The organism is Dactylosporangium sp. NBC_01737 (genome assembly GCF_035963215.1).
Lineage (GTDB): Bacteria > Actinomycetota > Actinomycetes > Mycobacteriales > Micromonosporaceae > Dactylosporangium.
On record NZ_CP109153.1, the window covers coordinates 13379135 to 13435808 of the forward strand.

55 protein-coding genes and 1 pseudogene (2 of these 56 cut by a window edge) are annotated in these 56674 nt (G+C 72.7%); 18 read left to right on the forward strand and 38 right to left on the reverse strand.

From position 1 onward, the window contains the following. Both OHA72_RS61835 and OHA72_RS61840 read right to left on the reverse strand, forming a co-directional pair. On the reverse strand, window positions 1–307 hold the start of the coding sequence (locus OHA72_RS61835; protein WP_327005342.1) for a tetratricopeptide repeat-containing protein. 1526 nt of this gene lie to the left of the window's left edge; the window shows 307 of its 1833 coding nt (coding positions 1–307); it begins with the start codon at window positions 305–307; the stop codon falls past the left edge of the window. 218 nt (window positions 308–525) lie between these two features. Next, window positions 526–1527 carry a glycosyltransferase family 4 protein gene (locus OHA72_RS61840; protein ID WP_327005343.1) on the reverse strand — a complete coding sequence of 334 codons (1002 nt, stop codon included), beginning with the start codon at window positions 1525–1527 and terminating at the stop codon, window positions 526–528. A 111-nt stretch (window positions 1528–1638) separates the two neighbouring features. On the opposite strand from OHA72_RS61840, the gene OHA72_RS61845 reads away from it, so the two are divergent. Then, window positions 1639–3966, forward strand: coding sequence for an EAL domain-containing protein (locus tag OHA72_RS61845; RefSeq protein WP_327005344.1), 2328 nt, complete (start codon window positions 1639–1641; stop codon window positions 3964–3966). An 86-nt stretch (window positions 3967–4052) separates the two neighbouring features. On the opposite strand, the gene OHA72_RS61850 is transcribed toward OHA72_RS61845, so the two are convergent. Beyond that, a complete protein-coding gene (locus OHA72_RS61850; RefSeq protein ID WP_327005345.1) occupies window positions 4053–4805 on the reverse strand; it encodes a hypothetical protein in 753 nt (250 codons plus the stop codon). Window positions 4806–4956: 151 nt separating this feature from the next. Between OHA72_RS61850 and OHA72_RS61855 the strand changes: the two genes are divergently transcribed. Continuing rightward, window positions 4957–5193, forward strand: coding sequence for a DUF2795 domain-containing protein (locus tag OHA72_RS61855; RefSeq protein ID WP_327005346.1), 237 nt, complete (start codon window positions 4957–4959; stop codon window positions 5191–5193). A 99-nt stretch (window positions 5194–5292) separates the two neighbouring features. Here the strand turns inward: OHA72_RS61855 and OHA72_RS61860 are convergent, their stop codons facing one another. Next, complete coding sequence (locus OHA72_RS61860; RefSeq protein WP_327005347.1) at window positions 5293–5889, reverse strand: PadR family transcriptional regulator; 597 nt, start codon at window positions 5887–5889, stop codon at window positions 5293–5295. 108 nt (window positions 5890–5997) lie between these two features. Continuing rightward, window positions 5998–7083 carry an S-(hydroxymethyl)mycothiol dehydrogenase gene (locus OHA72_RS61865; RefSeq protein WP_327005348.1) on the reverse strand — a complete coding sequence of 362 codons (1086 nt, stop codon included), beginning with the start codon at window positions 7081–7083 and terminating at the stop codon, window positions 5998–6000. Between the two features lie 49 nt (window positions 7084–7132). On the opposite strand from OHA72_RS61865, the gene OHA72_RS61870 reads away from it, so the two are divergent. Next, on the forward strand, window positions 7133–8764 hold the full coding sequence (locus OHA72_RS61870) for a RecQ family ATP-dependent DNA helicase (protein ID WP_327005349.1): 1632 nt from the start codon (window positions 7133–7135) through the stop codon (window positions 8762–8764). A 70-nt stretch (window positions 8765–8834) separates the two neighbouring features. Here the strand turns inward: OHA72_RS61870 and OHA72_RS61875 are convergent, their stop codons facing one another. The 17 genes from OHA72_RS61875 to OHA72_RS61955 all read right to left on the reverse strand — a co-directional run bounded on the left by OHA72_RS61875 (window position 8835) and on the right by OHA72_RS61955 (window position 24112). Continuing rightward, window positions 8835–9722, reverse strand: coding sequence for a DMT family transporter (locus OHA72_RS61875; protein WP_327005350.1), 888 nt, complete (start codon window positions 9720–9722; stop codon window positions 8835–8837). Between the two features lie 10 nt (window positions 9723–9732). After that, window positions 9733–10563, reverse strand: coding sequence for an AraC family transcriptional regulator (locus OHA72_RS61880; RefSeq protein ID WP_327005351.1), 831 nt, complete (start codon window positions 10561–10563; stop codon window positions 9733–9735). Then, the gene (locus OHA72_RS61885) at window positions 10560–11303 is read right to left on the reverse strand and encodes an energy-coupling factor ABC transporter ATP-binding protein (RefSeq protein WP_327005352.1); all 744 of its coding nucleotides are present in this window, start codon (window positions 11301–11303) and stop codon (window positions 10560–10562) included. The genes OHA72_RS61880 and OHA72_RS61885 overlap by 4 nt, the downstream gene beginning before the upstream one ends. After that, window positions 11300–12064, reverse strand: a complete 765-nt coding sequence (gene cbiQ, locus OHA72_RS61890; protein WP_327005353.1) for a cobalt ECF transporter T component CbiQ — start codon at window positions 12062–12064, stop codon at window positions 11300–11302. The genes OHA72_RS61885 and cbiQ overlap by 4 nt, the downstream gene beginning before the upstream one ends. A gap of 1 nt (window position 12065) precedes the next feature. Continuing rightward, complete coding sequence (locus OHA72_RS61895; RefSeq protein WP_327005354.1) at window positions 12066–12422, reverse strand: PDGLE domain-containing protein; 357 nt, start codon at window positions 12420–12422, stop codon at window positions 12066–12068. A gap of 8 nt (window positions 12423–12430) precedes the next feature. Then, window positions 12431–13132, reverse strand: coding sequence for an energy-coupling factor ABC transporter permease (locus OHA72_RS61900; RefSeq protein WP_327005355.1), 702 nt, complete (start codon window positions 13130–13132; stop codon window positions 12431–12433). Between the two features lie 64 nt (window positions 13133–13196). Further along, window positions 13197–13517 (reverse strand): hypothetical protein, encoded by a 321-nt coding sequence (locus OHA72_RS61905; RefSeq protein WP_327005356.1) that lies wholly within the window; start codon window positions 13515–13517, stop codon window positions 13197–13199. Between the two features lie 57 nt (window positions 13518–13574). Next, complete coding sequence (locus tag OHA72_RS61910) at window positions 13575–14774, reverse strand: cytochrome P450 (RefSeq protein WP_327005357.1); 1200 nt, start codon at window positions 14772–14774, stop codon at window positions 13575–13577. Between the two features lie 38 nt (window positions 14775–14812). Continuing rightward, a complete protein-coding gene (locus OHA72_RS61915; RefSeq protein WP_327005358.1) occupies window positions 14813–15499 on the reverse strand; it encodes an ABC transporter ATP-binding protein in 687 nt (228 codons plus the stop codon). A 22-nt stretch (window positions 15500–15521) separates the two neighbouring features. After that, window positions 15522–16253: an ABC transporter ATP-binding protein gene (locus OHA72_RS61920; RefSeq protein ID WP_327005359.1), complete on the reverse strand. Its 732-nt coding sequence runs from the start codon at window positions 16251–16253 to the stop codon at window positions 15522–15524. Next, window positions 16246–17202 carry a branched-chain amino acid ABC transporter permease gene (locus tag OHA72_RS61925; RefSeq protein WP_327005360.1) on the reverse strand — a complete coding sequence of 319 codons (957 nt, stop codon included), beginning with the start codon at window positions 17200–17202 and terminating at the stop codon, window positions 16246–16248. Before OHA72_RS61925 ends, OHA72_RS61920 begins: the two co-directional genes overlap by 8 nt. Continuing rightward, the gene (locus tag OHA72_RS61930) at window positions 17199–18074 is read right to left on the reverse strand and encodes a branched-chain amino acid ABC transporter permease (protein ID WP_327005361.1); all 876 of its coding nucleotides are present in this window, start codon (window positions 18072–18074) and stop codon (window positions 17199–17201) included. The genes OHA72_RS61925 and OHA72_RS61930 overlap by 4 nt, the downstream gene beginning before the upstream one ends. Window positions 18075–18079: 5 nt before the next feature. Next, window positions 18080–19261, reverse strand: coding sequence for an ABC transporter substrate-binding protein (locus tag OHA72_RS61935; RefSeq protein WP_327005362.1), 1182 nt, complete (start codon window positions 19259–19261; stop codon window positions 18080–18082). A gap of 66 nt (window positions 19262–19327) precedes the next feature. Further along, a complete protein-coding gene (locus tag OHA72_RS61940) occupies window positions 19328–19903 on the reverse strand; it encodes a GTP-binding protein (protein WP_327005363.1) in 576 nt (191 codons plus the stop codon). Further along, on the reverse strand, window positions 19900–20295 hold the full coding sequence (locus OHA72_RS61945) for a roadblock/LC7 domain-containing protein (protein WP_327005364.1): 396 nt from the start codon (window positions 20293–20295) through the stop codon (window positions 19900–19902). The genes OHA72_RS61940 and OHA72_RS61945 overlap by 4 nt, the downstream gene beginning before the upstream one ends. A 58-nt stretch (window positions 20296–20353) precedes the next feature. Next, window positions 20354–23131 carry a sensor histidine kinase gene (locus OHA72_RS61950; RefSeq protein WP_327005365.1) on the reverse strand — a complete coding sequence of 926 codons (2778 nt, stop codon included), beginning with the start codon at window positions 23129–23131 and terminating at the stop codon, window positions 20354–20356. Window positions 23132–23455: 324 nt separating this feature from the next. Beyond that, window positions 23456–24112: an aldolase/citrate lyase family protein gene (locus tag OHA72_RS61955; RefSeq protein ID WP_327005366.1), complete on the reverse strand. Its 657-nt coding sequence runs from the start codon at window positions 24110–24112 to the stop codon at window positions 23456–23458. 122 nt (window positions 24113–24234) lie between these two features. On the opposite strand from OHA72_RS61955, the gene OHA72_RS61960 reads away from it, so the two are divergent. Continuing rightward, on the forward strand, window positions 24235–24675 hold the full coding sequence (locus tag OHA72_RS61960; RefSeq protein ID WP_327005367.1) for a hemerythrin domain-containing protein: 441 nt from the start codon (window positions 24235–24237) through the stop codon (window positions 24673–24675). A gap of 43 nt (window positions 24676–24718) precedes the next feature. Next, window positions 24719–25597, forward strand: a complete 879-nt coding sequence (locus OHA72_RS61965; RefSeq protein ID WP_327005368.1) for a helix-turn-helix domain-containing protein — start codon at window positions 24719–24721, stop codon at window positions 25595–25597. Between the two features lie 22 nt (window positions 25598–25619). Here OHA72_RS61965 and OHA72_RS61970 read toward each other — a convergent pair whose 3' ends face one another. Then, the gene (locus OHA72_RS61970) at window positions 25620–26342 is read right to left on the reverse strand and encodes a TetR/AcrR family transcriptional regulator (protein ID WP_327005369.1); all 723 of its coding nucleotides are present in this window, start codon (window positions 26340–26342) and stop codon (window positions 25620–25622) included. A gap of 70 nt (window positions 26343–26412) precedes the next feature. Between OHA72_RS61970 and OHA72_RS61975 the strand changes: the two genes are divergently transcribed. The 5 genes from OHA72_RS61975 (at window position 26413) to OHA72_RS61995 (ending at window position 35067) form a co-directional block, all read left to right on the forward strand. Beyond that, a complete protein-coding gene (locus tag OHA72_RS61975) occupies window positions 26413–27930 on the forward strand; it encodes a fibronectin type III domain-containing protein (protein WP_327005370.1) in 1518 nt (505 codons plus the stop codon). An 84-nt stretch (window positions 27931–28014) separates the two neighbouring features. Next, entirely contained in the window at window positions 28015–30594 is a 2580-nt protein-coding gene (locus OHA72_RS61980) for a fibronectin type III domain-containing protein (RefSeq protein WP_327005371.1), read from the forward strand. 61 nt (window positions 30595–30655) lie between these two features. Continuing rightward, window positions 30656–31639, forward strand: coding sequence for an AAA family ATPase (locus OHA72_RS61985; protein ID WP_327011909.1), 984 nt, complete (start codon window positions 30656–30658; stop codon window positions 31637–31639). Between the two features lie 15 nt (window positions 31640–31654). Then, window positions 31655–32809, forward strand: a complete 1155-nt coding sequence (locus OHA72_RS61990; RefSeq protein WP_327005372.1) for a DUF58 domain-containing protein — start codon at window positions 31655–31657, stop codon at window positions 32807–32809. Beyond that, complete coding sequence (locus OHA72_RS61995) at window positions 32803–35067, forward strand: transglutaminase TgpA family protein (protein ID WP_327005373.1); 2265 nt, start codon at window positions 32803–32805, stop codon at window positions 35065–35067. Before OHA72_RS61990 ends, OHA72_RS61995 begins: the two co-directional genes overlap by 7 nt. Here the strand turns inward: OHA72_RS61995 and OHA72_RS62000 are convergent. From OHA72_RS62000 to OHA72_RS62015, 4 genes are all read right to left on the reverse strand, one after another. Next, window positions 35042–36235: an alginate lyase family protein gene (locus OHA72_RS62000; RefSeq protein WP_327005374.1), complete on the reverse strand. Its 1194-nt coding sequence runs from the start codon at window positions 36233–36235 to the stop codon at window positions 35042–35044. The two genes, OHA72_RS61995 and OHA72_RS62000, sit on opposite strands and share 26 nt — an antisense overlap. A 76-nt stretch (window positions 36236–36311) precedes the next feature. Beyond that, on the reverse strand, window positions 36312–36941 hold the full coding sequence (locus OHA72_RS62005) for a nucleoside/nucleotide kinase family protein (protein ID WP_327005375.1): 630 nt from the start codon (window positions 36939–36941) through the stop codon (window positions 36312–36314). A gap of 10 nt (window positions 36942–36951) precedes the next feature. Next, entirely contained in the window at window positions 36952–37746 is a 795-nt protein-coding gene (locus OHA72_RS62010; RefSeq protein WP_327005376.1) for an SDR family oxidoreductase, read from the reverse strand. Next, window positions 37746–38723, reverse strand: coding sequence for an LLM class F420-dependent oxidoreductase (locus OHA72_RS62015; RefSeq protein ID WP_327011910.1), 978 nt, complete (start codon window positions 38721–38723; stop codon window positions 37746–37748). Before OHA72_RS62015 ends, OHA72_RS62010 begins: the two co-directional genes overlap by 1 nt. 130 nt (window positions 38724–38853) lie before the next feature. On the opposite strand from OHA72_RS62015, the gene OHA72_RS62020 reads away from it, so the two are divergent. Then, entirely contained in the window at window positions 38854–39060 is a 207-nt protein-coding gene (locus tag OHA72_RS62020) for a hypothetical protein (protein WP_327005377.1), read from the forward strand. Between the two features lie 124 nt (window positions 39061–39184). Further along, window positions 39185–40591: a GH1 family beta-glucosidase gene (locus OHA72_RS62025; RefSeq protein ID WP_327005378.1), complete on the forward strand. Its 1407-nt coding sequence runs from the start codon at window positions 39185–39187 to the stop codon at window positions 40589–40591. 151 nt (window positions 40592–40742) lie between these two features. Here the strand turns inward: OHA72_RS62025 and OHA72_RS62030 are convergent, their stop codons facing one another. Together OHA72_RS62030 and OHA72_RS62035 are read right to left on the reverse strand one after the other, a co-directional pair. After that, window positions 40743–41408, reverse strand: a complete 666-nt coding sequence (locus OHA72_RS62030) for a response regulator transcription factor (RefSeq protein WP_327005379.1) — start codon at window positions 41406–41408, stop codon at window positions 40743–40745. A gap of 9 nt (window positions 41409–41417) precedes the next feature. Next, window positions 41418–42893: a sensor histidine kinase gene (locus OHA72_RS62035; RefSeq protein ID WP_327005380.1), complete on the reverse strand. Its 1476-nt coding sequence runs from the start codon at window positions 42891–42893 to the stop codon at window positions 41418–41420. Window positions 42894–43076: 183 nt separating this feature from the next. Here OHA72_RS62035 and OHA72_RS62040 point away from each other — a divergent pair, with 183 nt between their 5' ends. From OHA72_RS62040 to OHA72_RS62060, 5 genes are all read left to right on the forward strand, one after another. Continuing rightward, entirely contained in the window at window positions 43077–43574 is a 498-nt protein-coding gene (locus tag OHA72_RS62040; protein WP_327005381.1) for a DUF1707 SHOCT-like domain-containing protein, read from the forward strand. A gap of 65 nt (window positions 43575–43639) precedes the next feature. Beyond that, window positions 43640–44272 carry an SDR family NAD(P)-dependent oxidoreductase gene (locus OHA72_RS62045; protein ID WP_327005382.1) on the forward strand — a complete coding sequence of 211 codons (633 nt, stop codon included), beginning with the start codon at window positions 43640–43642 and terminating at the stop codon, window positions 44270–44272. 42 nt (window positions 44273–44314) lie between these two features. Further along, window positions 44315–45124: a metal-dependent hydrolase gene (locus OHA72_RS62050; RefSeq protein ID WP_327005383.1), complete on the forward strand. Its 810-nt coding sequence runs from the start codon at window positions 44315–44317 to the stop codon at window positions 45122–45124. Next, entirely contained in the window at window positions 45121–45990 is an 870-nt protein-coding gene (locus OHA72_RS62055) for an amidohydrolase family protein (protein WP_327005384.1), read from the forward strand. Before OHA72_RS62050 ends, OHA72_RS62055 begins: the two co-directional genes overlap by 4 nt. Continuing rightward, window positions 45987–46583, forward strand: a complete 597-nt coding sequence (locus OHA72_RS62060; RefSeq protein ID WP_327005385.1) for a hypothetical protein — start codon at window positions 45987–45989, stop codon at window positions 46581–46583. The genes OHA72_RS62055 and OHA72_RS62060 overlap by 4 nt, the downstream gene beginning before the upstream one ends. A gap of 145 nt (window positions 46584–46728) precedes the next feature. Here OHA72_RS62060 and OHA72_RS62065 read toward each other — a convergent pair whose 3' ends face one another. The 5 genes from OHA72_RS62065 to OHA72_RS62085 form a co-directional block, all read right to left on the reverse strand. Continuing rightward, window positions 46729–47619, reverse strand: a complete 891-nt coding sequence (locus tag OHA72_RS62065) for an SRPBCC domain-containing protein (RefSeq protein WP_327005386.1) — start codon at window positions 47617–47619, stop codon at window positions 46729–46731. Window positions 47620–47846: 227 nt separating this feature from the next. Further along, window positions 47847–48698, reverse strand: coding sequence for an FAD binding domain-containing protein (locus OHA72_RS62070; protein ID WP_327005387.1), 852 nt, complete (start codon window positions 48696–48698; stop codon window positions 47847–47849). Further along, window positions 48695–51076, reverse strand: coding sequence for a xanthine dehydrogenase family protein molybdopterin-binding subunit (locus OHA72_RS62075; RefSeq protein WP_327005388.1), 2382 nt, complete (start codon window positions 51074–51076; stop codon window positions 48695–48697). The genes OHA72_RS62070 and OHA72_RS62075 overlap by 4 nt, the downstream gene beginning before the upstream one ends. Beyond that, on the reverse strand, window positions 51073–51609 hold the full coding sequence (locus OHA72_RS62080; RefSeq protein ID WP_327005389.1) for a (2Fe-2S)-binding protein: 537 nt from the start codon (window positions 51607–51609) through the stop codon (window positions 51073–51075). The genes OHA72_RS62075 and OHA72_RS62080 overlap by 4 nt, the downstream gene beginning before the upstream one ends. A 123-nt stretch (window positions 51610–51732) precedes the next feature. After that, entirely contained in the window at window positions 51733–53175 is a 1443-nt protein-coding gene (locus OHA72_RS62085) for an LGFP repeat-containing protein (protein ID WP_327005390.1), read from the reverse strand. A 164-nt stretch (window positions 53176–53339) separates the two neighbouring features. Here OHA72_RS62085 and OHA72_RS62090 point away from each other — a divergent pair. Beyond that, a pseudogene (locus OHA72_RS62090) lies at window positions 53340–53531 on the forward strand (LysR family transcriptional regulator); the annotation flags it as partial. 40 nt (window positions 53532–53571) lie between these two features. Here OHA72_RS62090 and OHA72_RS62095 read toward each other — a convergent pair. The 4 genes in view from OHA72_RS62095 to OHA72_RS62110 are tightly spaced (at most 33 nt apart) and all read right to left on the reverse strand, a layout consistent with a single transcriptional unit that may run on beyond the window. Further along, a complete protein-coding gene (locus OHA72_RS62095) occupies window positions 53572–54690 on the reverse strand; it encodes an XdhC family protein (RefSeq protein ID WP_327005391.1) in 1119 nt (372 codons plus the stop codon). After that, window positions 54683–55747: a vWA domain-containing protein gene (locus OHA72_RS62100; protein WP_327005392.1), complete on the reverse strand. Its 1065-nt coding sequence runs from the start codon at window positions 55745–55747 to the stop codon at window positions 54683–54685. Before OHA72_RS62100 ends, OHA72_RS62095 begins: the two co-directional genes overlap by 8 nt. After that, entirely contained in the window at window positions 55737–56606 is an 870-nt protein-coding gene (locus OHA72_RS62105; protein WP_327005393.1) for an AAA family ATPase, read from the reverse strand. Before OHA72_RS62105 ends, OHA72_RS62100 begins: the two co-directional genes overlap by 11 nt. 33 nt (window positions 56607–56639) lie before the next feature. Further along, window positions 56640–56674: the 3' portion of a nucleotidyltransferase family protein gene (locus OHA72_RS62110; protein ID WP_327005394.1), read on the reverse strand. The gene runs 490 nt beyond the window's last position; only the last 35 of its 525 coding nucleotides appear in the window; the start codon falls outside the window, past its right edge; it ends in the stop codon at window positions 56640–56642.

The window sequence follows — 56674 nt, forward strand, 5'->3', positions numbered from 1 at the left end:
CGGCCCAGGCGTGGACGGTTGAGACGTCCGACGGGCCGTACGCCTGCTCGGCCTGGACGGCGACGGCCTCGGCGAGGTCGTAGGCGGCGTCGAGGTCGCCGAGTTCACGCAGCGCCTCGGCGAGCAGCCGGCGGGCGGTGAGCCGGTCATCCGGCGACAGTGCGGGCTCGTCGAGCAGTGCCCGGGCGGCCACCTGGGCGCCGTGCAGGTCCCAGGTGGCGACGAGTTCCTCGACGGCGGCGAGCCGGGCGCCGAAGCCGGGCTCGGGTGCCGGGACGAGACCCGCGGTGGTATCGACGCTAGTCACAGCCTTCCCTCCGCCCGAGAGCCTAGAGGGAACGGTGACGCAACGCCAGCTTTCGATCACGATGCGCGTAGATGGCGTCGGCTCCGGCAGCCTGCCACGTCGCTGCCGGAGCCGAGCCGTCCCGCGTTGCCGCGTCGTGTGATCGCGGGCGCCGCACACTGTGAAGGTTCGGCCGCGGGGCGTTGGCCTTGAGGAATTCCAAGGCCCACCGGCAGATTTCAGCTCAGCAGGCGGGTGTAGAGCCGCAGGTAGTCCTCGACCATGCGGTCGGCGGAGAAGCGGCCGACCGCGTGCCCGTGGACCTGGTGGCGGTCGAGCTTGAGGGCGTCGTCGAGGACCTCGACGGCCTCGGCGACGGAACTGGCGAGATAGCCGGTGATGCCCTCGTCGACGACCTCCGGCATCGAGCCGAGCGGATACGCCACGACGGGCGTGCCGCAGGTCATCGCCTCGACCACGGACAGCCCGAACGGCTCCGCGAACCCGATCGGGTGCAGCAGCGCCGCGGCGGCGCCGAGGACGTCGGCGCGTTCGGCGGGGCCGATGTTGCCGAGGTACACGATCTGCTCGCCGTCGATCTGCGGCAGGACCTCCTCGGCGTGATACCGCTCGTCGTGGACGGGACCGCCGATCAGCAGCCGGCGGCCGGCGGCGCGGGCGATCCGGATCGCGTCGGCGGTGCCCTTGTCGGGGTGGATCCGGCCGAACGCGATCAGCGAGTCGCCCGGCGCGGCCTGGAACGGGAACTGGGTGACGTCGATGCCGTGGTAGATCGTGGCGGCGTAGTCGAGGCCGGGGCCGCGGTCGGCGTCGGAGATGGACACGAACGCGGAGCGGGCCCGCTGATACGCCGGCAGGATGGCCGGCGAGCAGAAGCCGTGCACGGTGGTGACGAGCGGCGCCCGGCAGAACCCGCTCATCGCGAGGGGCAGCCAGTCCAGGTTGTTGTGCACCAGGTCGAACTCGGCGCTGCGCTCGAAACAGTGTGCCACGTGCAGCGCCTCCCAGATCCTCCCGTCGTAGGAGGTGTCCTCGTTGTACGGGCGCGCGACGACCCCGTCGAGGTGGGCGGCGGTGACCGAGTCGAGGCTGGCGAAGAGGGTGACGTCGACACCCCGTGCGACGAGCCCCTCGGCGAGCAGGGACACGATCTGTTCCCACGGCCCATACGCGCGGGGCGGGGTCCGCCAGGCGATCGGCCCCAGCAGTGCGACCTTCATCGGCGTTTCCTACCCTTCGCTCGGCACTCGAACCCGTCCATCTTCGCCCTGCTCAGTTAGCCGGTCCCGCTGCCGATAGGCAGGTCAGCCGAATCAGCGACAAGGAGACCGATGACCGCATGGCGTTGGTATGCGGGACTGGGACTCGGCGCGGTGATCCTCGGCGGGTTCCTTCCGGTCATCCCACGCCAGATCCTGTACTCGCTGGTCGGCGCGTCGACGGTGGTCGCGGTGTCCGTCGGGGTGCGCCGCCACCGGCCCGCGGACCGCCGCACGTGGTGGCTGTTCGGCGCCGGCCTCACCTGCTCGGTGCTCGGTGCCGGCGCGTGGGCGGTCGAATACACGCTGACCGGTGCCGTCGGCTTCCCCTCGGTGAAGGACGCCCTGTTCCTGGCGGCATATCCGTTCTTCGGCGGCGGTCTGATCAGCTGGGTACGCCGGGATCCCCGCCGCCCACGGTGGGAGCGGCTCATCGACTCCGGCATCGTCGCGTCCGGCGTCGCGGCGCTGAGCTGGACGTTCATCGTGTATCCGATGCTGTCCAGCGACCGGTTCGACGCGCCGCACAAGACCAGCCACCTGATGTACGCGGCGATCGACCTCCTGCTGGTCGTGGTGGCGACCCGGATGGCGTTCACGAGCAGCGTCCGCAACACCGCGTACCGGCTCATCTGCGTGGCGGCGGCGACGCTGATCACCGGCGACATCGTCTACTACGTGTCCCTCGCCTGGACCGGCGACCCGAGGGGCGACAGCGTCTCCCCGTCGATGTACCTGTTCGCGTACGCCCTGCTGGGCACCGGCGCGCTGCACCCGACGATGGCCGAGGCCGCCGGGCGTCTCGAACGCGCGCAGCAGGTGATCCCGCGGCACCGCATCTACCTGTACTCGGTGCTGTCGCTGATCGGGCCGGTCACCGCGATCACGATGCTGCTGGTCACGGCGCCGCTGCCGTCGCGGTCGTGGGCGGTCGTGCCCCTTGCCACGTCGATCGTCACGTCGGTACTGCTGATCGCCCGGTTGAGCCAGCTCGTCCAGTTCGCCAACCGGCGGGTCGAGGAGCTCGACGCGCACGCCCTGGCCCTCGGCGTGGCGCTGCGGGAGCAGGAGGCGCTGCGGCAGCAGCTGACGCACCGGGCGCTGCACGACGCGCTGACCGGCCTGGGCAACCGCGCGCTGCTGCAGGAGCGCCTGGAGCACGCGCTGACCCGCACCAACGCCGCGCACGGCCTGCTGCTGCTGGACCTGGACGGGTTCAAGGACGTCAACGACTCGTTCGGCCACCCGGTCGGCGACGCGCTGCTGATGGAGGTCGCGGCGCGGCTGCTCGGCGAGGTCGACACCGCCGACACCCTGGTCCGGCTCGGCGGCGACGAGTTCGCCATCCTGCTGGAGGACGTGCCGGTGCTGCGGGTGAACGCGGTCGGTCAGGCGGTCGTGGACGCCCTCGCCCTGCCGTACCAGATCGGCGGCCGGGAGCTGAGCGTCACGACCAGCGTCGGGACGCTGCTGGTGCACGCGCCGACCACGCCGGCGGAGGCGCTGCGCAACGCGGACCTGGCGCTCTACGCGGCGAAGGCGGCCGGCAAGAACCGGCTCGCCGCCTACGAGCCCCGCCTGGCCAGCGAACGGCACGAGCACATGCGCCTGGCGTCGGACCTGCGGCGCGCCGTCGCGAACGACGAGTTCACGGTCAACTACCAGCCGGTGGTGGACCTGTCCACGGGCCGGGTCACGGCGGTGGAGGCTCTGCTGCGCTGGAGCCCCGACGGGCGCCCGGTGCCGCCGCTGGAGTTCATTCCCATCGCCGAGCAGTACGGCCTCATCGTCCCGATCGGTGCATGGGTGTTGCAGCAGGCATGCCGCGACGTCCGCTCCTGGCATGACCGGTTCGGCATCTCCGTCACCGTCAACGTCTCCGGCCGCCAGCTGCGGGAGCCCGACTTCGCGCAGACCGTCCTGTCGGCGCTGCGGGGCGCCGACCTGCCGGGCAGCGCCCTGATCCTGGAGATCACCGAGACGGTCCTGGTGTCGTCCTCCACCGAGAACGACGAGGTGACGGTCCTGCTGTCGGCGCTGCGCGAGGAGGGTGTGCGGGTCGCCGTCGACGACTTCGGCACCGGGTACTCGTCCCTGGCGTACCTGCGGCACCTGCCGGTCGACATCCTGAAGATCGACCGGGCGTTCACGCCCGAGGGCGGGATGGCCGAGGAAATGGCCTTCACCCGCGCGATCGTCGAGCTCGGCAACAGCCTGCGCCTGTCGTCGATCGCCGAGGCGGTCGAGACGCCGGAGCAGGCGGAGCGGCTGCGGGAGCTGGACTGCCCACAGGCGCAGGGGTACCACTTCTCCCGGCCGCTGCCCGCCGAGGACCTGAACGAGGTTCTCAACGCCGGCAACGGCATCCTGCACGGTCTTCCCACGGTCGCCGCCACCTGAGGAGGACGGCGAACGGGAGCACGACGGCGCACGAAAACGCCGGCCGGGGCGATCGATCGATCGCGCCGGCCGGCGTCCGCGAACGCTTACCAGTCCCGCATCCACGGGAACTGCGCATCGAGCCACTCGTTGAGGCGGGCGACCTGGTCGACGTCGCTGTCGAGCCAGCTGACCTGGCCGGTGAGGGCAAGGATGGCGAAGACGACCGCGGTGCCGCTGAACAGCACGCCGAGCGTGCCGGTGCCGCGGCCGGCGACGTGCCGGCGGGCGCCGGCGATGATCCCGCCGAAGGACAGCAGCAGGCCGAGCGCGCCGAGCGGCAGCGCCCAGGTGGCGAGCAGGCCGGTGAGGGCGGTCGCGACGGCGACCACGCCGACGACGAGGCCGAGCGTGGACAGCAGGCTCGCGCGGGCCGGGCGGCCCGTCTCGACCGGAACCTCGTCGAGGTCGGAGGCGGGCGCGACCTGCTCACGGTCGATGACCGGCTTCATGGTCGTCGTGTGGGTCTCCCGGCGGTCGGCGATGCCGTCCCGGTCGGTGTCGGTGTCGGTGACACCCGACAGGGGGCCGACGGCGGGGATGCGGTGGGTGCGGTCGCCGGTGCGGAGCCGCTTCGACTCGATCCGGTCGTCGATGCCGTCGCCGTCACGGTCGACGCGCTGGTCCAGCGTCCGGTCCTCGACGCGGTCGTCGACCCCGTCGCCGTCACGGTCGACGCGGTTGTCAAGCGTCCGGTCACGGTTGTCGAGCGTCCGGTCCTCGACGCGGTCGTCGACGCCGTCGCGGTCGCGGTCCACGTCGGCGTTGTGCTTGCCGAACAGCTGCCCGATGCGTGCCACGTGTGTTCACCTCCGGTGAAGTGCCCGGCCGCACACCCGGGGGGTCGGAGTGCGGCGGATCGGGCGGATGTCGATGCGGGTACCCAACCTCGTCCCACCTCAATCGGGTGTCGTTCGTTTGGTGGGGGTATGCCCGGGTATCGCCGGTGTCATGGAGCCTGAACTCACCCACGACGAGATCGAAGCCCGCAGCCGGCTCGGTCGGTACATCCCCATGGCCAGCCTGCCGGGCGACCGCGACGACCTGATGGCCGGCGCCACCGACCTCAACGCGCCCGACGAGGTCCTCGCCGAGCTGGAGCGGCTCCCCGAGGACGAGGTGTTCGAGACGGTCAGCGAGGTGTGGGCCGCGCTCGGCCACCGCAACGAGGACGCCACCCGCCGCTGACCGCGGCACCGGCACTGGTGCGGGAGTGCGGGCTCGGTAAGCAGGCCGCCGCGCGAGCGGCGGGCCTGACCCACGTGGAAACCGCCGTCTGACGGGACATCAGTCGGCGAGGATGGCGTACAGCTTGCGGCGCGTCTCGGTCAGGACCTCCAGGGCCTGGGTCCGCTGCTCCGCGGTGCCGTTGAAGCCGACCTGACGCAGGGCGTCCATGATGCCGACCGCGGCGTCGCGGAACTCCTGCGCCTGGGAGACGTTCTCGTCGCCGTACTCCTGCCAGGGGGCGTTCTGTGCGGCGGCCTCGGCCTCGGGGCGGCCGGTGTCGGTGAGGACGAAGCGCTTGCGGCCGCCCTGTTCCTCGGCGGTGATGAGGCCCTCGTCCTCCAGCAGCTGCAGCGTCGGGTAGATCGAACCGGGGCTCGGCCGCCAGATGCCGCCGGTGCGGGACTCCAGCTCCTGGATCATCTCGTAGCCGTGCATCGGGCGCTCCGCGAGCAGCGCCAGGACGGCGAGGCGCACGTTGGGGCGTCCACCCCGGCCCGTGCCTTTGGCGCCCCAGCCGCCGCCCCGGCCGCCGCGGCCGTGCCCGGGTCCCCAGCCACCGCGCCCGCCTCCGGGCGGGAAGGGAGGGATGAAACCGCCGAAGCCACGGTGCCAGGCGCCGGCGTCGAAGAGCATTGCTCCGCGTGGTGATCGCATGATCACTTCTCCTGTCGTCGAACTGTCAGCGACTGTCGCCGACAGTTCGACGATATATCGGGAGACTATCGGCAACAAGGCTGTGACCGGTACATCCCGATAAGTGCGTTACATGACGATGACGGTGCGCAGGACCGACCCCGCCTCCATCTCGTGGAACGCCGCCTCCACGTCGGACAGGGTGCCGGTCGCGCTGACGAAACGGTCCAGCGGCAGCCGGCCCTGCAGGTACAGGTCGATCAGCATCGGGAAGTCCCGCGAGGGCAGGCAGTCGCCGTACCAGCTGGACTTGAGCGAACCGCCCCGGCCGAACACCTCCAGGAACGGCAGGGTCAGCTGCATGTCGGGCCGGGGCACGCCGACGAGCACCACCGTGCCGGCAAGGTCACGTGCGTAGAAGGCCTGCTCGTACACCTGCGGCAGCCCGACCGCCTCGATGACGACGTCGGCACCGAAGCCGCCGGTCAGCGCCCGGACCGCCTCGACCGGGTCGGTCTCACGCGAGTTGACGACGTGGGTCGCGCCGAACTCCTGCGCCCACGCGAGTTTGCGCACGTCGACATCGACGGCGATGACGGTGCTCGCGCCGGCGAGGACCGCGCCGACGATCGCGGCGTCGCCGACCCCGCCGCAGCCGAAGACCGCGACCGTGTCACCGCGCCCGACGTTGCCGGTGTTGAGCGCGGCGCCGAGGCCGGCCATGACCCCGCAGCCGAGCAGCCCCGCGACGCTCGCCGACGCCCGCGGGTCGACCTTCGTGCACTGCCCGGCGGCGACGAGGGTGTACTTGAGGAACGCACCGATGCCGAGTGCCGGCGACAGCGGGGTGCCGTCGGCGAGGGTCATCTTCTGTTTCGCGTTGTGGGTGTTGAAGCAGTACCAGGGGCGTCCCCGCAGGCAGGCGCGGCATTGCCCGCAGACGGCCCGCCAGTTGAGCACGACGAAGTCGCCGGGCGCGACGTCGGTGACGCCCGGCCCGACGGCCGAGACGATCCCCGCGGCCTCGTGGCCGAGCAGGTAGGGGAAGTCCTCGCCGATGCCGCCCTCGCGGTAGTGCAGGTCGGTGTGGCAGACGCCGCACGCCTGCACCTCCACCACCGCCTCGCCGGGGCCGGGGTCGGGGACGATGACGGTTTCGAGGCTGACGGGCTGGCCTTTGCCCAGTGCCACCACGCCTTGCGTTTCGATAGGCATACCCCCCGTCCTACCAGAAGGCAGCCATACCCATGGTAGTAAGAGCGGCATGACGGACGACCTGCGGCGCATCGCGAAGGAACGCTTCGGCTGGGATCGCCTGCGCGACGAGCAGGTCAAGGCCATGGAGGCGCTGATGGCGGGGCGCGACGCCCTGGCCGTCCTGCCGACGGGTGCGGGCAAGTCCGCGATCTACCAGGTGCCTGCGCCGCTGCTGCCGGGCCCGACGATCGTCATCTCGCCGCTGCTGGCGCTGCAGCAGGACCAGATCGCGTCGCTGACCGCCCGCAACCAGGCGTCGCTGCAGGCGGTGCGGCTGTCCTCCGCCGAGGGCAAGACCGAGCGGGCGGAGGCCCTGGAGGCGCTGCGGGCCGGTGACGCCGAGTTCGTGTTCCTGACTCCTGAGCAGTTCGCCGACCCGGCCCGCGTCGCGCAGATCAAGGCGCTGAAGCCGAGCCTGGTCGCGGTCGACGAGGCGCACTGCGTCTCCGCGTGGGGGCACGACTTCCGCCCCGACTATCTGCAGCTGGGCCAGTTCATCCGGGAGCTGGGCCGCCCACCGATCGTCGCGCTCACCGCGACGGCGTCGCCGCCGGTCCGTGACGACATCGTCGAGCGGCTCGGGATGCGCGATCCGGAGATCGTCGTGACGGGCCTGGACCGGCCGAACCTGTTCCTGGAGTCGGTGCACTGCCCCGATGAGCAGACCCGTTGGAGGCGGCTGCTCGGCCGGTTGAAGGAGACGACGCCGCCGGGCATCATCTACGCGCCGACCCGCCGCGCCACCGAGGAGCTCGCCGAGCGGCTCGTCAAGGAGGGCATGCCCGCCGTCGCGTACCACGGTGGCATGAGCGCCGGCGACCGTGAACGCGCCCATGAGGCGTTCCTCGCCGACGAGGTCGAGATCATGGTCGCGACGACCGCGTTCGGGATGGGCATCGACAAGCCCAACATCCGCTGGGTGAACCACATCGCGCTGCCGGACTCGCCGGACTCCTACCTGCAGGAGATCGGCCGGGCCGGTCGCGACGGGCAGCCGGCGCAGGTGCTGCTGCTACACCGCACCGAGGACACCGGGCTGCGCAAGTTCTTCACCAACGTGTCCGTCGACCGCGAGGAGGTCAGCTCCCTCGCGGCGCTGCTGCGTTCCGTCGCGCCGGACCCGATCACCCGCGACGAGTTGGAGGAGCGCACGGGTCTGGGCGCCCGCAAGCTCGGCCAGCTGCTCAGCCTCCTGGAGGAGGTCGGCGGCGCGCAGCTGCTGCACGGCAGCAAGGTCAAGGCACCCCGGTGGGCGCCGACCCCGGCGCGGTCGGCCGAGCTCGCCGAGGCGCAGGCCGAGAAGCAGCAGACGGTGTCTCGGTCCCGGCTGGACATGATGCGCAACTTCGCCGAGACGGAGCTGTGCCGCGGCCAGACGCTGCTCGCGTACTTCGGTGAGCACCTCGACGGCACCTGCGGGCACTGCGACAACTGCCTGGACGGCAGCGCGCAGGCCGGTCTCGACGCCGCGGGTGACGTGCCATTCCCGATCCACTGCGAGGTCCGGCACGGCGAGTGGGGCAAAGGTGTCGTGCTGTCCTACGCGGGCGAGCAGATGACGGTCCTGTTCGACAACGTCGGCTACAAGACGCTGTCGGTGCCGGTCGTCGAGGAGCACAAGCTGCTACGCCGGGTCTGACGCCGTGCCGAGCAGCCGGCGGACGCGGTACACGACGGTCTGCAGCCGGTTACGGCCCGTCGCCGGCGTCTCATGAGACCGGGGCGGGTTCGGGGTCCGGGGCGGCCTCGGTGCCGGCCTTGCGGCGGGTGGCGAGGAACGAGCCGGCGAGGATCAGCGCGAACGCGCCCACCGTCAGCGGCGTGATCTCCTCGTGCAGGACGAGGGCGCCGAGAACGACCGCGACCGCCGGGTTGACGAAGGTGATGACCGTGGCGCGCACCCCGCCGACCTCGGCGATCAGGGCGAAGAACAGCACGAACGCGAGCGCGGTGCAGACGACGGCGAGGGCGACGGCGGCGAGGGCCGGGCCGAGGGTCACGGTCCGGGCCAGGGACGGCAGGTTCGGCACCGCGACGGGGGCGAACAGCAGCGCGCCGGCGATCAGGGACGCGGCGGAGACACCGTAGCGGGGGACGTCGGCCAGCCAGCGTTCGATGATCAGGGGGCCGGCGGCGTAGCAGACCACCACGCCGAGCAGTTCCAGGAGCGGGACGGCGCCGCCGGTGCCGCCGTGGAAGCCGACGAGCAGGCCGACGCCGGCGAACCCGGTGAGGAGTCCGGCGACGCGGGTGCCGGCGAGGCGTTCACGGGCGATGAGGGCGGCGACGAGCGGGACCCCGGCGATGACCAGGCCGGTGAGCGAGCTGTCGACCTGCTGCTCGGCGTGCGACAGCAGCAGCCAGGGCACGCCGACCTCGACGACGGTGTAGGCGAGCAGCGGCAGCCACGGGCGCATCGACGCGCGGAGTTCCTTGCGGTACAGGGCGATCGGGAGCAACAGGAGCGCGCCGAGGGCGGTGCGGATGAAGACGAGCTCGGCGGGGCCGATGTCGCGGACCGCGACCTTGATCAGCAGGTACGGCACGCCCCACACGACGGACATGGCGATGAAGAGGATCCATCCACGACGACTCATGGCGACAGCGTCACGCGGCGGTGCGCACCGGGTCTTGAACGGCGTTGCGGAATGCGGCAGGGGTGACGCCTGTCACGCGCTTGAACCAGCGGGTGAGGTGGGCCTGGTCGGCGAAGCCGACGCCGCTGGCGACCTGGGCCGGGGCGACGCCGGCGGCGAGGAGGTCCCTGGCGCGGCAGACCCGCTCCAGGACGAGCCAGGTGTGCGGCGGGAAGCCGGTCGCGTCGCGGAAGACGCGCAGCATGTGGAACGGGGACAGGTCGACGCCGGCGGCGAGCTCGCGGAGGCTCGGCGCGTCGCGCAGGTCGGCCATGAGCCGGTCGCGGATCTCGGTGACCTTGCGCACCGCCGCCGCGTCGCGCGCCGACAACCCGGACACGCCGGACAGGCGCGAGCCGTGCCGGTGGACGACGGCGGCGAGCGCCCAGGTCAGCTTCGAGTGCGCCGCGAACATGTCGGTGCCGGCCGTCAGCGCCTCGTGCGCCGAGCGCACCAGGTGCACGGTGCGGGGGTCCTCGACGATCGCCTCGGCGAAGTGCACGCTGCGGGCGTCCTCGAAGACCAGGTCGGCGGGCGGGTAGAAGACCCGGTAGGCCCAGCCGGACGGGTCGGCGGCCTGGCCGTCGTGCGGCTCGCCGGGCTCCAGGATCGCGAGGCTCCCGACGCCCGCACGGTGCAGCGCGCCGCGGTAGTGGAACTGCTCGACCCCGCAGACCACCACGCCGATGGCGAACGTCGAGTGGCTGTGCCGGGTGAACGCGTGCCGCTGGTAGTCGGCGGTGAGCAGGTCGACCTGGAACCGCCCATCGTCCACGCGCGTCCACCGCGCGGAGTCGGTCATGCCGTCACGGTATACCCGAACGGCAGCTCCAGCCGGTGCCGTTCGAGCAGGTCGGCGTCGGCGAGCAGCTCGCGGGTGGGTCCGTCGGCGACGATCCGCCCGTCGTCGAGGATGACGGAGCGGGGGCACAGTTCGAGGGCGTACGGCAGGTCGTGCGTCACCATCAGCAGCGTCACCGGCAGCGACCGCAGGATGTCGGCGAGCTCCCGGCGGGAGGCGGGGTCCAGGTTGGAGGACGGCTCGTCCAGCACCAGGATCTCGGGGCGCATGGCGAGGACCGTGGCGACCGCGACCCGGCGGCGCTGGCCGAAGGACAGGTGATGCGGCGCCCGGTCCCGGGCGAAGCCCATCCCGACGGCGGCGAGCGCCTCGTCGACCCGCTCGGTGAGCTCGGCGCCGCGCAGGCCGAGGTTGGCCGGGCCGAACGCGACGTCCTCCGCGACGGTCGGCATGAAGAGCTGGTCGTCGGGGTCCTGGAAGACGATCCCGACCCGGCGGCGGATCTCCTTCAGCCCGGCCCGGTCGCGGGGGTCGACGGTCAGACCGCCGACCTCGACACCGCCGTCACCGGCGGCGTTGATGCCGTTGAGGTGCAGCACGAAGGTGGTCTTGCCGGCACCGTTGGGCCCCAGCAGGGCGACCCGCTCCCCCTGCGGCACGGTGAGGTCGACGCCGCGCAGCGCCACGTGCCCGTCGGGGTATGCGAAGTGCAGGCCGGTCACCCGCAGGGATGGCGTCACCCGAGTAACGCTACCGTCGCGATCGCCCCGGCGACGACGGGCACCGAGGCTGCGGCGGCCCACTGCCCGGCGGTCGCGCCGGCACCCGACAGCGCCAGGGGGATCCGCCCCTCGTACCCCCGGGAGACCATCGCCAGGTAGACGCGTTCGCCGCGTTCGAAGGCGCGCAGGAACAGGGCGCCGACGCCGCTGGCGAAGCCCTTGACCTGCCACAGGAAGCGGGGGTCGTAGCCGCGGGAGCGCTGCGCGATCCGCATCCGGCGACCCTCGGCGGACAGCACGTCGAGGTAGCGCAGCATGAACGTGGCGATCTGGGTGATCATGGTCGGGCAGCGCAGCCGGTCGAGGCCGAGCAGCAGGTCGCGTGGCGTGGTGGTGCCGGCGAGCAGCAGCGAGGAGAGCACGCCGAGGGTGCCCTTGGCCAGGATGTTCCACAGGCCGTAGAGTCCGTCGACGGACAGGCTCAGGCCGAGCCAGTGCACCCGCTCGCCGTGGCCGAGGAACGGCAGCGCGAACGCGAACAGGATGAACGGCAGCTCGATCAGGGAACGCAGGGCCAGTCGGCCCAGGCCGATCCGGGCGATGGACGCCACCACCACGACGACGGCGAGGTAGCCGCCGAACGCCCACAGCTCCTCGCGCGGCGTCGCCACGACCGCGACCGTGAACAGGACACTGGCGGCGATCTTCACCTCGGGCGCGAGGGCGTGCACCGGCGAGTGCCGGTGGACGTACAGCGCGTGGCTGTGGCCGGCGCCCATGTCAGGCGGTCTGCTTCTTGCGGTCCTTCGTGCCGGCGCGCAGCAGCCAGAAGACGCCGCCGCCGATCGCGAAGGTGGCGACGACCCCGATCACCCCGGACAGGCCGGTGGACAGGAACTCGTTGCCGACGCCGCGCAGCCCGTATCCGGCGAGGGGGCTGTCCTCGGTCTGGTTGCCGGTCTCGCCCTGCGCCATGCAGGTGCCGCCGGTGATGTTGCCGGCGGCGTCGAACGTGCAGCCCTCACGGGCGACCGAGTCCAGGCCGTCGGGGTGACCGGAGGCGAAGTTGCTGACCACGCCGGCGAGCAGCAGCGCCGCGAACAGGCCGCTGAGGATGAACCAGGTGCTGCGCTTCATACCGCGTTTCATACGGAGACCGCCTCACGGGTGACCGGACGTTGCAGGTTGCGCACCGCGTAGACCAGGTCGGGGCGGACCTTCGCCACGTAGGTGACGGTGAGCGCGGTGATGACGCCCTCGCCGAGCCCGATCAGCGCGTGCGAGCCGGCCATCACCGCGGCGATCGCGCCGAGGGAGCGGTCGATGTCGACGGCGCCGCCGAGGAAGTACTGCAGGACGAAGCCCTGCGAGGCGACGGTCACCGACACGACGCACGCGATGACGGCGGTCGCGGTCAGCGCCCAGGTCGTGCGCGGCAGGACCCGCAGCAGGGTCGCCACGAGCAGGTAGCCGGCGGCGGTGCCGAGCAGCGCCATGTTGGTGATGTTCAGCCCGAGCGCGGTGACGCCGCCGTCGCTGAAGATCAGCGCCTGCACGACGAGGACGATCGAGACGCAGATGGCGCCCAGGTAGGGCCCGACCAGGATGGCGGCGAGGGTGCCGCCGAGCAGGTGGCCGCTGACCCCGGGCAGGATCTGGAAGTTGAGCATCTGCACGGCGAAGATGAACGCCGCGACCAGCCCGGCCATCGGCACGAGGCGGTCGTCGAGCTCGCGGCGGCCCTGGACGAAGCACAGGCCGAGCCCCGCCAGGGCGATGGCGGCGAAGAGCAACGCGATCTGGTTGTCGATGATCCCGTTGGAGATGTGCATGGCAACCGCAGGCATGCACAGCAGCTTATTGCCGAATCGGCGTTGTTGCCAAGAGCTTGCAACAACGCCGACACGAACTTCACGCGAGAATTCTGGTGTCCCTGGTCGTCGGGATCGCGTCGGCCAGGTGAACACGGTCCCGGCCGCCGTGTTTTGCGTGGTGGAGCGCCTCGTCGGCACGGCCGACGACCTCGTCGGCGGCCTCGACCCCGTCCCAGCGGACCAGGCCGGCGGAGAACATCTGACCCTGCGGGGTGACCTCGCGCAGCCGGCCCAGGACCCGCAACGCCTCCCGCGGGGAGGCGAACACGAAGTCGCCGGTCGACCACAGCCCGAGGCCGGCCGCGACGCAGTACCAGACCGACGGCCGGACCGGGCGGTTGCGCCGGATGCCGGCCACGACCATGAGCGTGCAGGACGCCGACAGCGCCGGGTGCACGTGAGGCGTTTGCGGGTCCTACCAGGTGACCGGCAGCGACTCCACGCTGCGCACGATCATGCCCTGCTTGAAGCGCAGCGCCTCGTCGGGCACCGCGACCCGCACGCCCGGCAGCCGGGTGAACAGGCCGCGCAGCGCCTCCTGCAGCTCCATGCGGGCAAGCTGGGCACCGAGGCAGTGGTGCACGCCCGCGCCGAACGACAGGTGCGACAGCTCCTTGCGCGTCACGTCGAGGCCGCCGGGCTCGTCGTACACCTCGGGATCCCGGTTGGCCACGGCCAGCGCCGGCAGCACGATCGCCCCCTTCGGGATCGTGACCCCGCTGAGCACGACGTCCTCGGTCGCCACCCGGGGCAGCGAGGTGGCGCCGTCGCCGAGCTGCACGAAGCGCATCAGCTCCTCGACCGCCCCGGGGATCAGCGAGGGATCGGCGCGCAGCCGGGCGTCCTGCTCCGGGTAGTGGCGCAGCGTCAGCAGGATCATGGTGATCTGGTTGGCGGTCGTCTCGTGGCCGCCGATGAGGATGCCGAGGCTGAGGCGGACCAGCTCCGCCTCGGTGAGCTTGTCCTGCTCGTCGCGGGCCGCGATCAGCGCCGTCATCAGGTCGTCCTCGGGCTTGGCCCGCTTGAGGGCGATCAGGCCGGCGAAGTACTCCCCCATCGCCTGCAGCGCGGCGCCCATCACCCGCGGGTCGGATCCGGGGCCGCCGAGCAGCGTGTCGGACCAGCCGTGGAACGTGGCCCGGTCCCCCGCGGGCACGCCGAGCATCTCGCAGATCACCCGCACCGGCAGCGCGAGGGAGAAGTTCTCGACCAGGTCGGCCGGCTGCGGCAGCTCGACCAGCGCGTCGATCAGCTCGTCGACGATCTTCGCCGCGTTGGGACGCAGCTGCTCGACCCGGCGGGCGGTGAACGCGCGCGCGACGAGCTTGCGCAGCCGGGTGTGCTCGGGCGGGTCCATACCGATGATCGAGTCGGTGGCGAGCGCGCCGAGCCCGAAGTCGGCGGCGGAGGTGGTGGAGGCGGCCGCCGCCGCGCGGCTGAACCTCGGGTCGACCAGGACGGTGCGCACGTCGGCGTAGCGGGTCACGACGTAGGCGACCCCGCCGTCGGGGGTGTCGATCCTGGCGACGGCCTGGTCGCGCTGGATCTCGGACAGCGCGGGCAGTGGCGCGTAGAGCGTCGGCGCGTTGGGCAGCGGGAAGGACAGTGTCGTCATGGAGAGCTCCCTGCTCCGGAGAGTGACTCCATGACAACCTATCGAAACATGGAAATTCCTGCCGCCCCTTCGGTGCTCTCGTCGCCACGTTCCGTGACGGTGCGCAGGACCCCGTTCACCAGGTGGACGAGCTGGTCGGTGACGGCGCGGGCGTGCTCGGGCTGCTGCTCGACCAGCAGCACGGTCAGGCCGGTGCGGATCAGCTCCGCCACGACGGCCCGGACCCGGGCCGCGAGGTCGACGGCGAGCCCCTCGCACGGCTCGTCGAGCAGCAGCAGCCGCGGCTGGGTCAGCAGCGCCCGGGCGATCGCGAGCATCTGCGCCTCGCCGCCGGAGAGCTGGTTGCCCTTGTGGGTGAGCCGCTCCCCGAGCCGCGGCAGCATCTCCAGGATCCGCGGCACGGTCCATTCGCCCTTGCGCCGCGACAACGCCAGGTGCTCGGCGACGGTGAGACTGGCGAACACCCGGCGGCCCTGCGGCACCAGCGCGACACCCGCCCTGGCGATCCGGTGCGCCGGCCGGCCGGCCAGCTCCACGTCGCCCAGCCGGATGCTGCCCGAACGGGCCTTCACCAGCCCGGCGATGGTGTGCACGAGGGTGGTCTTGCCGGCCCCGTTCATCCCGAGCACGGCCAGGGCCGCGCCCTCGGGCACGACCAGGTCGACGCCGTGCAGGACGGTGCCGCCGCCGTACCCGGCGTGCACGCCGGCGATCGTGAGCGTCATGGCGCGACTCCATAGGCTGCCATCATGGCGCGACTCCCGCGTAGGCCGCCGCGACCTCGGGCGACGATCGGGTTTCCGGGACGGTGCCGGTGTGCACGTGCCGCCCCGAGTGCAGCACGGTGATCCGGTCGGCGAAGCCGTAGACCAGGTCGAGGTGGTGCTCGACCAGCAGGATCGCGACGGTGAGCGGCAGCGACGCCAGCAGCGACGCGAGGATCTCGACCTCCGGCGGGGCGAGGCCCGCGGCGGGCTCGTCCAGCAGCAGCAGCCGCGGCTCCCCGGCCAGCGCCATCGCCAGCTCCAGCTGCCGGCGCTGCCCGTGCGAGAGCGCGCCCGCCAGGGTCTGCTCCACGCCGGTCAGCCCGACCCCGGCCAGCAGCTCCCGGGCGTGCTCGCGGGGCTTGGCACGGCGACCGGCGCGCAGCCGCCCCCATGGCAGGCGCGCGGCGACGAGCACGTTGTCCAGTGCGGGCAGGCTCGACCAGACCGCCGGGTGCTGGTGGGTACGGCCGACGCCGAGGCGGGCCCGGCGGGCCGGGGCAAGCCTGGTGACGTCCCGTCCGTCGACCCGGATCCGCCCGGTCGTCGGTCGCAGCGACCCGGCGATCAGGTTGAGCAGGGTGGACTTGCCGGCGCCGTTCGGGCCGATCAGCCCGACCCGGTCGCCGGGCGCGATCCGCAGGTCGACCCCGTCCAGGGCGGCGAGGTCACCGTAGCGGCGGCCGAGGCCGTCGACCTCGAGCAGGTCACTCATGTGCCGACCGCTTTCCTAGCAGGCCACGTGGCAGGAGGTACACGCAGAGGATGAACAACCCGCCGAGCACCAGCGGCGCGTGCCCGGCCATGGATCCGCCGAACCAGTCGCGGCTCGCGATCCAGTCGCGGGTCGCGACGACGAGGCCCGCCCCGAGCAGCGCGCCGACGAGCGAGGTGGCGCCGCCGATCACGACCGCGAGCAGGACGAGCGCGGAGATGTCGAAGCCGCCGGCGCCGGGTGAGACGTACCGCTCGACGGTGACCAGCAGCGAGCCCGCCGCCCCGGCGAGGGCACCCGCGGCCACGTAGGCGACGGTGAGGTAGCCGGCGACGGGATGCCCGCTGGCCTGCATCCTGGCCTCGCCGTCCCGCGCGGCGCGCAGCAGCGCGCCGGCCGGTGAGCGCAGCACCAGCAGCATGATGCCGACCAGCACCGCGACGACCGTGAGGACGTAGAGGTACGTGGCCCGGTCGGTGCTCAAGGTGACCAGCCCCGGCAGCGGCGCGGGCGAGGCGAAGGCGAGCATGCCGTCGGTGCCGTTGGTGACCGGCTTCCACCGTCCCGCGACGGTCATGGTCAGCTCGCCGAGCGCCAAGGTGATCATGAGCACCACGACGCCCCGGGCGTAGACCACGAGCGGCGCGGTGACCAGGGCGAACAGCGCCCCCGCCCCGGCCGCCGCGAGCAGCTGCACGGCGCCGATCGAGACGTCGTGCCGCACCAGGGTCGCGGCGGTGTACGCGCCGACGAGATACGGCGCGGTCTGCCCGAGCGTCGGCAGGCCCGCCACCCCGGTGAGCAGCGCGACGCTGACGGCGAGCAGCCCGAGGACGAGGATGCTGGTGAGGGTCTTCGTGGCGTAGTCGTCCAGGATCCACGCCATCGGCAGCAGCACGGCGATCAGCGCCGGGAAGCCCAGCGGCGTCAGCCGCTTCAGTACGCTCATGTCGCACTCCGCCCGGAGGTCAGCAGGCCACGGGCCCGGGCGGACAGCACGACGGCCATCGCGCCGAACAGCAGGAACGGGGCGAAGTCCTGGGTCGCCTCCGAGGTCACCCCGAGGGTCTGGATCTCGCCGACCGCGATCGCGGCGACCAGCGCGCCGCCGATCGAGCCGAGCCCGCCCAGCACCACCACGACCAGCGACAGCATGAGCACCAGGTCGCCGGTGCGCGGCCCGGGCCCGATGATCGGGGCCCCGAGCGCGCCGGCGAGCCCGGCGAGGGCGCCGCCCGCGGCGAGGACGCCGGTGCGCACCATGAACGGGTTGACGCCCAGCGTGGCGACCATGTCGCGGTCGTCGACGGTGGCCCGCACGAGGCTGCCGACCCTGGTCCGGGCGACGACGACGTACAGTCCGGCCGCGATCAGGGCGGCGACGCCGATGAAGGCGAGCCGGTAGCCGGGATAGGAGTGCCCGGCGATGTCCACCGGCCGGTCCAGGACCGCCGGGACGGTGACCGGCAGGTCGTCCGGGCCGAAGATGCCGACGAGCAGGTCGCCGACCACGAGCGCGACGCCGAACGTCAGCAGCGCCTGGGCGAGGTGTCCCCGCCCGGCGAGCGGCACCAGCAGCGCCGACAGTACGGCGCCGCCCGCCGCCGCGGTCGCGGTGCCGACGAGCACCGCGAGCGCGAGCGACAACCACGTGCCGTCGCTGATCTTCGCCGCCGCGTAGGCGCCGAAGGCGAACAGCGTGCCGTGGGCGAGGTTGAGCACGTCACCGACGCCGAAGGCGAGGGTGAGCCCGGCGGCGACGACGAACAGCAGCAGGCCGTAGGCCACGCCGTCGACCGCCGGGATCAGGTACGCGTCCAACTCGGTCAGGCACCGACCGTCGCGAGGTCCTGCACCATGACGTTGGCGAGGGCCCGGCCGTCGTTGCGGACCTGCCGCAGGTACCACTTCTGGATGGGCGAGTGGGTCTGCGGGCCGAACTGCCAGTTGCCACGCGGCGAGGGGATCTGGCCGAGCTTGCCGACCGCGGCGTTGATCGACTCGGGGGTCGGGTTCTCGCCGGCCGCCGCGATCGCGCGGTCGAGGACCGCGGCCGCGTCGTAGGACGCCATCGCGTACGTGGTGGGCGTCGCGTCCGGGTGCTTCTGGCGCCAGGCGGCGACGAACTTGCGGTTCTCCTCGTTGTCGAGGTCCGGCGAGTAGTTGCAGACGTTCAGGATGTTCTTCGCGGCGTCACCCTGGGCCTGCAGCACCGAGCCCTCGGTGAGGAAGCCCGCCGAGTACAGCGGGATGTCCTTGGCGTCGGACTGCGCGTACTGCTTCACGAAGTCGATCGCGGCCTTGCCGGCGTAGAACGTGTACACGGCCTTGGCGTTGCTCGCCTTGATCTGCGAGAAGAACGGCAGGAAGTTCGTCGTCGTCGGGAACGGCGTGAACGTCGCCTTGCCGTTGACCAGCGTGCCGCCGAGCTTCAGGAACTCGGTGGTGAAGCCGCCGACCTGGTCGTAGCCACCCTGGTAGTCCGGGCCGATCGCGTAGACCGGGCCGTTGACCTTGTCCTTGATGTACTGCGCGATGGACTTGCCCGTGTCGGTGGACATGAAGCTGGTCGTCCACACGCCGCTGAGGTCCTTGAGGTCCGGACGGCCGTTGGAGCCGATCAGCGGGATCTTCGCCTCGGCCAGCAGCGGCGCGACGGCCGCGACCGAGCCACCGCCGACGATGCCGGTCAGCGCGACGACCTTGTCGTCCTTGATGAGCTTGGTCGCGGCGGGCACCGCGGTCGGCGCGCCGTCGCCCTCGTCGGCGATCTTCAGGTCGATCGGGTGGCCGCCGAGCTTGTTGTCGTGCGTCGCGAGGTACAGCTCGAAGCCGCTCTTCAGGTCGGTGCCGACCGCCTGGTACGTGCCGGTGAGCGAGCCGAGGAAGCCGATCTTCAGGGTGGAGGCGGCGGCGCTGGAGCTCTTCGCGTCAGAATCGGCGCAGCCGGCGGCTGCGAACAGCAGCCCGGCGGCAAGCGCCGCGCTGACCAGCGATCGTCGTTGCATGGTTCTCCCCTATGTGTCTGTGCGTTCGCGGTTGGTGAAACGGTTCAATGGGGGTACGCGCGGAGTTCAGCGACGAGCGCCGGTGCGCTGCGCGAGCGCGTGCTCGGTGACGGCGACCAGGATCTCCTTGGCCGACGCGCGCGAGCGGACATCCGCGTTGATCATCGGTACACCACGGTTGACCGCGAGGGCGTCGCGGACGTCCTCCAGGTGGTACCGGGCCGCGCCTTCGAAATGGTTGACCGCGATGACGTACGGCAGCCGCCGGTTGTCGAAGAAGTCGATGGCACCGAAGCAGTCGGCGAGGCGCCGCGTGTCGGCGATGACCACCGCCCCGATCGCGCCGCGGCACAGTTCGTCCCACATGAACCAGAACCGCTTCTGCCCGGGCGTGCCGAACAGGTAGAGCACGAGGTCCTGGTACAGCGTGATGCGGCCGAAGTCCATGGCGACGGTGGTGCTGCCCTTGTCGGGCACCAGCGTGGCGTCGTCGTGGCCGAGGCTGGCCGCGGTCATCACGGCCTCGGTCGTCACCGGCGGGATCTCCGAGATGGCGCCGACGAGCGTGGTCTTGCCGGCGCCGAACCCGCCCGCAATGATGATCTTTACTGCGGTGGGCCGGCCGCGTCCTGGACTCGTCACGCCGGTGCCCCACGAACCGACGGCGACAGCGCGTCACCGATCCGGTTGGCCAGCTCGGTCATCTCGTAGGACACCTTGCCGACGTCGGCGTGCGGTGAGGCGAGCACCAGCAGCGACGCGCCGTCGCTGAACGCCATGCAGAACATGAAGCCGCCGTCGAGCTGGGTCACGTTGGACACGACGTTGCCCGCCTCGAAGAACCGCGCCGCGCCGGCGAGCAGCGCGACGAGCCCGCTGCCGGTGGCGGCGAGCTGGTCGGCGCGGTCGCGCGGCAAGGCCCGGGTATGGGCCAGGACCAACCCGTCGGTCGAGATCGCCAGCGCGTGGCTGACGTCGGGGGTGCGGCTCGCAAAGTTGTCCAGCAGCCAACCGAGATTACTCGGGTCGGTCACAGAAATGGTCCTCTCTTGCTGTTCTTCGTGCGTCAGGAGCCAGTCGGCCCTTCGTGCTTCAGGAGCCGTTCGGCCGGCGACCGGCCACACCGCGGGCGTAGGCGGACATCGCGGCGGCGACCTTGGTGGGGTCGCGTCGCGGTGTGGTGGAGCGGTCAACCTGCGACGGCACGGCGGCGCCCGGGACCAGATGACGCTGGGGTGCGCGGACCGGCAGGCCCGACGCGGTGACCGTGCTGACGTCCGGCGTGGCCGCCTGCTGCGCGGCGCGCCAGCCCGCGTCGGCGCTGGACTCCCAGTTCGGGGGCTCCTCCACGACGGGGACGGCGGCGACGGTGTACCCACTGGGGACGGCGACCTCGACCGGCACCTCGGTGGTGCGGAACCAGCCGTTGACCGACTGGAAGATCGGCAGCTCGATCGAGTCGTCGGCGTCGGCGAGGATCGAGGGCACGTCCGGCTCCGGCAGCGGCGGCCAGGCACCCGGCCCCGGCGGCATCGGCGTCGCGGCGTGGTAGTCGCGTGGCGGCGCGTAGTCCTGCACGGCCGCGAAGCTCTGCGTCTGGTCCTGCGAGTAGTCCTGGGTGTAGTCCGCCGCCGGGCTCGGCGACGCGACCCGGTACTCCTGGGTGGGCACGTCGAACAGGCTCGGCGGTGCGGTGCGCGGCGCGGGCGTGAACAGCTCCGCCGCGATCGGGCGGGCCGGGGCACCGCCGTTGCCGTTGCCGTTGCCCCCGCTGGTGGTGCTGTAGCCGGCCGGCGGACCGGCGGTGACCGCCGGTGTGAGCTGCGGCTGGCGCTCTGCGGCCATGATCGGGCGGAACACGTCCTTGGGGATGACCACCTCGGCGAGGGTGCCGTTGTGCTGGCCGGGCCGCAGCTGCACCTGGATCTGGTACCGGGCGGCGATGTGCCCGACCACGGTGAGACCCATGGCACGCACGGCGGCGATGTCGATCGCCGGCGGCTGGGCGAGCAGCGCGTTGAGCTGCTCGCGCCGAGACGGCGCCAGGCCCACACCCTCATCGACGATCTGCAGGATGATCCGGTCGCCGAGGGCACGGCCGGTGACCCACACCTCGGACTCCGGCGGCGAGTAGCCGGTCGCGTTGTCCAGCAGCTCCGCGAGCAGGTGCACGATCTCGTCGACCGCCTCGGCCACGACGGCGACGTCGTCGTCGACGCTGCCGAAGCGGACCCGGGTGTAGTGCTCGATCTGCGAGATCGCGGCCTGCAGGACCTTGCCCATCGGGGCGTCCTCGCGCCGGACGCGGGCCGCGCCGGAGCCGCCCAGCACGAGCAGGCTCAGGTTGATCCGGGCCATCCGGGTGGCGAGGTGGTCCAGCTGGTACAGCTGCTGCAGCCGGTCCGGGTCGGTCTCGTCGCGCTCGACCCGGTCGACCTGGGCCAGGACGGCGTCGACCAGTCGCTGCTCGCGGCGGGACAGGTGGACGAAGATCTCCGCGACGTTGGAGCGCATGACGGCCTGCTCACCGGCGATGCGGACCGCCTCGCGGTGCACCGCGCGGAACGCCTGCGCCACGTCGGCGACCTCGTCCGCGCCGCCGACGACGAGCCTCGCCGAGGCCCTGTCCGCGACCTCGTCCGGGTCGACCGTGCCGGGCGCGGCCGCCCGCAGCTCCGCGACGACCATCGGCAGCTGCTCGTAGGCGACCTCGCGGGCCGCGTCGTGCAGGGCGCGCAGGCGCCGGGTGATCCGCCGGGCCACGACACCGGTGAGCACGATGGCGATGAGCAGCACCAGGGTGACGCCGGCGATCTGGATCCCGGCCTGGGTCACCTGCTCGTCCTGCAGGTCACCGACCCTCCCGACGATCGCGTCGTCGACCTTCTGCTGGACCCCGAACAGCAGGCCCGACCAGCCGGACATCGCGTTGATCCAGCCGCTGGTGTCCAGCGTGAACTGCTGGCCGGGGCGGGCGCGGTTGACCTGGTCCTGCAGCCGCTGCGCGGCGATGACCTGCTCACCGGTGCTGGCCTGTTCGTACCAGCTGCGCCACTCGGCCGGGGCGAGGTCGTTGAACTGGACCGTGGCCTCGACGAAGCTGGTCCGGGTCGCGGTGATCTCCTGCTGGAGCGCGGGGGTCAGCTCGCCCGCGGCGACGGCGCGAAGGACGGCCGCCTGCTGCTGGCCGAGCGCCTCCGCCGCGCGGGACAGCGCGGCCGCGGCGCGGATCTGGTCGGCCAGCTCGGTCGGGGCGCCGGAGCGGGCCACGGACTCCCGGTAGGACAGCAGGTCGGCGATGAGGATGCGGTAGCTGAACGCGATCCCCGACACCGACGCGCGCTGGTCCGTCCGGACCTGCTTGCGCAGGCCGGCCAGGTCGTCGAGGTTGCTGTCGACGCGGCGGACCACCTCGGGCGCGCCGCTGATGCCGGCGCGGCTGTCGCGGTACGCCTCGACGTTGTCGTCGGTGATCATCACCTGCGACGTGTAGGCCTCCAGCTGCGCCGGGGCCGGGTTGAGCAGCACGTTGACGGCCGCGGCCCGCTCACGCTGCAACGCGTGGGCGAGACCACCGGCGTCGGACGCCAGTTCGGCGAACTCCTGCAGCTGACGGCTGCGGTTCACCTGCTGCACGGTGGACACCAGCGCGATGCCGGCGAACACCACGACGGCGACGAGCGGCAGGGCGACGATGAGGCGGAGCTGGTCGATGATGCGCCGCCCTGTGCGCTCACGCCGCTCACGGGGATCGCGCTCGTGCGCGGTTCCGATGGCAGCATGACGCGTCGGGCGGCGATCGGGACTCAGCCGAGGGTCGCGCTCCTGCCTCGGGACGGGCAGCGACGACGAGCTCTGGCTTTGGGTCACGAAGAGTCCCCGCAGGCATCCGAGATTGACAATACGGGTCAGTCCTGACAAGCAGGCGCATGACGTTGAGCACAATCACAGCTCGGCCGATCGGTGTCAATACCGACGTCCCTGATGCAGCGCCGAACGCCTCGTTTTTCCTCATCCGTTGGGTCGGTGTACCTGAACCCATACGGACCCTAACGGCTGCCGGGGGCCCAGATTCCCCTGCCCGGGGGACGCCCGGCGCAACGCCGACGTTTCCGGGTTTTTACGGTACCGAAATACTTACACAACGCATTGTCGACAGTACAACGGGTTAGCGTTTGTCGTCAGGTACATAATTCAAGCCAATGTCGATGCGTTTGCAAATACCTTGTTCGCGATCCGTACCTGCTCGTCGTCGAGGCAGGTCCGGCCACGGAAGCCCAGCCGCCGCAGGACCTGCGCCGACGGCTCGCATTCGGTGCCGGCGGGGCACGAGGCGGCAATCGGCGGCGCTATCCCGGCGGCCGCGCCGGCGATCACGACCATCGACCGGGCCCACAGCAGCTCGCGTTCGTCCTCGCCCGGCTCGACCCGCAGCTGCCGGACCAGCTGACCCTCGGCCAGCTGGAGCCGGGCGACCCGCGGGGCGCGGGCGATCTCGGCGGCCTGCAGCACCGCGGCCGCGGTCTCCAGCCGCGGGACCACCGCGATCCGGCCGACCGGCAGGCCGACCGCCTCCTCCGCCTCCGCGATGACGGTGCCGAGGGCGGCGAGCTCGTTGGCCGACTCCGCGGCGACGCAGATCCCGGCGAGCGCGGGCGACACCACGGCGCGGACGGCGTGCCGGCCCGGCTCTCCCACCGGCAGCCGCACCCAGACCGCGGGCCGGGCCACGGCATCGATCCACGACCGCACGCCGGCCGGCTCCCCGGCGCGTTCGAGGTCGACGATGAGCGCGTCCGCTTCACTACTTCCGACATTTCGGATATCGGGGACATACAGCCACGACCTCATGCTTCGATCATCGGCCCGGTGACGCTGCCCCGCACGCGGTGCGGTGCGGTTTGACCGTTTGGCCCCTCTTGTCGCAGGGTAGTCATGCAGGCTGAACGGTGACCGCGACGACAGGGGGAGTCATGGCATCCGACGCCGTCACGCTGATCATGAATGACCACCGGGTCATGGAGCAGCTCTTCGACCGGCTGCGCGCCGGGGCGGGCGACCGGCAGCTGCTGCTCGACGAGATCGCCGCGCGGCTCACCGCGCACAGCCACGCCGAGGAACTGCAGGTGTACCCGTCGCTGCCCGCCGGCGAGGCGCACCACGGCGCCGACGAGCACCACGAGGCGGAGCGGATGCTGCACGACCTGCAGCGGATGGGACCTGACGACGAGGGGTTCCCCGACCGCCTGGACGAATTCATCGCCACCGTCGGCCGGCACGTCGAGGAGGAGGAGACCACGTTCCTCCCCTCGCTGCGCGACGCCGTGGACCTCGCCGGGCTGATCGAGATGGGCGCCGCGTTCGAACAGGTCCGCCTCCAGGAGCTGGCCGTGGCGGGTATCAGCGTCTCCTGAGGCATTCCGCGCCGGGCCGGGCTTGGGTACAGTCGGCCTGGTCATGGTGCTTCTCGGCCCTTCTCCGACCGCGGCCGTCGATGCGGCGCGGCTCAGCGACCTGCCCGCGCACCGGGCGCCGCAGCGACCGCGTGACCATGTCGTCATCCTGGCCAGCACCGGGCAGGGCACCCACACGCTCGACTTCGTGACCCATGCCTGCCGCCCCGGCACCCTGCTGTGGGGGCGGCCAGGCCAGGTCCACCAGTTCGGCGGCCAGTCCGGCTTCGACGCGACCGTCCTGGCCTTCCCGCCCTCGATCCTGCCGCCGCTGCCGGTGCGGCTCGTGGCGGACCCGTTCGCCCCCGCCTGCTGGCAGCCCGCAGGCGAGGACGAGGAGGCGATCGTCGCGGAGGTCGCGCAGATCGCGGTCGACCGGGCCCGCAGCGACGGCGGCCACCTCAGCCGCACCCTGCTCGCGCACCAGGTCGCGGTCCTGCTGATGCGGATCGTCGCCCTGACGCCGGCGCCGCACACGGGCCCGGCCGCCGACCTGATCGAGCTGCTGCGGGCCGAGATCGAACGCGACGTCACCCACCGCCGGGTCGAGGACTACGCCGAGACGCTGCGGTGCTCGGTGCGCACGCTGACCAGGGCGAGTCTCGCGGTGACCGGGCGCAGCGCGAAGCAGCTCATCGACGAGCGGGTCGCCCTGGAGGCCAAGCGCCTGCTGGCCACGAGCGACCTGCCGGTCGCGGAGGTCGGCCGGGGGCTGGGCTTCGACGAGCCGACGAACTTCGGGCGCTTCTTCGCCCGCGAGACCGGCCAGGCACCGGGCGCGTTCCGGGCCGGGCTGCTGCGCTCCCCCGCCGCGCCGCGGGTGCCGCACCAGCGCTCATCGCTGCCGGGCCGCCTGACCCCGCTGACCCCTCGCACCGCCTGAGGCTCCCGCACGGCCGTGCGGCTCATGGGCTCAGCCGGCAGCCCGACGGGCCGTCGGGGACCGGGAAGGACAGTTCGCTCGCGGCCTCCTCGCGGCCGACGAACGGCACCAGCGTGAAGTACGCCAGCGTCGGCAGCAGCGCGGGCAGCTGCTCGACCCGGCCCGCGGCGACGTAGCGGTAGATCGTCGCGTAGATGCCGCCGACGACCGTCTCGACCAGCTCCTCCGGCATCGGCAGGTCGCTGGCGCTGGGCGCCTCCCGGAAGAAGCGGTCGAAGCGCCGCAGCAGCTCGGCGCGCTCCGCCCGGGCGAGCGGGCCGGCCGCGTCGATCTCCACCACCGCCGTGGTGGCGAACGCCGGCAGCTCCGCCAGGACCTGCAGCAGCACCCGCAGCGCGGCGCGGGCGCCGTCACGCCAGGCGGGTTCGGCGCGGTACGCGGACTCCATCAGGTGCAGCAGCAGGTCGGTGCCGTGACGGTACGTGGCGATCAGCGCGTCGTCCTTGCCGGCGAACAGCGCGTAGAACGCGGGCCGGGTCACGCCCGCGGCGCGGCAGATGTCGCTGACGGTCGCGTTGGCGTAGCCCTTCTCGGCGACGGTGTGCACGACCGCGTCGAAGAGGCGCTCCCGCTGGTTGGCCGCGACGACCTCGGGCGGCACCCTGCTGGGCCCGCGTTTGATGGCGCGGGCCGGGTCGCGCGCCTCACGGGCCCCGGGCAGCGGACTCAGCGGGTGATCTGCCATGTTCCAAGTATCGATCAGGCGCGCTGCATCGGGGTGGCGCCAGGGGTGCGCAACAGGGCAGAGTAACGGCGTGTCCTCGTCCGCCCAACTTGCCAACGCCGTGCAGGGTGCCCGCGCGGTGGCGGCGCAGGGAGACGTGCGGGGCGCGTTCGCACTGCTCGACCAGGCCCTCGACGGGGCCACCGGGGCGTTGGGCGGCGACGATCCGGACGTGCTCGCCGCGACCTGCGTGCTCGCGAAGTTCCACACCGACCTCGGTGAGCTCAGCGACGCCCGGCGGGTCCTGGAGGAGGGGCTCGCCGCCGGATACCACCGGCTCGGCGACGGGCACGCGGTGATGCTCGCGCTGTCCTACGAGCTGGCCCGCATCGCCGACGAGCTCGGCAACGTCTACGAGGCGAAGCGGCGCTACGGGCAGTTGGCCAGGCTCGGCCCGGCCGCGCTGGGCGAGGACCATCCGAGCGTGCGGGCGGCCCGGCGGTATCTGGGGCTGCCCGAGCCGGCGGGGGCGTTCCACGTGCCGCACCAGTCGGCGCCGGCGCCGTTCGAGCCGCTGTCCGCGCCGACCGGCACGACCACCGGGTCGCAGCCGGCGGGCACGGCGTCCCCGGCGCGGCCGGCGGGCGCCGCCTCCTCGGGCACGGCGTCCTCCGTGCGGGCGACGGGTGCGGCTTCCCCGGCGCAGACGTGGCCGGTGGAGCGCGGCGGCGCGCCGGCCGCGGACGACCGGCCGATCTTCCACCCGGAGCCCCGGCAGGAGGTCTGGCCGGCGCAGCCCGTGCAGCCGGCGCCGCTGTGGCGGCCGGACGAGCACGACGACTGGGACGAGCCGGTGTCCCCGCCGCGGGAGACCCCGCAGGAGACCCGCGAGGAGGCGCTCCAGGGCGCCGGCGGCGCCGGTTGGCAGCAGGTGGACCAGGGCGTGCTCCAACGCCCTGACACGTCCCCGTGGCCGTCCCCCGCCGACCCGACCAGCGGCGGCGCGTATCCCACCAGCGGCGGGGCCCACCCGACCAGCGGTGGTGCGTATCCGGCCGGCGGGGCGCTCGTCCAGCAGCGCACCCCGTGGACGCCGGACCAGGTCGGGCAGCCACCGTTGCCGGTGCTGCCCGACGACGGCGTACCGCGCCGCCGCTCACCCCTGGTCGCGCTGCTGGTGATCCTGGTCGTGGCGGTGCTCGGCGGGATCACCGCGGCCGTGGTGTCCTTCGTCGCCGCCCGCCCCGACCGGCCCGCCGCGCGGCAGGACGGCCAGGCGCCGCCGAGCGCGACCGCGGCCGCCCAGCCGGGAGCGGGTGCGAGCGGCACCACGGTCGGCAACGCGAAGGCGCCGGGCTCCCTCCGGCTGCGCGATGACAAGACGTCCATCACACTGACCTGGACCGATCCGTCGAAGGGGTCGGTGCCGTTCATCGTCGCCGGTGGGCAGCAGGGCGCGCTGCGGCAGCTGCAGGTGCTCGCCGCGGGCGCCACCACGTACACCCTGAACGGCCTCAACCCAAAGCTCGACTACTGCTTCACAGTTGCGGCGATCTATGGCACGGACAGCGTTGCGCTGTCAGATCTGGCCTGCACGCAGCGGAAGTAACGATCCGAACGGATCTAGATACGCCGGGTGTGCACCACTCATTGACAGGAATATGATGGGCGCCGGTTTCGGGGAGGGGGCCGCATGGTGAGCTTTCGTTCGCGCAAAGGCGGCGGACTGGTCACGCTCGGCACCGTCGTGGGCCTGATCGCCGTCCTCGGGCTGACGCTGTTCGGCACGGGCGCGGCCAACAACGCCGTGGCCAGCTATGACGTCAGCTCCTGGCTGTGGAGCAACGACAAGGGCGAGGTCGCCCGGGTCAACGGCGTCACCGGCAAGGTCGACACCCGCACGAAGATCACCGATGCGCAGGGCCACACCATGCAGGTGACCCAGAGCGACAGGTTCGTGATCCTGCGGGACCTGAACACCGGCAAGATCAGCGTGCTGGACCTGACCAGCCTGACGCTCGGCGCGACGACGCAGGCCACGCCGGGGCTCGGCGTCACGGTGGCCGTGCACGACGACGTCGCGTTCATCGTCGACACCGTGCAGGGGCAGGTGCGCCAGCTCGACCCGGCGACGCTGCTGCCGGTCGGCGAGACCGTGACGTTCCCGCCCGGGATCTCCGGCGGCACGTTCGACGACACCGGGCGGCTGTGGCTGCTGGTGCCGTCCGAGGGCACCGTCGTGGCGGTCAAGCCGGCGCCGACGAAGAAGCCCAGCGGCGGCGCGAGCGGCGGGCAGGGCGGCGGGCTCGTGTCCGACCCGACCAAGGTCAAGACCGTCAGCGTCGCCGACCCCAACCACGACCTGGCGCTGTCGATCCTGGACACCGGCGTCGCCGTGCTGGACAAGACCGCCACGACGCTGACCACTCTGCGCGGCGAGGCCCTCAAGAAGGTGCCGCTGCGCCTGACCGGCAGCGGCGCGATGCCGCAGCGCACGGTCGGCGGCGACGTGCCGGTGACCGTCGTGGACGACCGCCACGTCTATGTCGTCAACGGCGACGCGGTCAGCGACTTCACCGTGCCCGGCGAGAGCCCGAAGCTGCAGCCGTGCGTGGCGTGGTCGGGGCGGTTCTACTGCGCCGACGACGCGACCGGCACCGTCTACGTGCTGGACTCCACGGGCAAGCCGCTCGACGCGATCCAGATCAAGGCCGGCGGCAAACCCCTGGAGATCGAGGTCCGCGAGGACCGGATGTTCATCAACGCGCCCGGCGGGTCGACCGCGCGGGTCGTGGACCAGAAGCACCACGTGCAGGTCGTCGACAAGTACAACAACGACGTCGTCGGCGGCGACGCCCCGCCGGTGCCCCCACCGCCGCCGCCGGTGAAGCCGCCGGTCGGCCCGCCCGGCGCGCCGCCGCGAGTGACGGCGACGCCCGGCAACGCCTCGGCGCGGGTCACGTGGACCGCGGCGCCCGCCAACGGCAGCGCGGTGACGAAGTACGTCGTCGAGGGCGACGGCAAGCAGCACGAGGTCGGCGCGAGCCAGCGGGCGATCGACATCACCGGGCTGACCAACGGGCAGTCCTACAAGTTCACCGTCTACGCGGTCAACGCCAAGGGCAACGGCCCGAAGAAGGCGGCCAACCCGGTCACGCCGACGTCACAGGTGCCCGACGCGCCGGTGAGTGTCGCGGCGACCGCGAATCCCGACGGCACGGTCACCGTCACGTGGCCGGCCGCCAACGGGCAGGGGCACAAGATCGCCAGGTACACGATCACGACCGTGTCCGGCGACGAGTCGAAGACCTTCGAGTCCACCCAGCCGACGTTCAAGGTGCCGGCCGGCGAGCTGCCCTACGGCACGCAGGTCGCGTTCCGGGTCGCCTCGATCAACGACATCGGCGCGAGCTCCGGCCAGTCGCCGCTGAGCGCGTCGGTGGTGCCGTTCACGAAGCCGGGCGCGCCCGGCGGGCTGACGGTCCGGGCGGTCACCACGAAGCGGGGCACGATCGTGGCCGCGTGGCGCGCCGCGGAGGACAACGGCGCGCCGATCACGGGTTATGAGGCCACGGTCAACGGCGAGAAGCAGGACCTGGGCACCGGGCTGTCGAAGGAGTTCGGCGGCTTCGGCGACAACGAGCGGGTCACGCTGCAGATCCGGGCGGTCAACAAGGCCGGCGAGGGTGCCGCGACCAACGGCGCGGCCAACACGCTCGCCGCGCCGACGATGCGGGTCGACACCGGCAACAGCCGGGCCGCGCTGCAGTCGATCACGGTGGCGTTCACCGCGACCGACGGCGGCGGCGCGCCCGCGAGGTGCCGGCTCGACGTCGACGGCGTCGGCGCGGTGGAGAACACGTGCGGCGGCTCGCTGACCATGGGCGGCCTGTGGCCGAACACGGACTACAACTACACCGTCACGGTCACCAACGCGGCCGGGATGACCGCCGAGGGCACCGGCTCGATCTCCACGCCGGTGTACAAGGGCACCGTGGTCTGCGGCGACGCCACCTACTGCGGCCACGGCGCGTCCGGCGGCGGCATCTGGGTCTACCGGACCGCGACCCAGAGCGGCACATCGGTCGGCGACGTCTACGCTCCCGACAGCTACACCGCGATCTGCCAGACCAACGGCTCCAGCGTCAACGCGAAACCGTACGGCGGCAAGCAGAGCGCCGTCTGGATCAAGATCAATTTCAAGGGCGAGAACTACATCCCGTATGCGTGGTTCGACCTGCCGAACGGCACCGGACCGCTGAAACAGTGTTGAGCGCATGTCCGGCAGGAGCACAGTGAGCACACCTGAACCACCCACGGGGAACACGGCAACACTGCACGACCCGGGTCCGCCCGGCGCCGAGGAGATCGCGGCGTCGGCGGACCTGGTCGGCCGGCTCGCCCGCAACATCGAGTCGATCGTGCTCGGCAAGCAGCAGGTGATCCGGCTGACCATGACGGCGCTGCTCGCCGAGGGTCACGTCCTGCTCGAGGACGTGCCCGGGGTCGGCAAGACGACCCTGGCACGGGCCATGGCGGCCAGCGTGCAGGGACAGTGGCGGCGCATCCAGTTCACGCCCGACCTGCTGCCGTCCGACGTCACCGGCGTCACCATCTTCAACCAGGCGACCCGCGGCTTCGAGTTCCATCCCGGGCCGGTGTTCGCCAACATCGTCATCGCCGACGAGATCAACCGCGCGTCGCCGAAGACGCAGTCGGCGCTCCTGGAGGTCATGGAGGAGCGCTACGTCACCGTCGACGGCGTCCGGCACGCCGTGCCGCGGCCGTTCCTGGTCGTCGCCACGCAGAACCCGATCGAGATGGACGGCACCTACCGGCTGCCCGAGGCGCAGCTCGACCGGTTCCTGATGAAGCTCGCCGTCGGCTACCCGAGCGAGGCCGTCGAGATCGAGGTGCTGCGCGGCGCCGTGACCCGCTCGCCCGAGGCCCTGGACCCGGTCACCGACACCGCCGTGGTCGCGCAGCTGGTCCGGCTGGCCCGGCGGGTGCACATCGCGGATCCGCTGCTCGGCTATGCGGTGCGGCTGGGCAACGCGACCCGCTCCCACCCGCGGGTCCGCGTCGGTGTCAGCCCGCGCGGCATCATCGCGCTGACCCGGGCCGCGTCGGCGTACGCGCTCATCGACGGCCGCGGCTACGTCGTGCCGGAGGACCTCAAGGCCCTGGCCGAGGCGGTGTTCGCGCACCGGCTGCTGCTGTCGCCCGACGCGCAGGTCCGCGGCGTCGCCCCCGGCGACGTCATCCGCGAGGTGCTCGACGCCGTGCCGGTGCCCGTGCCGTCGGCCGTCGCGGCCTGACGAAGCGGGCAGGCGATGCGGTTCACGTCCCGCGGGATCGGTCTGTCCGTGTCGGCGCCCGTCCTGGTCGCCGTCGGGTTCGCGTTCCAGTACGCGCAGCTGACCGTGGTCGGCACCGCCGCCGTCGCCGCGGTGCTGTTCGGCTTCGCCTACGTGTGGTGGCGACCGCGGCTGACCGTGGCCCGGGCCGTCGACCCGGACCGGGTCATGCGCGGCGAGTCGAGCACGGTGACGCTCACCGTCGGCAACACCAGCCGGCTGCGCGGCGCCACCCTCATCGCCCACGACCGGTGCGGCCCGGCCTCGGTGCCGGTGCCGCTGCTGCGGCTGAAGGCCGGCGCCACCACCACCGCCGCCTATCCGGTGCCGACGGCCCGCCGCGGCGTGGTCGACATCGGGCCGCTGCGCGTCGTGCGGCGCGACCCGCTCGGGCTGCTGACCCTCGCCCGCGGCTACGGCGGGGTCAGCAAGGTGTGGGTGTATCCGACGGTGCACCACCTGACCGCGGTGCCGACCGGCGTGATGCGCTCCCTCGACGGGCGCGTCGACCGGGTCCCGCACGGCAGCATCACGTTCGACACGCTGCGGGAATACGTGGTCGGCGACGAGCTGCGGCACGTGCACTGGCGCACCACGGCACGGGTCGGCGAGCTGATGGTCCGTGAGCACCTCGACACCAGCCTGCCCCGCCTGGTCGTGCTGCTCGACGACCGCCTCGCCGCCTACCCCGACGCGGACCGCTCCCGCGACAGCGCGCACTTCGAGTCCGCGTGCGAGGCGGCCGCGTCGATCGTCATGGCCGCGTTCCGGGAGGAGCTGCCGGTGACGCTGCGGCTGGCCGGCGGCGCGCACGCCGGCGGCAAGGACACCCGCGGCTACCTGGACCTGCTCGCCGAGGCCACGCTGGGCGCCGGGGACCAGCTGGACTCGACGGTGGCGCAGCTGCGCACCCGCCGGGTCGGCGACACCCTGGTCTACCTGACCGGGCCCGGCGGCGCCGCCGACCTCGGCCGGGTCGGGACGCTGCGCGCGGCGTACCCGTCGCTGATCGCCGGCGCGTTCGGCACGGCCGACGGGGAGGTCCCCACCGCGCTGGACGGCCTGCAGGTCCTTTCGGCCGCCGACGGCGCCGACTTCGCCGCCGCCTGGGACGGGGTCGGCGCATGGTGAGGCGGCTGCTGGTCGCGGTGGCGCTGCTCGGCATGCTGGTCATGGCCGCGCTCGCGCTCGCCCCGATCTACTACGGGCCGCTGCTGCTGCAGCTGATGGCGGGCGCCGCCGCCGGCTCCGTCGGCATCAGCGTCGCCGCCCGCCGCCTGCCGGGCTGGAGCGCGGCACCGCTGAGCGTCGTGGGCCTGATCGGGGTCGTCCTGCTCGCGATGCGGGTCTCCGCCGCCGCGGCCGGGGTCGACGGCAGCCTCCCGGCGCTGCGCGAGGCGCTGCGCAGCAGCATCCCCCGGCTGCTGCTCGCGCTGATCCCGATCGAGCCGCAGCCGGACACGGTCCTGCTGCCGGTGATCCTGACCTGGCTGGCCGGTCTCGCCGCCGCCGAGCTCGGGGTGCGCTACCACCGCGTCCTGCTGTCCTACGCGCCGCCGACGGTGCTGTTCGGCGGCGCGCTGTACCTCGTCGGCCCCAACGGCACGGCGGCCGGCTGGGTGCCACTGGCGTTCGCGGGCTTCGCCGCGCTCGGCCTCATCGTGTCCAACCGGCCGCCGCCCGCCGAGGAGGACCGCCTGACCGAAGGCCAGCGGCGCACCCTGCGGCTGCGGGTGGGCGCCGGCGCCGCCGCCGGTCTGGCCGCGATCGTCGTGCTGTCGCAGTTGCTCGGCCCGAGCGTCGCGGCGAAGGTCGGCACCAGCCCCGCCGAACCCCGCAACATGGTGACCCCGCCGCAGCTCGACTCGCTCGACGAGAGCCCGCTGGTCCGGCTGTCGGGCTGGGCGCTCAACCACGACCAGCACCTGTTCGACGTCGAGGTCACCGGCACCGACGCGCCGCCGCCGGTGCGCCTGGCGGTGCTCAACGACTACGACGGCGTCACCTGGCGGGTCGGCGCCACCTACCGCAACGCCGGCCGCATCGTGGCGGGCAAACCCGTCCTCACCGACCCGCAGGTCCGGCAGGTGTTCCGCATCGCCGACCTCGACGGGCGGCTGCTGCCGGGGATCGCGACCCCGGAGGAGGTCAACGGCGTGCGCGTCGCCGTCGACACCACCGACGGCACGATGATCCTGTCCGACGGGCTGCGCCCCGGCGTGCAGTACAGCGTCGTCTCCCGCGCGCACCGCCCCGACGAGAACGCGATGCAGGTCGCCGACGTGCCCAACACCGACGCGGTCGCCCGGCACCTGGCCCTGCCCGGCAAGGTCCCCGACTCGATCGCGCAGCTCGCGCAGCACCTCGGGGAGGGCGTGTCCTCGCCCTACCAGAAGGCGTTCGCGATCGTCGGCTGGCTGTCCGAGCACTACAAGGTCGTCGGCGACGCCCCGAGCGGGCACGCCTACCCCAACGTCGAATACTTCCTGTTCGGCCCCAAACAGGCCGGCGGGCAGAAGGGCACCTCCGAGCAGTTCGCGGCCGCGTTCGCGGTCCTGGCCCGGCTGATGGGCCTGCCGACGCGCCTGGCCGTCGGGTTCCGGGTCGACGCCGGCCGCAACGAGGTCCACGGCGGCGACGCCGTCGCCTGGCCGGAGGTGCTGTTCAACGGCGTCTGGGAGCCGTTCGACCCGATGCCGAAGGCCGACACGGTCCAGCGCCCGACCGAGGACGACTTCCGGCCGAAGCCACCTGCGTCGCAGCCGCCGCCGGAGACCGTGCCGGCGCCGTCCGGCTCGGTCGCGTCACAGTCGCCGAAGCCCACGGTGGCACCGACCGGCGACGCCTCCGCACAGCGCTCGAGCACCGGGGTCATGGTCGCGGTGTCCGGCGGTGCACTCCTGGTCGCCCTGGTGGCGTTCGCGGCGGTGGTACCCCTGGCGAAACGCACCCGCAGGCGCCGCCGGCTCGCGCAGGGGACCCCGGCGCAGCGCATCGACGCCGCCTGGGCCGAGGTCCTGACCGGCCTGCGCCTCGCGGGCCGGCCCGCCCCGCCGCAGCTGACGGCGTCCGAGGTGGCGCACTACGCGGCGACCGCGGCCACCGGCCGCGCCCACTCCAAGCCCCGCGGCGTGGCCACGATCCGCTCCGCGACGCCACCGGTCGACGACGTCGCCGCGCTCATCAACGCGGTCGCGTTCGCCGGCCCGCAGACGGCGGCCTGCCCGCCGGCCCGGGCGAGGAGCAGGCCACCCGGGCCGCCGTGCAGGCCGTCGCGTACGTCGAGGAGCTGCGGGCCAGGCGGGGGTTCTGGCGCCGCCTGCGGTGGACGCTCGACCCCCGCCCGCTGTTCTGGAAGTAGGTTCAGGCCGGGTTGTCGGCGTGGGTGAGGGTCTCCCACGCCACGAACAGGTTGTTGCTGCCGGCCGGGCGGGACTGCTCGGTCAGCCGCTGGGTGTTGGACATCGCGATGCCCATCCGGTTGTGCAGGGCGTTGTAGCCGACCTCGGTCACCGGGCCGAGCCCGAAGGTCAGCTTGCCGCCGCACAGCCACGACGGGACGCCCTCACCCAGCTGATACCTGCTGTGGAAGCCGAGCGCGTGCCGGAGCCGGTCGGCGATCTCCGGGTAGACGTCCTGGCCCTGGATGCGGGTGGTCTCCGCGATGTGCGAGATCGCCGAGATGCCGTAGCCGGTGTGCGTGAAGTCGCGGCACGTCTCCTGGGACAGGCCGTCCACGAACGTGCTCTGCCCCTGCCAGTAGTTGATGATCTCGGAGCGGGTGTCGATGCTGCCGATGCCCTTGGGCTGCGCACCGTCGGCGGTGATGTACAGGTAGGCGGGCACGCGGGCGCGGAACTTGGCCATCGCCTTGTCCCAGCTGGTGCGGTCCTCCAGGAACACCGAGATGCCGATCGCGGCCTCCATCATGGACAGTTCCCAGTTGCCGTTGCTGCTGGAGCCGTTGATGACCTTCGGCAGGTACACCGTGCGCAGCATCGTGCCGAAGCGCGCCTGGTTCGGCCACGACGAGTAGGTGTACCGGATGATCTCGGCGGCGCGCGGCCACGACGACCCGGCCCAGCCGGTCTGCAGCGGCGCGTTGCTGTTGGTGTGGTCCTTGATCGTGGCGGACCAGGCGTCCATGATCGCGATGGCCTTCGTGGCGTACCGGCTGTCGCGGGTCACGTACCAGGCCAGCGACAGCGTGTACGCGGCGAGGGCGTCCTCGCGCTCGTCGGTGCAGCCGTTGTTGGGGTTGGAGTAGGAGCCGCACTCCACGGTCGCGCGGGGTTTCGGGGTCCTCGACAGCGACGCGTACCTGCTGCCCAGCATCTGGTCGTAGGCGCCCTTCCAGGGCTGCGCACCGGCCTGGACCTTGCCGCGGACGAAGTCGAGCTGGGCCTTGCTGACGAACACGCCGGGGTGGGCGAACGTTGCGGGCGCGGCGGCCACGGCCGGGGCATTTTGCGCCTTCGTCGCCGCGACGGCATACGTGGTGCCGGCCACGGCGATCGCGACGGCGAGCCCGGCGGCGCCGAGGACGAGTCTGCGCATGGTGCTCCTCACAGATAGACAACTGTCAGGCAGATTGCCTATCTGATCGGTGCCGGTCAATCGGGCACAGGAAGACTTAAGCCGCGCTTCGGGTCAGGATGAGGTCCGCCCGGTCCCGGGTGCCCGCGATGACCGCCGCGTTGCGCTCGTCGCTGCGCTCCACCCAGTCGTGGGCGTCGTGCAGGTCGAGGCCCTTCGCCAGCTGCCGGCGCACCAGCGAGTCCTGCCGCAGGTCGTCGGGGGCGTCCAGATACAGCACCAGGTCCAGCAGCTCGCGGACCTGCGCCCACGGGCCGTCGTCGAGCAGCAGGTAGTTGCCCTCCACGACGATCACCCGGGTGGTGACCGGCACCGGGATCACCCCGCCGATCGACTCGTGCAGGGTGCGGCTGTAGCTGGGTGCGTAGACGAGGTGGTCCGCGGCCCGCAGCCGCCGCAGCAGGTGCACGAACCCGGCCGCGTCGAACGTCTCCGGCGCGCCCTTGCGGTTGGTGAGGCCGAGCCGGTCCAGCTCCACGTTGGACAGGTGGAACCCGTCCATCGGCACGGCCACGCTGCTGTCCAGGGCCGCGGCGAGGGCGCTGGACAGCGTCGACTTGCCGGCCGCCGGCGGCCCGCAGATGCCGATGATCGAGCGTCCGGCATGCTGGCGCACGAAGGGCCCGACCACGTCGAGCGCCTCGCTCAGGACGTCGGGGCGCCTCATGGCCGCGCACTCATGGTTCGAGGCTGGCGGCCAGGCCACGCATGCCGGCCAGCCACCGGTCGGTGTCGGTCACGCGGTGCAGGTAGTACTTCTGGACCTCGGGGTGCGGCAGGATCAGGAACCGCTCGGCGGCGAGGCCCTCCACCACGGACCCGGCGACCGCCTCGGCGGACAGCACCGCTCCCCCGGCCGCGGTCACCTTCGCGCCGATGTGCCCGGCCGCGAGGCCGTCCTGCAGCATCGGGGTGTCCACGCCCTGCGGGCACAGCGCGCTGACCTTGACGCCCCTCGCGCCATACGTGATCGACAGCCACTCCGCGAACGACACTGCCGCGTGCTTGGTCACCGCGTACGGTGCGTCGCCGACCGCGGTGAGCAGGCCCGCGGCGGAGCAGGTGTGCAGCAGGTACCCCTCGCCGCGCTCCAGCATGCCGGGCAGGACCGCGCGGGCCGAGTACACGTGCGACAGGACGTTGACGGCCCAGGTCCGCGACCACGTCTCCGCGGACGCCTCAAGCCCCTCGCCGCTGGTGATGCCGGCGTTGGCGCAGAACAGGTCGATCTGGCCGAAGCGCTCCTCGGTCTCCGCGACGAGCTCGGCGACCTGCCCCTCGTCCGTCACGTCGACGGCCACCGCCCGGGTCTCCGCCGTCGTGACGGTCCTGGCGAGGGCTTCGGCGGCGTCGCCGTCGAGGTCGGCGAGGACGAGCGTGGCGGCACCCTCGGCGGCGAACCTGCGGGTCAGTGCGGCACCGATGCCACCGGCCGCTCCGGTGATGACGACGATCTTCCCGGCGAGGTCCACTACCGCGCTCCCAGTGCCCGCAGCGTGTCCAGCAGGACCCCTGGGTTCACGCCGCTGCCACCGGCGGTGAGCTCCGGCGTCGGCAGCAGCGCCATCACCGGGGTCGTGACGCCCGCGTCCGCGTATCGCTGGACGTGCTCCCGGCACCGCTGCGGGCTGCCGTGCACGATCAGCGCGTCGACGACCTCGTCGGGGATCGCGGCGAGCGCGGCCTTGCGGTCCCGGGCGGCCCACGCGTCCCACATCGCCTTGAGCACCTCACCGCGGCCGAGCCAGCGGTGGAACGCCGCATACGCGGGGACGGTCAGGTACGCGGCGATCAGCCGGCGGGCGGTCTCCCGCGCCACGGCCTCGTCCTCGGTCGGGCATACGAAGATGCGGGCCGCCACCTCGAACCCCTCGGGCGCGCCGGTCAGCTCCTTGCGCACCGTCGCCACGTCCTCGACCGAGAGCCAGTTGAGCACGGCACCGTCCGCCTCGGCGGCGGCCAGTCGCAGCATCTTGGCCCGCAGGGCCGCGAGCAGGAGCTTCGGCGGTACACCCGGCGGCCGTTCCAGACGGAAGCGCCTGATCTGGAACGTGTCGAACGCACCGTCCACCACCTCACCCGCGAGGGCAGTGCGCAGGAAGCGCAGCACGTCACGGCTCCGCTCGAACGGCCGCTCGAACGGCACCGCGTTCCAGTCGCCGACGACGACCGGCGACGACGCGCCGATGCCCAGCGCGACCCGCCCGGGAGCGGCCTCCGCCAGCGTCGCGGCCTGCATCGCGATCAGCGCGGGCCCGCGGGTGAAGACCGGGACGATCGCGGTGCCCAGCCGCAGCCGCGGCTCCCACACCGATGCCAGGGCCAGGGGCGTGAACGCGTCCGTGCCGGCGACCTCCGAGGACCAGATGTCCGAGTACCCCAGATCGGGCAACGCCTTCAGCAACGCTGCGTGCTCGGGCAACGGCACACCGGCGAGCGGCACCGTCAGCCCCCATTGGCTGGTCATCAACCGATCATCTCCGCGACACGGCTAGTGTGGCAAGCGAGAGGGCTGGGTAGCCTTCCACCGGTTTCCCCGCACCGGTTTGCGCGGACCTCGATCGAGAAGGAGCAACCACATGCTTGGTCTGGAAAAGAAGCTCATGAAGGAATGGGAAGGCAAGAGCGCGCAGGAGATCGCCGACGCACCCGTCACGGCGATCGCCGGCGTCACCGAGGGCGACGCGGAGAAGCTGGCCGCCGCCTTCGGCATCAAGACCGTCCGCGACCTGGGCACCAACAAGTACTTCCGCTGGGCGCAGGGCCTCGTCGCGCTCGCCGACTGACACCCGCTGGTCCGCAGGCCGCTCCCGCTCCACGCGGGGGCGGCCGCTGTGCGTCTGCGCCCGCGTTTGCGTTTGCTTTGCTGCGCTTTGTCCGCGGCGTGCGCGGGTTGGCTACCTTGGCCGGATGCGACGGCGTCACGTGCTCACTCTGGCCGCGGCCGGTGCGGTGGGTGCCGGCTGCTCCGCCGGGGACCCGCCGCGCCGCCCTGCTGCTTCCCCGGCCCCTCCGGCCGGCCTGGTGTTCCCGAACGGGTTCGCGTGGGGCGCTTCGACATCGGCGTACCAGGTGGAAGGCGGGGCGACGGAGGACGGTCGCGGGCCGTCGGTGTGGGACGTGTTCAGCCACCAGCAGGGGCGCACCGAGGACGGTGGCACCGGCGACGTCGCCGCCGACCACTACCACCGCAGCTACGAAGACCTCGACCTCATGCGCGGCCTGGGCCTGAAGAGCTACCGCTTCTCGATCTCGTGGTCGAGGGTCCTGCCGACCGGCCGCGGCACCGTCAACGCCAAGGGCCTCGACTTCTACCACCGGCTCGTCGACGGGCTCCTCGCCCGCGACATCACCCCAGTCGCCACCCTGTTCCACTGGGACACCCCGCAGGCGTTGCAGGAGTCCGGCGGCTGGGCCTCCCGCGACTGCGCGAAATGGTTCGCCGACTACGCCACCGTCGTCTGCTACTCCCTCGGCGACAAGGTGCAGACCTGGCTGACGCTCAACGAGCCGAAGACGGTGGTCGAGGTCGGCTACACCGCCGGCATCCACGCGCCCGGCGTGCGGGACCGCCGGGTCGCCAACGTCGTCGGCCACCATCTCCTGCTCGGCCACGGCCTCGCCGTCCAGGCGTTCCGGGCCACCGGCCGCAAGGGCCGCATCGGCGCGGCACTGAACCTGTCGCCGGCCTACCCCGCCGACGACTCCGACGCCGCCCGCCGCCAGGCCACGATCGCCGACGGTGAGGAGAACCGGCGCTGGCTCGACCCGGTGCTGCTCGGCCGGTACCCCGACGACTGGCTGGCCACGCAACCGTCGGACGCCCCGGTCCGCGCCGCGATCCACGACGGTGACCTGGCCGTCATCGGCTCGAAGAGCGACCTGCTCGGCGTGCAGTACTACAACCCCACCTACGTCACCGCCAAGGGCGGCCGCGTCCAGAAACACCCGACCTCACAGGCCACTTGGCAGGAGATATACCCGCAGGGCCTGCACGACCTGCTGACCCGGATCAAGCGGGACTACGGCGACATCCCGCTCACCATCACCGAGAACGGCATGCCCTCGCTCCAGCCCGTCGACGACCAGGACCGCATCACCTTCCTGCGCGACCACCTCACCGCCGCCCACCAGGCCATCCGTGACGGCGTCCGGCTGGAGGGCTACCACGTGTGGTCGCTGCTGGACAACTTCGAGTGGGCCGAGGGCTACTCGCAACGCTGGGGCATCATCCACGTCGACTACACGACCCAGCAACGCCGCCGCAAGGCCAGCGCCGACTGGTATCAGCAGGTCATCGCCCGCAACGGCATCTGAACCCGCCATCTCCTCTGCCCGCGCCCTCCACGCCGGCCGGGCGATCGGCGGACCTCTCGCGGGGTCTCAGCCTTCGCGGGGTCCCAGCCTTCGCGGGGTCCCAGCCTTCGCGGGGTCCCAGCCTTCGCGGGGTCCCAGCCTTCGCGGGGTCTCAGCCGAGCCAGCCGGGTTTGACCAGGCCCGCCTCGTATGCGAACACGACCAGCTGCGCGCGGTCCCGTGCGCCGAGCTTGATCATGGCTCGGCTGACGTGGGTCTTCGCGGTCGCCGGGCTGACGAACAGCTTCGTCGCGATGTCCTCATTGGACAGTCCGACGCCGACGAGCGCCATCACCTCGCGCTCCCGGTCGGTCAGCACGGCCAGGGACATCGGGGCAAGCGGCGCCCGGGACCGGCTCGCGAACTCCTCGATCAGCCGCCGGGTCACGCCCGGTGACAGCAGCGCGTCCCCGCCGGCGACGGCCCGCACGCCCCGCAGCAGGTCGACCGGCTCGGTGTCCTTGACCAGGAACCCGCTCGCCCCGACCCGCAGCGACTCGAACACGTACTCATCCAGGTCGAACGTCGTCAGGATCACGATCCGCACCTGCGCCAGCCGCCCGTCGGCGACGATCTGCCGGGTCGCCTCGAGGCCGTCGAGCACCGGCATCCGGATGTCCATCAGCACCACATCGGGCTGCGTCTGCACCGCGAGCCGCACCGCCTCGGACCCGTCCGCGGCCTCCCCGACGACCTCGATGTCGGCCTGCGCGTCGAGCAGCGCCCGGAACCCCGCCCGCACCAGCGCCTGGTCATCGGCCAGCAGGACCCTGATCACCCTCGCTCCTCACGGCTGCTGCGACCGGTGCGGCGTGTGGTCATGGCTGCTCCTCGCGAACGGGAATCCTGGCACGGACCTCGAAACCACCGCCGGGGCGCGGGCCGGCCTCGACCACGCCGCCGAAGGTGGCGGCCCGGTGGCGCATGCCGGCGATCCCGTTGCCGCCGATCCCGCCGCCGTCAGGCACACCACCGCCCCCAGTGGCACCCCCGCCGCCCCCAGTGGCACCCCGCCGCCCCCGGCGGCACCTCTGCCGGCATCAGCGCCGGCGCTCGAGCCGGCCGGCTCCGGGCCGGTCGTGGCCGGGCCCGGCCCGGCGGCGACGGCGACCGGCGGGTGGGCGTCGTCCAGGTGCCCGGTGGCGGCGCCCCGGCCGTCGTCGGTGACGTGGATGGTGAGCTCGCCCGGCGCGTAGCCGACGACGATCGTCGCGGCCGCGCCCGGCCCGGCATGGCGGCGGACGTTGGTCAGCGCCTCCTGCACGATCCGGAACGCGGCCCGGTCCACCTGCGGCGGCAGCGGGCCCGGCTCGCCGACCGTGTCGACCGTGACCGGCAGGCCGACGGCGCGGGCCTCCTCGACGAGCCGGTCCAGGTCGCGCAGGCCGGGCGCCGGCGTCCGCGGGGCCGCCTCGCCCGGGTTGAGGCCGGCCAGGACGGAGCGGGTCTCGCGCAGCGCCTCGGCGCTGGCGTGCTTGATGGCGGTGAGCGCGACCCTGGCCTGCTCCGGCTGCTCGTCCATCAGGTGCAGGCCGACGCCCGCCTGGACGTTGATGAGGGACAGGTGGTGGCCGATGACGTCGTGCAGCTCGCGGGCGATGAGCAGCCGCTCGTCGCTGGCCTGCCGGCGTGCCTGCTCGACGCGTGCCTTCTCCTCCTCGGCGCGGGCCAGCTGCTGCTGCGCGGACCAGTCGCGGGCCATCTGCGAGTAGCGCATGCCGCGGACCCTGGCCGCCTCACCGAACCCCGCGATCACCAGGCACCACACGCCGATGAGCACGACACGGGAGGCGGACTCGTCCCCTCGTACCAGAACGGCGAAAACGCTGAACGCGGCGGCGACGGCCGCCCACGTCAGCCAGCGGTAGCCGGACGCGAGCGCGGTGAACATCGCGACGATCGCGGCGACGAACCCCGGCCCGTCGGGATAGCCGAGGCTGAAGTAGGCGGCGGTCGGCACCAGCGCGCCGACGAGCGAGACCAGTGGCCACCGCTCCCGGACCAGCAGCGCGAGCGGCCCGGCGAGGAGCAGCAGATAGCCGGTGCGGTCCAGGACCTCGGTGCCCGTCGTGCCGTATGCGGCGGCGCGGGTGCCGAGGACCTGCACCAGGGCCATCGCCACGACGATGCCGAGCGGGTGCGGGCCGCGCCACCGCTTGCGCTCGTGCCGCTCCATGGACTCCATGCGATAGGCCAGCCGCGCGAGACGCCGGGCCTCGCGCGAGGCGCGCAGGTCCCTGGTCCAGGGCGGTTGTCGTCTCACACCGCAAAGGTAGTGCAGGGCCGGCGGCCGCGACGTCGCCTTCAGGTCGCGCGATGGCGTACTCCCTGGGTCGTACACGCGGCGCCGGTGTGCGCCCCAAGCAGTACACGACGACACGACACCGGTGCGACGCGCGTACGGCCGGCGGCCGTCACGCTGGGAGCAACATGGAAGGGGGCCGAGATGGCCGGCGAACGGGTACGAGCCTCCGACAAGGAGCGCGAGCAGTACGCCAGCATGCTGCGTGCCGCAATGACCGAGGGACGGCTGACGCTGGAGGAGGGTGAGGAGCGGCTCGCCCAGGTGTACGCGGCGAAGTTCCGCGACGAGCTGCCGCCGCTGACCGCCGACCTGCCCGAGGGGGGCCGACGCGGGCTGTTCGAGCTGCCGGAGACGCAGGCGGAGTTCCTGCGCCAGGGCCGGCGGCACCTGGCCAGGCACGGCGCGTTCGTGGCCGTGGTCGCCGTCGCGCTGACCGGGTTGTGGGCGCTGTCCGGCGCGCACTTCTTCTGGCCGGCGATCCCGCTGTTCTTCCTCGTGCTCAGCGTCTTCAAGCACGCCCGCTGGCGGCGCTGGGCGGCGGCGGGGGGCCCGCCGTGGGCGGGCAGGCAATGGGGGCACCGGCACGGACACGGACACGGGCCGTGGGCGGCGGCTTCGGACCGCAACGGCTGGAGCTGACGCAACCGCGGCAGCGGGGTGCCGCCACGGCGCGGCGCCCCGCCGATGACGAGAGGCTGGATGGCATGTACCGAACCGAGCTCAAGGGCCGGGTCGCGGTGGTGCTCGGCGGTGCCGACGGGGTCGGCGCGGCGGTGTGCCGGCTGCTCGCCGCGCGAGGCGCCAGGATCGCGGTCATCGGCGACGACGAGACCGAGTTGCAGGACCTGGTCGACGAGCTGCGGTGGGTCGGCGCGGACGCGGTCGGCATCGTGTCCACCGGAGTCGACGTGGCGTCGGTCCACGCCGGGGTCCTCAGCGAGGTCGGCCCGCCTGACCTGTTGTTCGTTCTCCCATGCACGACCGGCGCGGGCGCCGACTTCCGCGTGAGTGTCGACAGTGGACTGACCGCGACGTTCGAGGCGCTGCAGGCGTTCGTGCCCAGCATGGCCGAGGCGCGCACCGGCGCGGTGGTGACCGTCGCACCGTTCGGCACGGACGCGGCGACGAGCGCGGTCGGCGGCGGGGTGACCGCGCTCACGCAGCACGTGGCGCGGGAGGTCGCGGGATCGGGCGTGCGGGCGAATGTCGTGTCCTGGACACCACACGCCGAGCGGGTGGAGGATGTGGCCTTCGCCGCGGTCTACCTGGCCTCCGACGCGCCCGCGACGATGACGGCGACCACGCTCGACGTCGCAGGCACCTATTCGCGGCTGTAGCTCCTATGTACGAATGATGGTCCCCATGGGATAGTCCCGATCATGATGGGCTCTTCGCATGCGCTTTCTGGAGCGGCCGTGTGGTTGGCCGGCTCGCTCGCGCTGGACCAGCTCGCGGACTTCCACCAGACGCCGTTGCAGCTCGCGGTCGGCACCGCGATCTGCGCCGGTGGCGCGCTGCTGCCGGACCTCGACCTGTCCGGCCGCGTCACCACCCGGCAGGGCGGCGCGACGGTGGCGCACACGTTCGGGGTGCTCACGCTGTTCCTGGCCGAGGTGGTCGAGAAGTTCTCCCTCGGCGTCTACCGGCTCACGCGGCTCAAGCACGACCCGCGCCGCCGCAACGGGCACCGGACGCTGACGCACACCATCGTCTTCAACGTCGGCGTCGGCTACGGCACCTTGGCGCTGTGCAACGCGTACGGCAAGTGGGCCGTCATGGGCGTGCTGTTCTTCGCGTTCGCGATGGCGCTGCGCGGCCTGTTCGAGCGGTGGGCGGAGCGCGCCGGCTGGCTCATCGTGACGCTGGCCGCCGCCGCTGCCGCATTCCTCGTGTACGAGCGGCTCCCCGGCGACCGCGGCTACCCCCTGCTGGGCATGGCGGTCGGCGTGGGCGGGCTCATCCATCTCGCCGGTGACATGATCACCCGGCACGGCTCACCCATCTTCTGGCCGATCCCCACCGGCCGGCGGCTGTGGCGCAACATCGGCCTGCCGCACTCGGTGGCTCTGACCGCGGGCGACAAGACCGAGACCGTCGTGCTGCGCATCGTCTTCACCACGGTCGCCATCTTCGCCGGATCCCTGCTGGTCGCGCCGGTCCTGCTCGACAGGTTCAACATATCCGTGTGAAGGATGACGACGAGGTCCCCGCGTTCTGGCAGGCGCTGGGCCTGCCCGGCCTGTTCGATGTGCACACGCACTTCCTGCCCGAGCGCATGCTGCGCAAGGTGTGGGCACACTTCGACGCCGGCGGCCCGCTGGTCGGGCGGCCGTGGCCGATCCGCTACCGCGGCAGCGACGAGGAGCGGGCCGGGCACCTGCGGGCCATGGGGGTGCGGCGGTTCACCGCGCTGGCGTACGCGCACCGCCCCGGCATGGCCGCCGACCTCAACGCGTGGACCCTGGACTTCGCGGCCCGCACGCCCGAGTGCGTGCCGAGCGCGACGTTCTACCCCGAGCCGGACGTCCTCGGCGTCGTCGAGGCCGCCCTCGCCGCGGGTGCCCGGATCTTCAAGGTGCACCTGCAGGTCGGCGGCTACGACCCGAACGACCCGCTGCTGGAGCCGGTCTGGGGACTGCTCGCCGACGCGGGTACCCCGGTGGTCGTGCACGCCGGTTCCGGCCCGGTCGCCAACGGGTACACCGGCCCCGGCCCGTTCGGCGAGGTGCTGCGCCGCCACCCGGCGCTGGTCGCGGTCATCGCCCACTTCGGCGCCCCCGAGTACCAGGGCTTCCTGGAACTCGCCGACCGGTACGCCAACGTCATGCTCGACACGACGATGGTCTTCACAACCTTCTTCCCGGGCTTCCCACCGGAACTCCTCCCCAGGGTGGAGGAGCTCGGCCTGGCCGGCCGTGTGCTGCTCGGCAGCGACTACCCCAACATCCCTCACCCGTACGCGCACCAGCTCGACTCGTTGCAACGCTTAGGGTTCGGTGACGATTGGCTGCGCGCGGTCTGCTGGGGCAACGCCGCGGGCATGATGGACTGGTGACGAACTCGAACTCCTGGCACGGCCTGGCGGAGCTGCTGCTCGCCGGCCCTCAGTACCGGCGCAGCGGCACCATCCGGCTCCGGGTCACCCCGGCCGGCTTCGCCACCGTCGCCGCACCCGACGTGCAGGCCGAGGCCGACGCACTGGTCGTCGACGGGCGCCGCATCCCGTATGCGGGGCAGACGTTCGCCCAGCTGGCGGCCGCCGCCGGCCTGGACGCCGGCGCCCCGGAAGGGCTCTACAAGGACGGCTCCGGCGCCAAGCCGGACGACCCGGTCGTGACCACCGGCGCCGGCGTTGTCCTGGGCGCCCTCGCCGTCGGCGACGCGGCGCTGCGGCGGTTCGCCCCGGACGAGACGCCGGTGCTGTGGCCGGAGCACTTCGACGTCGGCATCTCCCTCGGCGAGGTGAACTACGGGGTGTCCACGGGCGACTCGGCGATCTCGGAGCCGTATGCGTACGTCGGGCCGTGGAAGCCCCGCGAGGGTGACTTCTGGAACGTGTCGTTCGGCGCCGCACGGCCCCTGAGCGCCCTCGGCGACGCGACCGCGGTGGCCGCGTTCTTCGCCGAGGGCCGCGCCGCGGCCTCCTGATCCCGGAAACGACGGCCGGACCGCGCGGCCGGACCGCGGCGGTCAGGCCGCGGGCGGACGGCAGCCGGGTCACGACGGTCGAGAGCCGGCGGTCAGGCCACGGGCGGACGGCGGTCAGGCCGCGGCGATCGGGAGTAGGCGGCGGTCAGCGGCGTTTGATCCACCAGATGACGCCGAACACCACGGCGAAGCTGGCGGCGGCGGTGACGACGTACGGCACGGCGCGGCGCACGACCGCGCCGATGCCGCTCACCGCGAGCAGGTCGATCGGCTCCACCCCGTCGCCGGGGTCGACGGACACCGAGGACTCCGACAGCGCCGTGGGCGCGGACCGCGCGCCCGCGGCCGTCCCCGGCGCGACGGCTTCTGCGGCCGTCCCCGGCGCGACGGCTTCTGCGGCCGTGCCCGGCGCGACGCCCTCCGCGGCCGAGGCCGGCGCCGACACTGCGCCGGTGTCTCCCGGCGCCCCGGTGGCCGTGCCCTGACCCGGCAGCGCTCCAGGGCCACCCTCCGCGGTCTCCGCTGACGGCGGGCCGCCGGCGGCGAGCTTGCCGGCCAGACAGTCGGCGAACTGGCCGATCAGCTTGGCGCTCACGTCGCCGATCAGGCCGCGGCCGAACTGGGCGGCCTTGCCGGTGACGTCGAGGTCCGTGGCGACCTCGACCTTGGTCCCCGCGTCGCCGGCGTCGTGCAGCGACGCGGTCACTTTCGCCGCGGCGGTGCCGCCGCCCCGGCTGTCCGCGCCGGAGGCGGTGAGCACGACCCGGTGGGCCGTCTCGTCCCGCTCGACGAACCGGCCCTTGCCCTTGAAGGTCAGGCTCACCGGACCCAGCTTGACCTTGACGGTGCCGGCGAAGTCGTCGCCCTCGAACGAGGTGAGTGCGGCGCCCGGCATGCACGGGGCGATCCGCTCGATGTCCAGGAGCACCTCCCAGGCCTGCGAGACCGGGACGGGCACGGTGAAACTGTGTTCCAGCAGCACGGTCGTCAGACCCCCAGCGCTCGGCGGCACGGCCCGCGTGGTGACCCGGGCCACGCTGTCGACCATAGTCCCGTCACGCCGCAGCGCGCAGCACGCTCACCCGAAACCCGGCTGCGCCGTGTCGCCGCGCCGTGCCGGTAGGCGGCCGCGCGACGATCTTGCAAGCGCCGTGCAGCGCAGGCACCGTGCAGCGCAGGCACCGTGCAGCGCAGGCACCGTGCAGCGCAGGATGAGGGGCCGCCCGCGGACGACGCCGGGCGGCCCCCAGATACGGCAGCGGCTCAGATCCCGAGCGCCCGGCACACCGCCCGTCCGGTGAGGACCCGCGCCAGGTCGCGGCGGTAGTCCGCGGAGGCGGTGAGGTCGTCCACCGGTGACGTGCCCGCCGAGACGGACACGCAGGCCGCCGCGACCGCCTCAGCCGTCGCCGGCCCGCCGGTCAGCGCCGCCTCGACCTCGACGGCCCGGTGCGGCACCGGCCCCATGTTGGTCAGCGCGACCCGCGCCCCTGAGACGGTCCCGTTGGAGCGGGACACCGCCACGGCCACCCCGACGATCGCCCACGCCTGCGCCATGCGGTGGAACTTCTCGTAGTGCGTCGACCAGCCGTCCGCGATGGACAGCCGGACCTCGACGAGGACCTCGTCGGGGGCGAGCGCCGTGGTGAACAGGTCCACCGCGAAGTCGGCGGCGCTCACCTCCCGCCGCCCGGCGGGGCCCTGCACGACGTACGTCGCGTCCAGTGCGGCCGCCACCGCGGGCAGGTCCGCGGCCGGGTCGGCGTGCGCGAGGGAGCCGCCGAGCGTGCCGCGGTGGCGCACCTGGCGGTCCCCGACGGTGGCCGCGGCGGCCGCGAGCAGCGGCGCGTGCCGCAGCACCAGGTCCGAGGAGGCCACCTCGGCGTGCGTGGTCATGGCGCCGACGACGAGGGTGTCGCCGTCGACCCGCACGCCGCTGAGGCCGGGCACGCCGCTCAGGTCGACCAGCAGGGTCGGCGCGGCGAGCCGCAGCCGCAGGACCGGCAGCAGCGACTGCCCGCCGGCGAGGACCTTGGCGTCCTCGGCACCGCCGAGCGCCGCAACCGCCTCCTCCACTGTGGACGGTTTGACGTAGTCGAACGCGACGGGGATCACGCCGCACCTCCGTGCTTGATCGCCCGCCACACCCGTTCGGGCGTGCAGGGCATGGGGATGTCGCCGACGCCGTACGGGCGCAGCGCGTCGACGATCGCGTTGACGACGGCCGGGGTGGAGGCGATGGCGCCGGCCTCCCCGACGCCCTTGACGCCCAGCGGGTTGGAGGTCGCGGGTGTCTCCGTGCGGTCGGTGACCAGGTGCGGCAGGTCGGCGGCGCTGGGGATCGTGTACTCGACGAACGATCCGGTCAGCAGGGTGCCCGACTCGTCGTACACCGCCTGCTCGTGCAACGCCTGCGCGATGCCCTGCGCGATGCCGCCGTGCACCTGCCCCTCGACGATGAGCGGGTTGACGACCTTGCCCACGTCGTCGACGGCCACGTAGCGGTGGATGGTGACGTGGCCCGTGGCGGTGTCGACGAGGGTCGCGCACAGGTGGGTACCGTGCGGGAACGAGAACGTCTGCGGGTCGAACGTGGCGTCCGCGTCCAGGGTCGCCTCGACGCCGTCGGGCAGGTCGTGCGCGGCGAACACCGCGAACGCCGTGTCCGCCAGGGTCTTCGAGGCGTCCGGGGTGCCGCGGACGCGGAACGCGCCGCCGGTGAACTCGATGTCGTCGGGGCTGCACTCCAGCATGTGCGCGGCGACGACGCGGGCCTTGTCGCGCACCTTGCGGCACGCCTCGACGAGCGCGACCCCGCCGACGGCCAGGGACCGGGACCCGTAGGTGTCCAGACCCTTGTGCGACGTGCGGGTGTCGCCGTGCAGGACCTCGACGTCCTCGAAGGCGACGCCGAGCTCGTCGGCGACGATCTGGCTCCACGCGGTCACGTGGCCCTGCCCGTGCGGGCTGGTGCCGGTGACGACCTCGACCTTGCCGGTCGGCAGGACCCGCACCGACGCGGACTCCCAGCCGCCGGCCGCGTACCGCAGCGCGCCCAGGATCCGTGACGGCGCCAGGCCGCACATCTCCGTGTAGGTGGACACGCCGATACCGAGCTGGACGGGGTCGTTCGTGTCGCGGCGGCGCTGCTGCTCCGCGCGCAGCCCCGCGTAGTCGAACAGCTCCAGGGCCTTGTCCGTGGCGGCGTCGTAGTCGCCGGAGTCGTACACCAGGCCGGCGACGGTGGTGAACGGGAACTCCTCCGCCTTGATCCAGTTCTGGCGGCGCAGGTCGATCGGGTCGATGCCGAGCTCGTCGGCGAGGTCGTCCATGGCCCGTTCGATGGCGTACGTCGCCTCGGGCCGGCCCGCGCCCCGGTAGGCGTCGGTGATGGTGGTGTTGGTGAAGACGCCGACGCACTCAAAGCGGTACGCGGGCACCTTGTAGATCGAGTTGAACATGAACGCACCGAGGATCGGCACGCCCGGCCCGACGAGACCGAGGTAGGCGCCCATGTTGGCGACGAGCTTCACGTCGATGCCGGTCAGCTTGCCGTCGCGGGTCGCCGTGAGCGTGATGTCCTGGATCTGGTCGCGACCGTGGTGCGCCGACAGCATCGAGTCGCCGCGGGTCTCGGTGTACTTGACCGGCTTGCGCACGCGCTGTGCGGCGAAGAACGCGATCATCTCCTCCGGGGTGACCTGCAGCTTCCCGCCGAACCCGCCGCCGACGTCCGGCGCGATGACCCGGATCTTGTGCTCGGGCACGCCGGTGAGCAGCGCGTAGAACACCCGCAGGATGTGCGGGATCTGCGTCGCCGACCAGATGGTGTACTCCCCCATCCCCGGGTCGACGACGACGCTGCGCGGCTCCATGAACGCGGGGATGAGCCGCTGCTGGATGTACTGCCGGTGCAGCGTCACCTCGGCGGCGGCGGCCGCGTCGGCCACGTCGGTGCCGGTGCCGGCCTGCGCAGAGTCGAAGATCCAGGTGTACGAGCGGTTCGTGCCCTTGTCCGGGTGCACGAGACCCTCGTCGCGCGACGCGGCCGCCAGGTCCAGGACCGGGGTCAGCGGCTCGTACTCGACCTCGATCGCCTCGAGCGCGTCGACGGCGCTGTCACGGTCGCGGGCCACGACGACCGCGACCGCCTCGCCGTGGTGGCGCACGAAACCGTCGGCGAGCGGCGGCCGGACCGGGTGGACGATGTCCTCGGTGACCGGCCAGGCGCACGGCAGGCTGCCCTGGATGTCGGCGACGTCGGCCGCGCTGAACGCGTCGATGACACCGGGTTGCCGCAGCGCCTGCCGCACGTCGACGGCGACGATGCGGGCGCTGGCGTGCGGGCTGCGCAGGATCGCCAGGTGCAGCATCCCGGGCAGTGCGATGTTGTCGGTCCACCGGGTGCGGCCGGTGATGAGCCGCGCGTCCTCCTTGCGCCGGCGCGACGCGCCGACCTCCCCCGCGGCGGCCGGTTCCACGACCGCGGTCATACCGTCGCCTCCGACGGTAGGACGGCCTCGGTGGAGCTCTGCAAGGCCGTTGCGGCCGACTGCACCGCACGGATGATGTTCTGGTACCCCGTGCACCGGCACAGGTTTCCGGACAGGCCTTCACGGATCTCGGCCTCGGTCGGGGCGGGGTTGTCGCGGAGCAGGTCGACCGCGGACAGGATCATGCCGGGGGTGCAGAACCCGCACTGGAGGGCGTGCAGCTCGTGGAACGCCTGCTGCACGGCGTGCAACGCTCCGCCGGGGCCGGCGAGACCCTCGATGGTGGTGACGGCCGCGCCGTCGGCCTGCACGGCGAGGACGGAGCAGCTCTTGACGGAGTGCTGGACGCCGTCTGGATCGCCCATGAGGACGGTGCACGAGCCGCAGTTGCTGGTGTCGCAGCCGACGACCGTACCGATCTTGCCGAGGCGTTCTCGAAGGTGATGGACCAGCAGGGTCCGAGGCTCGACGTCGTCGACGTAGCGAGTGCCGTCGACGTCGACGCTGACCCGGACTCGATGGGAAGAGGACACAATTGCCTCCCGCGGGGACGTGCCGAAACGACCCGTCGCGCGGCGGACGCACCCGGGCCACTGCCTGATCAGCAGAACCCAGAAGCGGTGATAAACGCAACCCTCCGCGGGTCTTGACTTCGCTCATTCCCGCCAGATCTTGACGACGCCGTCGCGGACCATGACGATGGCGTGCTCGAACTCCTGCTGGAAGGCGGACGGGTCGCCGGGCGACGGTGTCTGCTCGCCGACCGGCCACCCGACGTCGTCCAGCCCGCCGTCGCCGCCGATGTGGTCCCAGACGGGGCCCGGGACGGTGAACGCGCCGTGCGCCTCGCTCCACATCACCGTGCCGCCCTGGAAGACCTGCGCCGCGCGGCCGGGGCGGACGATCGCGGCGGCGACCGGGAAGCCGAGCCGGCCGTCGAACCCGCCGTCGGCGCAGCAGGCCTCCCAGATGGGTCCGGCGACGTGGATCGCGGCGTCGGCGTCGTCCGGGTCGACGGCGAGCGCACCGCCGGGCGGCAGCCCGAAGTCCCGGAAGGACTCCTCCTCGGTGACCGGCAGCGGGCGGTGGCCTTCGAAGATCTGATACCAGTGGCCCCGCGCCGCTTCGCCGGGCGGGCCGGTGACGGTGCGCAGCGGACCGGTCAGCGGGAACCCGAGCTCGCCCTGGATGGCGCCGGTCCGCTCCAGCAGCCCGAGGATGCCGCCGGTGACGAGCAGCGCCGGCCGGTCACGCGCGGCGACGACCAGCCCGCGCTCGAAGTGCTGGGCCACGCCGGTGGTGCCCCACCGCGACCGCCCCGTCTGCCACGCCTCGCCCACGGGCGCGCCCAGGATTTCGTACGGATCCGAATAGTCCGCCAGGTGCGCGAGGACCGGGGCCGGGATGACGAACGCCCCGCGCCCGGACGCGCAGGCGGTGACCGGCCCCGTGGCCGGGCATCCCTCGAACTCCTGGGTCGTGCCGCCGATCGACGCGACGGTGCGGGCCGCGCCCGCCGGGAACCCGAGCCGCCCGCCGGAGCCGCCGGCCGCATGGTGATATTCCAGCAATGAGCCCGAAACAACGTGCGCACCGAATTGCTCGGTCCACAGAATCACGCCACCGGCGCAGGCCATCACGAAACCGGCCGCACCGAGCTGCGACATCGGTGAACGAGCAATTTTCGCGTCGGCGATCTTCGACGGCCCGGCCATTGTCCGCCGGCACGCGATGATCTCGTCACGGGCCCGCGGGAATTGCGCGATCCACGGCGCGGTGCGAGCGAGGGCCTTGCAGATGGCGACCCGCCGGTCCTCATTGACCCGATTCAGCAGCTCCAGCACCAGCGCCGTGCCACCGTCCTCCAGCAGCACCGCCAGGATCGGCACGACCTCGCGCACCGGCATCGGCGAAAGCCTTCGAGCGGCCTCACCGGCCGGCATTTGTACGAGATCACCGGCCGCCGCCAACGGGTCCACACTGCTGAAAGCCGTCGCGTCGCGCCCATGATCGCCGATGTTGAATTGCAGGTTGTGGTTGCCCGACTGGACGCCACGCGCCCGCCTTGCATCCACATTCCGCGCATCGTCGTCGGCCACCGGTCGAGTATCTCGGACGACGACGATCCGGTGGTACCGCGGTCACACTTCGCACCGGCGACACGCACGGAACTGTCGACTTCACGACTCTGCTGCGATTGTCGATCGGCGCCGACGTGGGTGAGGATCGATGGATCAACGCCCACGGTGCAGCGCGGCACGAGCTGGAGGCGTTCCTCACTCTGGCTGAGGAACTGCACTTCGGCCGCACGGCCGCGCGCCTGCACGTGTCGACGGCGAGGATCAGCCAGACGATCCGGTCCCTGGAGCTGCGCATCGGCGCGCGGCTGTTCGCCCGCACCAGCCGCCGCGTCTCGCTGTTACCGGTCGGGCAGCAGCTGCTCGACGAGCTGCGCCGCGACCAGCACCCGGACTGCCAGGCGCCCTGAGGACCCGTCAGGCCACGTCGTGGTGGATGCGGCCGTCGGTGGTCGCGAGGCGGGCGCCGCCACCGCCCCAGCGACCGGCGATGATCTCCGCGGCGATGCTCACCGCGGTCTCCTCCGGGGTGCGCGCACCCAGGTCGAGGCCGATCGGTGAGGACAGCCGGGCCAGCTCCTGCTCGGTCATGCCGGCCTCGCGGAGGCGGGCGAGGCGGTCGTCGTGCGTGCGGCGGGAACCCATCGCCCCGATGTAGGCGAGGTCCTCGCGGAGCGCGACCTGCAGGACCGGCACGTCGAACTTCGGGTCGTGGGTGAGCACGCACACCACGGTGCGCGGGTCGACGCGACCGGCGTCCAGCTCGGCCCGCAGGTACCGGTGCGGCCAGTCGACGACGACCTCGTCGGCGCCGGGGAACCGCTTCGACGTGGCGAAGACGGGCCGGGCGTCGCAGACGGTGACGTGGTAGCCGAGGAAGTCGCCGATGCGGGCCACGGACGCGGCGAAGTCGATCGCCCCGAAGACGATCATCCGGGCGGGCGGGGCGTAGGAGGCGACGAACAGCGTCAGTCCCTCGCCGCGCCGCTCGCCGTCCAGGCCGTAGTGCAGGGTGTCGGTCCGCCCTGCGGCGAGCAGCCCCCTGGCGTCGTCGGCGGCGGCGGCATCAAGCCGTTCGGACCCCAAGGACCCAGAGGAGGAGGCGGGCCACACCACCAGCCGCCGGCCCAGCTGTGCGGGCGGGCCCTCGACCACGGACACGACCGCGACCGGGTCCCGCGCGGCGATGGCGGCCGCGACCGCGTCGAGCTCCGGGAACGTGTCCCGCGAGACCGGCTCGACCAGCAGCTCGATGATCCCGCCGCAGGTCAGTCCGACCGCGAACGCGTCGTCGTCGCTCACCCCGTACCGCTGGACAACCGGCACACCGGAATCGACGACCTCGCGGGAAAGCTCGTAGACGGCACCCTCGACGCAACCGCCGGAGACACTGCCGACGGCGGTGCCGTCCGGTCCGACGAGCATGGTGGCCCCCGCGGGGCGCGGCGAGCTGCGCCAGGTCCGCACGACGGTGGCCATGCCGACGGTGCGGCCCGAATCCCACCAGCCGAGCAGATCGCTGAGAACCTCACGCACGGCGGACCTCCTCAAGGACGGCGTGTAGCGCCGCCACCGTATGCCCCGCCACGAGCGCGTCAACATGCGGGAGCACCGCGGCGAGACCACCGGCGGTCGGGGCGAAGCCGGGACGGCCCGCGTGCGGGCTGACCCAGACGGTCCGCGCGGCGAGCCGGTGCAGGTGGGCGACGGTGCCGCCGAGCCGCGCGGGGTCGGCGGACTCCCATCCGTCGCTGAAGACGACGACCGCGGCGCGGCGGGCGACGCCCCGGTGGCCGTCGCGGCGAACGAACGCGGCGACGCCGTCGGCGAGCCGGGTCCCGCCGCGCCAGTCGGGGATGAGCCGGCCGGCCTCGCGCAGCGCGGCCTCCACGTCCCGGATCCGCATCGCCGGGGTGAGCCGGGTGAGCCGCGTGCCGAGCGTGTACGTCTCCGTCCACCGTGGACGGTGCCGGGTGAAGGCGTGGGCGAGGCGCAGCAGGGCGTCCGCATACGGCGACATCGACCCCGACACGTCGATCAGCAGGACCAGCCGGCGCGGACGCGGCGCCCGCACCTGGTGCAGCAGCGGCCTCGGCTCCCCACCGGCCCGCAGCATCGCCCGGACGCTGCGGCGGCGGTCGACGTCGCCGTGCCCGGCCGGGCGGTGCCGGCGCCCGGGGCGGGTGATCTCGGCGGTGGCGATCTGCGCGAGCAGCGCGGCCGCCTCGGCGCGTTCGTCCGCCGACAGGGTGGCGAAGTCACGGTGGCGCAGCACTTCGGTGTCCGCCGCCTGTACGGCCAGCGCCGGGTCCTGCTCGCCGGCTGTCGCGGACGGCGGCATCGTGGCCCGGAACAGCGACCGCTCCGGCAGCCGCCGCACCTGCCAGGCCGGCCCCCGCGCGGCGGACGCGGGCGGTGCGAAGGCCGCGTCGTACCGGGCGATGTCCTCCGGCGATCCGCACAGCGTGAGTCGGCCGACCCAGTACGCGTGCGCGACACCGACCGTGTCGAGGGCCTCACCGTAGGCGGCGAGGCGGTCGAACGTGACCGGCAGGCCGGCCGCCCGCAGCTTCCCGGCCAGCTCAGTGAGCACCGATCGCCCCCGTCGCGAGGGTGATGTCCTCCCGGACCTTCAGGACCACGCCGAGGGTGGCATCGGCGAGCTCGGCGGTCAGCGTGTCCGCCGACAGGGCACCGAGGGCGGCGGCCCAGTCGATGGACTCGGCGACGCCGGGCGGCTTGATCAGGTCGAGGGTCCGCAGGTGGGCGGTGGCCGCGGCGACCTGCGCGGCGAGGCGCTCGTCGAGCCCCGGCAGCCGCCGCCGCAGGATCGCGGCCTCCCGCTCCGGCGTGGGGTGCCCGACCCAGTGGTACAGGCAGCGGCGCTTCAACGCGTCGTGCACCTCACGGGTCCGGTTGCTGGTGACGACGACGACCGGCGGCACGGCGGCGGTGATCCTGCCGAGCTCCGGGACGGTCACGGCGGCGTCGGCGAGGACCTCGAGCAGGTACGCCTCGAACTCGTCGTCGGCCCGGTCGACCTCGTCGACGAGCAGCACGCACGGCGCCCGCTCGACCGCCTGCAGCAGCGGCCGGGCCAGCAGGAACCGCCGGTCGTACAGGTCCGCCTCCAGGTCCGCGGCCGCGAGGGTCCCGTGCGCCGCGGTCTCCACCGCCCGCAGGTGCAGGACCTGGCGGGCGAAGTCCCAGTCGTACAGCGCATGGGAGGCGTCGAGCCCCTCGTAACACTGCAGGCGGATCAGCTCGACGCCCGCGGTCTCGGCGAGTGCGGCCGCGAACGCGGTCTTGCCGACACCGGCGTCGCCTTCCAGGAAGATCGGCCGGTGCAGGCGCAGCGCAAGGAAGCCCGCCATCGCGAGCCCCTCGTCGGCGAGGTAGCCCGTGGCGGCCAGGCCGGCCGCGAGCGCGGCGGGAGACGCGAAGTCCGGCACCGCTCCACTATGCGCCCGTGATCCTTGCCGGGGCTACTCCGGTTCGGCCGGGACATCCAGGTCGGTGT

Excerpts from the sequence above, each read along its gene's own strand:
- OHA72_RS61840 (WP_327005343.1), bottom strand. The coding sequence starts at position 1,527 with ATGAAGGTCGCACTGCTGGGGCCGATCGCCTGGCGGACCCCGCCCCGC.
- OHA72_RS61845 (WP_327005344.1), top strand. The coding sequence starts at position 1,639 with ATGACCGCATGGCGTTGGTATGCGGGACTGGGACTCGGCGCGGTGATC.
- OHA72_RS61855 (WP_327005346.1), top strand. The coding sequence starts at position 4,957 with ATGGAGCCTGAACTCACCCACGACGAGATCGAAGCCCGCAGCCGGCTC.
- OHA72_RS61860 (WP_327005347.1), bottom strand. The coding sequence starts at position 5,889 with ATGCGATCACCACGCGGAGCAATGCTCTTCGACGCCGGCGCCTGGCAC.
- OHA72_RS61865 (WP_327005348.1), bottom strand. The coding sequence starts at position 7,083 with ATGCCTATCGAAACGCAAGGCGTGGTGGCACTGGGCAAAGGCCAGCCC.
- OHA72_RS61870 (WP_327005349.1), top strand. The coding sequence starts at position 7,133 with ATGACGGACGACCTGCGGCGCATCGCGAAGGAACGCTTCGGCTGGGAT.
- OHA72_RS61875 (WP_327005350.1), bottom strand. The coding sequence starts at position 9,722 with ATGAGTCGTCGTGGATGGATCCTCTTCATCGCCATGTCCGTCGTGTGG.
- OHA72_RS61880 (WP_327005351.1), bottom strand. The coding sequence starts at position 10,563 with ATGACCGACTCCGCGCGGTGGACGCGCGTGGACGATGGGCGGTTCCAG.
- cbiQ (WP_327005353.1), bottom strand. The coding sequence starts at position 12,064 with ATGGGCGCCGGCCACAGCCACGCGCTGTACGTCCACCGGCACTCGCCG.
- OHA72_RS61895 (WP_327005354.1), bottom strand. The coding sequence starts at position 12,422 with ATGAAGCGCAGCACCTGGTTCATCCTCAGCGGCCTGTTCGCGGCGCTG.
- OHA72_RS61900 (WP_327005355.1), bottom strand. The coding sequence starts at position 13,132 with ATGCCTGCGGTTGCCATGCACATCTCCAACGGGATCATCGACAACCAG.
- OHA72_RS61910 (WP_327005357.1), bottom strand. The coding sequence starts at position 14,774 with ATGACGACACTGTCCTTCCCGCTGCCCAACGCGCCGACGCTCTACGCG.
- OHA72_RS61915 (WP_327005358.1), bottom strand. The coding sequence starts at position 15,499 with ATGACGCTCACGATCGCCGGCGTGCACGCCGGGTACGGCGGCGGCACC.
- OHA72_RS61920 (WP_327005359.1), bottom strand. The coding sequence starts at position 16,253 with ATGAGTGACCTGCTCGAGGTCGACGGCCTCGGCCGCCGCTACGGTGAC.
- OHA72_RS61925 (WP_327005360.1), bottom strand. The coding sequence starts at position 17,202 with ATGAGCGTACTGAAGCGGCTGACGCCGCTGGGCTTCCCGGCGCTGATC.
- OHA72_RS61935 (WP_327005362.1), bottom strand. The coding sequence starts at position 19,261 with ATGCAACGACGATCGCTGGTCAGCGCGGCGCTTGCCGCCGGGCTGCTG.
- OHA72_RS61955 (WP_327005366.1), bottom strand. The coding sequence starts at position 24,112 with ATGAGGTCGTGGCTGTATGTCCCCGATATCCGAAATGTCGGAAGTAGT.
- OHA72_RS61960 (WP_327005367.1), top strand. The coding sequence starts at position 24,235 with ATGGCATCCGACGCCGTCACGCTGATCATGAATGACCACCGGGTCATG.
- OHA72_RS61965 (WP_327005368.1), top strand. The coding sequence starts at position 24,719 with ATGGTGCTTCTCGGCCCTTCTCCGACCGCGGCCGTCGATGCGGCGCGG.
- OHA72_RS61970 (WP_327005369.1), bottom strand. The coding sequence starts at position 26,342 with ATGGCAGATCACCCGCTGAGTCCGCTGCCCGGGGCCCGTGAGGCGCGC.
- OHA72_RS61980 (WP_327005371.1), top strand. The coding sequence starts at position 28,015 with ATGGTGAGCTTTCGTTCGCGCAAAGGCGGCGGACTGGTCACGCTCGGC.
- OHA72_RS61990 (WP_327005372.1), top strand. The coding sequence starts at position 31,655 with ATGCGGTTCACGTCCCGCGGGATCGGTCTGTCCGTGTCGGCGCCCGTC.
- OHA72_RS61995 (WP_327005373.1), top strand. The coding sequence starts at position 32,803 with ATGGTGAGGCGGCTGCTGGTCGCGGTGGCGCTGCTCGGCATGCTGGTC.
- OHA72_RS62000 (WP_327005374.1), bottom strand. The coding sequence starts at position 36,235 with ATGCGCAGACTCGTCCTCGGCGCCGCCGGGCTCGCCGTCGCGATCGCC.
- OHA72_RS62005 (WP_327005375.1), bottom strand. The coding sequence starts at position 36,941 with ATGAGGCGCCCCGACGTCCTGAGCGAGGCGCTCGACGTGGTCGGGCCC.
- OHA72_RS62020 (WP_327005377.1), top strand. The coding sequence starts at position 38,854 with ATGCTTGGTCTGGAAAAGAAGCTCATGAAGGAATGGGAAGGCAAGAGC.
- OHA72_RS62025 (WP_327005378.1), top strand. The coding sequence starts at position 39,185 with ATGCGACGGCGTCACGTGCTCACTCTGGCCGCGGCCGGTGCGGTGGGT.
- OHA72_RS62040 (WP_327005381.1), top strand. The coding sequence starts at position 43,077 with ATGGCCGGCGAACGGGTACGAGCCTCCGACAAGGAGCGCGAGCAGTAC.
- OHA72_RS62045 (WP_327005382.1), top strand. The coding sequence starts at position 43,640 with ATGTACCGAACCGAGCTCAAGGGCCGGGTCGCGGTGGTGCTCGGCGGT.
- OHA72_RS62050 (WP_327005383.1), top strand. The coding sequence starts at position 44,315 with ATGATGGGCTCTTCGCATGCGCTTTCTGGAGCGGCCGTGTGGTTGGCC.
- OHA72_RS62075 (WP_327005388.1), bottom strand. The coding sequence starts at position 51,076 with ATGACCGCGGTCGTGGAACCGGCCGCCGCGGGGGAGGTCGGCGCGTCG.